Genomic DNA, 56,443 nt, shown 5'->3' on the forward strand with positions numbered 1-56,443 from the left:
ATTGGTTTGATGTAGCTGCTGGAACCGAGGAAATGCTCTTCCTGGGCGCCGAATGGCAAACATCGGCAGAACGCCGTAAAACAGGCACAGTCACCGTGGAAATCACCACGCTCAATAAGACTGCTTTCTGCATCAACAATCTGCGGATCCTGGGTGACCATCCGGAGGCATTGGAAAGCGTCAAGGAAGTAATAGTCGTTGACCAAGGTACTGAAAAAGTGCGTGACGCCGACGGTTTCATGCCGGTCCGCCAAGCCTTGGGCGACAAGCTCCGAATGATCCATCAGAACAATTTGGGCGGATCAGGCGGTTTCGCCCGGGGTATGTATGAGGCCGTGGAAAATGGAAGCGACTACGTCCTCTTGCTAGACGACGACGTCGTCATTGAACCCGAAAGTATTGTCCGCCTGGGTATCTTCGCGGACTATTGCAAAACACCCACCCTCGTTGGTGGGCATATGTTTGACCTCCACGACCGCAATGTCCTGCACACCCTCGGTGAAGTCGTTAATCCCTACTTGATTGGCCCGGATGAGCCGAACCCGGGGCAGCGGATGCGGCACAATTTTGCCCGCGGAAATCTGCGCGATACGCCGTGGATGCACCGCCGGGTTGACGTGGACTACAACGGATGGTGGATGTGCCTGATCCCCACCGAGGTTATCCGTGAAATCGGGTTGTCCTTGCCTGTCTTCATCAAATGGGACGATTCCGAGTACGGAGTACGGGCCAAAGCCGCCGGTTACAACACCGTTTCGCTGCCGGGATCGGCAGTTTGGCACGTGTCCTGGATTGATAAAGACGACCTGGTCGGCTGGCAGGCGTACTTCCACACCCGCAATCGCTTCATCTATGCCCTTCTACACAGCCCATACGACCTGGGCGGCGGTCTTCTCGACAATTCCATGAAGTTGGATGTAAAGCATCTCATTTCCATGCAGTACTTCACTGTCCGCGGCAGGATTGAGGCCATGAAGGATCTCCTGAAAGGCCCGGATCAGTTGCACGCTATCCTCGCCACCAGGCTGCCGGACATTCGCAAGATCGCCCAGGAGTATTCGGAATCGCAGTTCAAACCAGAAGTTGAAGACTTCCCGCAACTGAAGTCCGGGCGCCCGCCACGTCGGGGCAGAGGCTTCTCGGCCCCGTCGTACGCGACCATTGTGCCTTGGGCAGCCAAGAACGTTATCAGGCACGTGGCGAAGCCCGTCAAGGAAACTGCAAAGGAACACCCGCAGGCCTTTGTGCCGCACCAGGACAACAAGTGGTGGCGTATGTCGCAATATGACAGCGCTATTGTGTCCAACGCCGATGGAACAGGTGCGTCGTGGTACATGCGCGATCCGAAGCGTGTGCGCGAGCTTCTCGGGGAAAGCGTAAGAGTTTATGGCAAGGTGCTCAAGAATTGGCCTCGCCTTAGGACTCAATATCGGAATGCGTTGCCTCAGATCACGTCTATGGAGGCGTGGAAGGCCACCTTCGAGAGTAATGCCCAGGACGATGTGAAATGAGTCAGGCTGGGGAGGTCGCAGCGCTTGAGTCTCCCGGTGTAGGGGGTGGGCTGTTCGACGTATTTCGCCAACGTTTTCTGCTAAAGCTTCTGGTCAAGAAGGAACTTCAGGTTCGCTACCGGGGGTCAGTGCTTGGCCTGCTGTGGTCCTATGTGAAGCCCGGGGTGCAGTTTGTGGTGTTCTACATTGCACTCGGTGTTTTTCTGGGACTGGAAAAGAGTGCCCGGAATCCCGATGGACTGGCCAATTACGCGGTGTACCTCTTTTCGGGCATCGTGCTCATCAACTTCTTTACTGAGGCATTAAGCAACGCGGCCCGTTCAATAGTCAGCAACGGCGGCCTCATCAAGAAGATCTACCTGCCCAGGGAACTGTTCCCAGTTGCTTCGGTTTGGGTTTCGGGAGTGCACTTCGTTCCACAGTTGCTGGTGCTCATAGTGGCCTGCATGGCTGTGGGATGGAAACCAACTGCTCTCCAGTTACTTGCCGCCCTTGCGGGCTTCCTCATCGTCACGATGCTGGCCACCGGCCTTGGCCTCCTGTTCGGTTCAGCCAACGTCTACTTCCGTGATTTTGAGAACCTGGTCGATATGCTCCTGATGATTGCCACCTGGGCATCGCCGGTCATGTACGCCTGGACTATGGTGCGCGACAAGATCGGGGACTTCTGGTTCACGGTTTATCAGGTGAACCCCATCACCGTCGGCATAGAAGCGTTCCACTATGCCTTTTGGTTACCAACGACCGATGGCACTGCGGCGCTGCCGCCAAACCTGCTGTCCCTGTGGATACCAGTCGGTTTTGCCATTTCAGCCGCTGTCCTGGTACTCGGGCAGTGGACGTTTCGCAGGCTTGAAGGCCGATTTGCGCAGGAGCTTTAAATGTCAGTAGCCATTCAAGTCAGCAACATCAGCAAGGAGTTTGTACTTCGGCATACCCGCTCTATCAAGGAAGCCGTCGTTTGGCTCGCTAAAGGGCGAAAGGGTGATCTTTCAAAAAAGTTTCACGCCTTGCATGATGTGAGCCTGGAAGTCGAAAAAGGCGAGACAGTTGCGCTTCTTGGGCTTAACGGCTCCGGGAAGTCGACCCTTCTCAAGCACATCTCGGGGGTGATGCTTCCTGACAGCGGGTTCGTAGGAACACAGGGAAGAGTCGCCGGGCTGATTGAAGTCGGCGCTGGTTTCCACCCCGACCTTTCGGGCAGGGACAATGTTTTCCTCAACGGGGCCATTCTTGGCATGTCGGAAAGCCAGATTCGGGAACAGTTCGATTCCATTGTTGAGTTTTCCGAAATTGGTGACTTCATCGATACGGAGGTGAAGTTCTACTCGTCCGGGATGTACCTCCGGCTGGCATTTTCTGTGGCCGTCCACACGGATCCGGAGATCTTTCTTGTTGATGAGATCCTGGCAGTGGGGGATGAGCCGTTCCAGCGTAAATGTCTGGATAAGATCAAACAGCTTTCGGACGCGGGAAAGACCCTGATAGTCGTCAGCCATGACTTGGATCTTGTATCGCGCATCTGCGACCGGGGGGTGGTCCTGGACCATGGGAACATCGTTTTCGACGGTCCTATCGGTGATGCTGTTACTACCCTGAGGGCGGCGAACCAACGCTAGCGTTGGCTTATTCTAAATTCGTGCCCGTTGTGCCCCGTAGTCAGCTGACTAATAATTCTCAGGTCAACTGAGGTCCGGGGCCGCGTCTCAACTCAATTTCTGGAGGATTCTCTGTGTCCTGGTTGTCTGTAGTCCCGCATGTCTTCGTCGCGGTGGCTATTCTCTTCATTCCAGGAACAGTGGTCGCGCTGGCCAGCAGAATGCGGGGATTTTCACTGCTGGCGGTAAGTCCCGCCATTACAGTGACCCTGGTGTCTGTTGCAGCGGTTCTGGCACCAATGATCGGCCTCAGGTGGTCGCCGGTGCCCGTTCTCTTGCTGACATTTCTTTTTGCGGTCCTGGCCTTTGCCCTGACAGCCTTCCTCATCAAGGGCAAGCGGCACAGGGGACTCGTGGTTGACTGGCGGACTTCAGGATTGCAGTGGTTTGCCGTCCTCGTTGCCGCCTTTCTCGTGGGCCGGCGTGTGGTTGCTGTTGTTGGCACACCTGAGGCCTTCTCTCAAACCTTCGACAACGTCTTCCATTTAAACGCGATTCGGCATGTAGAGGACACAGGCTCCGCCTCTTCTCTAACCATCAGCACGTTTACGGGCGGTTCGTTTTACCCGGCAGCCTGGCACGACCTTGTGTCATTGCTGACGAACCTGACCGGCGCCGACATCACGGTTGCCGTCAATGTGGTCAATCTTGTGGTGGCCGCCCTTGTGTGGCCTTTGGGCTGCATGTTCCTTGCCCACAAGGTTGCCGGTGCCCGGGCTGCAGTTACCGTTGCGGCCGGCATTCTCGCTGCCGGCTTCGGTGCATTCCCACTCCTGCTCCTTGATTTTGGCGTGCTGTATCCGAACTTCCTCGGCAATGCCTTGATACCGGTGGCGCTGGCCTTGGGGATACGTCTCCTGGGCCTGGGAGTGGAGACGCCGAAATCACGGGCAGTGGACGGTTTGTTATTGCTGGCCAGCCTGCCGGGCATTGCGCTTGCGCACCCCAGCAGCGTTATGGCTTTCCTTGCGCTGATGGTTCCACCATTGCTGTTTGCTTGGGCCAAGACCGTGGCCCGACTCTTCAGGGCAGGCACCTTGTCCTGGCCCCGGCTGCTGGGCATGCTCGCTGTGTTGTTCGCAGGTGTGGCAGGTCTGGTGGTCACATGGCAGAATGTGCGCCCCCTGGAGGAGGCCGCCTTTTGGCCTCCGGTGGAAACCACTGGAAGGGCGATCGGCGAGGTGCTCACCAGTTCTGCTGTTGGCCGGCCCGTATCTTGGGTGGTTTCTATCCTGGCAGTGGCCGGCATCGTTTCTCTGATCGTTCGACGCTCCCAGTTGTGGTTCATTGGGACGTATTTGATGGCCGCCGGACTGTTCGTCGTTGTCGCGTCTTTCCCGGTAGGGCCGCAGCGGATGTTCATTACCGGAGTGTGGTACAACGATCCGCCCCGGCTCGCGTCCCTCTTACCCATAGTGATCCTGCCGCTGGCCACCATGGGTGCGGTAGCTTGCTGGGACGGGCTGGTTTTGCCTGCTGTGCAGAACCTGGTCCGGGGAGTCAGAAGTACATCCTCGCAGGGCAAAGCAGCTGCTGCTTTTGCGCTGCCAGTGGTTGGAGCGGTGGCCGTAAGTGTTCTGGCTTTCGGGACTCAACAGGCCAACGTCCGGGATGCCGTCAATACGGCAGCCCCGGGCTATCAGCTGACGAAGGATTCTCCGCTGATCTCAACTGATGAACTCGCCCTGATCAAAAGACTTGACAGCAAAGTTCCCGAAGGCTCGGTTATAGCCGACAACCCCTGGAACGGGAGCGCTTTGGCGTACGCGTTCAGCGGGCGTCCCGTCCTTCTGCCGCACATGCACGGCACGGTGCCCGAAGGAGGGAAAAAGATCATTGACGAGTTGAACGATGCCTCGGTGGATCCTTCAGTCTGCCCTGAAGTCCAGCGACTCAACGTGGACTTTGTCCTCGATTTCGGGCACCGCGAAGTACACGGTGGGGACCACGGATACGACGGCCTGGACAATCTGGCACTGGATGGAGTTGCACGGCTGGTTGATGAGCAGGGCGAAGCAAGACTCTACGAGATAACAGCCTGCAAGTAGGTACCTTCTGCCCCGGGCGCTGCTTTTCAACGCCACCCCGGCCGGGCCCTCCTAGGGGCCCGGCGCCGGGTTCTACGCTTGTGAACCGTTGAGCAGGCCCAGCAAATAGCTTCCGTAGCCGCTCTTAACGAGGGGCTCTGCTCGTGTTTTCAGTTCGTCGTCGCTCAGGAAACCCAGTCGCCAGGCGATTTCCTCCGGAGCCCCGATCTTGAGACCTTGGCGGTGCTCCACAGTCCGAATGAAATTTGACGCATCATTAAGCGAATCAAAAGTTCCTGTATCCAGCCAAGCGGTGCCACGCGGAAGGATCTCAACCTTTAGCTGTCCGCGCTCAAGATACGTTCGGTTGACGTCAGTTATCTCCAGCTCCCCGCGCGGGGACGGTTCCAGATTCTTGGCGATCTCTATCACGTCGTTGTCATAGAAGTAGAGGCCTGGCACGGCATAATGGCTTCGCGGTTTGAGGGGCTTTTCCTCCAGAGAGACAGCCGTGCCTTGCTCGTCGAACTCAACAACACCATAGGCAGTGGGATCCGAAACCCAATAGCCAAAGACTGCCCCGCCTTCGATGTCCTTAAAGCGCCGCAGCTGGGTGCCCATGCCCTGACCGTAGAAAATGTTGTCACCAAGCACGAGTGCCACTGGTTCATTTCCAATGTGCTCCTGGCCCAAAATGAATGCCTGTGCCAGGCCATCGGGACTTGGCTGCTGCTTATAGGTGATGTTGACGCCAAACTGCCAGCCGTCGCCCAGCAGCCGTTGGAACTGTTCAGCATCGTGGGGGGTAGTAATTATGAGAATATCTTTGATACCGGCCAGGATCAGGGTCGAGAGCGGGTAGTAAATCATCGGCTTGTCGTAGACGGGGACGAGTTGCTTGCTCGAGCCAAGAGTAATCGGGTGCAGCCGCGAGCCCGTGCCGCCGGCCAAAATGATTCCACGCATAGGCTCTATCATTGCCTGCGCGAACGGGCACCGCCAAACCCACAGCGTTTGCTGCAACTCCCATCACTGAGGCAGCCTGCCATAGCACGTTAGGCTATGTGAATGCAGAAACTCCTTGTCACTGGCGGTGCCGGTTTTATCGGTTCCAATTTTGTTCACTACGTTCTCGACCACACGGAGGACCATGTCACCGTGTTGGACAAGCTGACTTACGCGGGCAATCTGGAGTCCTTGACGGGCCTGCCGGGGGAGCGGTTCGAGTTTGTCCAGGGAGACATTGCCGATCCTGTACTGGTGGACCGGCTGGTGGCTGATGCTGATGTTGTGGTTCACTATGCCGCTGAGTCGCATAACGACAACTCGCTGCATGACCCGCGCCCGTTCCTGGATACCAACATCATCGGCACCTATACGCTGATCGAGGCGGCCCGGAAGCACAGCAAGCGCTTCCACCACATCTCCACCGATGAGGTTTACGGAGACCTGGAACTCGATGACCCGGAACGGTTTACCGAGCAGACGCCGTACAACCCCTCCAGCCCGTACTCGTCCACGAAGGCCGGCTCCGATCTTCTGGTCCGGGCCTGGGTGCGCTCCTTTGGGCTGCAGGCCACCATCAGCAACTGCTCGAACAACTACGGCCCGTACCAGCACGTGGAGAAGTTCATCCCGCGGCAGATCACCAACGTCATTGACGGGATCCGGCCCAAGCTGTACGGCAAAGGCGAGAACGTCCGGGACTGGATCCACGCCAACGACCACTCCTCGGCGGTGCTGGCGATCATCGCTAAAGGCAGGATCGGTGAGACCTATCTCATTGGTGCCGACGGTGAGAAGAACAACAAGGACGTTGTGGAACTGATCCTCAAGCACATGGGCGAGTCCCCGGACGCGTACGACCATGTGGTGGACAGGCCCGGCCACGACCTCCGCTACGCCATCGACTCCACCAAGCTGCGTGACGAGCTGGGCTGGGAGCCACAGTTCTCCAACTTCGATGAAGGCATCGAGGACACCATTGCCTGGTACCGGGACAACGAAGACTGGTGGCGGCCCCAGAAAGCCGCCACGGAAGCCAAGTACAAAGAACAGGGCCAGTAGAAGATGTCGATCGAGTTTTCGAAGAAGTTAGTTGCCCACGAAACGCCGATCCCCGGCGTCGTCCTCTACGATCTTCCGGTCCATGGGGATAACCGCGGCTGGTTCAAGGAAAATTGGCAGCGTGAAAAAATGGTTGCCCTTGGCCTGCCGGATTTCAGCCCGGTACAGAACAACATTTCCTTCAATGAGAAAGCCGGCACCACGCGTGGCATCCACGCCGAGCCCTGGGACAAGTTCATTTCCGTAGCCACGGGCAGGATTTTCGGCGCCTGGGTCGATCTTCGGGAGGGCGCCACATTCGGGACTGTATTTACCGCCGAAATGGACCCAAGCCAGGCAATTTTCATTCCGCGGGGCGTTGGAAATGCCTTCCAGACCTTGGAAGACAACACGGCCTACACCTACTTGGTCAATGACCACTGGTCAGCTGACGCGCAAGGTCAGTACACGTTCCTGAACCTCGCCGACGAGTCCGCGGCGATCCGGTGGCCCATTCCACTAGAGGATGCAGAACTCTCTGACAAGGACAAGGCCCATCCCCGACTGGCGGAGGTTGTGCCCATGCCGCCGAAGAAGATCCTGGTGGTCGGTGCGGACGGGCAGCTCGGCAAGGCGTTGCGCGGGATGTACGACGGCGATGCGTCCGTTGAGTTCGCCGGGCGCGGTGAGTTCGACATCACCGATGTCGAGGCTTTCTCCAACCGCAACTGGAAGAACTACTCAGCAATCATCAATGCAGCGGCCTATACTGCCGTGGACGCCGCGGAAACCGCGGAAGGCCGGGCAGCGGCCTGGGCCAACAACGTAACCGCGGTGGCCCGCCTGGCGGGGACCGCCGTCGAGCATCAGCTGACGCTGGTCCATGTCTCCTCGGACTATGTCTTTGACGGTTCACGGGACATCCATGATGAAACAGAGGAATTCTCGCCGCTGGGTGTCTACGGGCAGACGAAGGCGGCCGGCGATGCCATTGTGAGCGCAGTCCCACGGCATTACATAGTGCGAACCAGCTGGGTCATTGGAGAGGGTTCCAATTTTGTCCGGACCATGGCCTCACTTGCCTCGCGAGGTATCAAGCCTTCTGTTGTCAACGATCAGGTCGGGCGGCTTAGCTTCACCGAGGACATTGCAGCTGGTATTCAGCACCTGCTCATGACAGCAGCACCCTACGGCACGTACAACCTCTCGAGCGACGGCGGTCCGCAGTCCTGGGCCGACATCGCCGCGGATGTCTATGAGTTGTCGGGAGCAAGCCGTGAAGACGTCACCGGGGTTTCCACTGAAGAGTATTTCAGGGGCAAGACGGCAGCGCCGAGGCCGCTGAACAGCGTCCTGGATCTCGCAAAGATCAAGGCGACAGGCTTCAAGCCGGCAGATTCCGCTAGTAGGATGCTGGAATACCTTAGGTAGCGTGCACGGGTCGCGCGCCCGCACAAAGTCCTCGCCTCGGGCGGAAACCACCGTGCGAACCGTCCCCGGAGGATGCCGCGCGCCGTATCCATGCCTCCCCATATGCAACAATTGAACCCGTGAGTCGCACCTGGATCGTAATTCCCATGTACAACGAAGCTACTGTCGTAGGTTCTGTCGTCGAGGGGCTGCGAAAGCAGTTTCCCTACGTAGTCTGCGTCGACGACGGGAGCACCGACGGATCACAGGAGCAGGCGCGGGCTGCAGGGGCAGTTGTGGTTCAGCATCCGATCAATCTCGGCCAGGGTGCTGCCCTGCAGACGGGGATCGAGTTTGCACTACAGGATCCGGAACTGGATTGTGTCGTCACTTTCGACGCCGACGGGCAGCACCGGGTGGACGATGCCAAGGCCATGGTTGACCGGGTGCGGGCCGGCGAAGCGGACATTATTCTTGGCTCGCGCTTCCTGGACGACCGCACCCAGCTTTCAGCAGCAAAGCGCCTTGTCCTCAAGACGGCGGCGATCCAATCACGAATGGCGACTGGCCTGAACCTGACTGACGCCCACAACGGGCTCCGGGCATTCAACCGCTATGTTGCCTCCAACATTCATCTGACGCAGAACCGCATGGCCCACGCATCTGAGCTCGTGAATCAGTTGGCCAAGCTCAAGCCGAACTACGCTGAGCACCCCGTGGAAATCATCTACACCGACTATTCCAAGGCCAAGGGTCAATCCCTGTTGAACTCAGTCAACATCGTGGCCGAGCTGTTCTTTAAGTAGACCCTCTTCGTATACAAGCCCAAGGTGCCAGTTTGTTAATCATTGTTCAACTTGTTCTCGTTGTTGCCGTCATGGTGGTTTCGCTCGCCCTGATGCGCGGCGGATCCAACGCCAGGCACCTTGCCGTTCGACGCATGCTGCTAATGATCTTCGCGGTCGTCGCGGCGCTGTCCGTTTTCTTCCCGGACGCACTCACCCGGGTGGCGCTATTCCTGGGCATCGGTCGTGGCACAGACCTCGTTCTCTATGGTGCTGTCGTTTCATTGTTCGTCTTTATGGCGACGACGTACCAGCGCTTCCGGCATGCTGAAAATGCTCTGACGAAGCTGTCGCGGCGTATCGCGATCGATGAGGCGCCCAAGCCGGGGGAGCTTGTCTAGTGAGGCAGGCCGGTAGCGTATCCACCCAGGCCGGAAGCGGAGGATCACGCGCCGGGCAGTCGAGGCCAAGCCCCCGGTTCGGGAAAGCGCTTGACCCAAGAAACAACAGCATGAACATGATCCGCTTGGGTCTCGCAGCGCTGGTGCTCTTCGCCCACAGTTTCTACCTGGCCGGAGCGGGGGAGGGGCCCCACGTCCGGGGCGAAAACCTCGGTGGTTGGGCCGTTGCCGGATTCTTTGCGCTCAGCGGGTTCCTCATCACTGGCAGCCGCTTTACGAACGGGCTGGGAGAATATCTGGTCCATCGAGTGGCACGCATCTACCCGGCGTTCCTTGTTTGCCTCGTGGTGACTGTCGCTGTATTCGCGCCGCTTGGTTATGTGCACCAGAACGGAACACTGGCCGGTTACTGGACAACCGAGACCACTCCTCTCAGGTTCGTGTTTTCGAACTTGTTCCTCGAGATGAAAAACTACGACGTTGCCTTCACGCCCGCTGTTGTTCCCTTCGCTGGCTCCTGGAACGGATCGTTGTGGAGCCTTTATTACGAATTCCTCTGTTATCTGGTCATTGCGGCTATCGGGGGAATCGCCTGGGTGCGGCGGTCGCCATTGCCCCTGGCGCTGGCTTTTGCAGTGAGCGTGATTGTCTACGCCAATATGCCTGCGATCACGCCTTTGCTCGCGGACACCAACTTCGCCCTGCTGGCGAAGTTGCTGCCTTTCTTCCTGGGCGGTGCAGTCATCCAGGCAGTCTCCAAATGGATCGGACTGCATTGGGCGGCCGGTATTGGGTCGATCTTTGGAGCCGTGTTTTGCGTTGTCCTCGTTCCCACGTGGGGCGGTCAACTTGCCGCCCCGCTTATTGCCTACGGCTTGCTATGGGTCTCGTCCGTGCTGCCGTCGCCGCGGCTGATTCGCGTTCATGACGTTTCTTATGGCTTCTATATCTACGCTTGGCCAGTACAACAACTTCTCGCGCTCTACGGCGTGCATAACCGGGGAATGGCCCTCTATATCCTCTCGTCCGGGGCCGGAACTCTCGTACTCGCTCTCGCAAGCTGGCTTCTTGTTGAGCGACCTGTCATGCGGGCCGTTCGCCGCCGGCGCCAGACTTCACCGGTTCCAGCGGCTGTAGGGGGCTCACTACCTGCAACCGGAGCGGGAGACCAGCCGGAGGCTGCGGGGCCGAAGGCGCAGCCGGAATCTGAGGCGGCGGCGGCCGGCAAAGCCTGATCTTTGCTGTTCTTCCGCCCACCCGGCCGGATTGACACTACAAACAAAAACAGCGGGAGCGTGGCCGTAGCCCACTCCCGCTGTTTGCCGATTCTGCCGGACTAGAGGGCAGCTTCCGCCGGCAACCGTCCGTCAATCCACTCGGCAAGGCGGGAAATGCCGGCTTCAAGGTTGTAGCGTGGCTCCCAGGGAAGCTGAGCCTTTGCGGGCTCGACATCGGCCCAGGCGTGCCGGACGTCCCCTTGACGGAACTGCCCCGTCACGTGGGGTTCGGGGGCTCCGTAGTAGCGGCTGATAATTTCAGCGGCAGTCCGGATGGTCTGGAACTCTCCGGAACCTATATCCAGTGCCCCATCATGTGCCTTTTCAGCCACCGCTGCAGCAACAACTGCAGCCGCAACGTCATCGATCAAAACGAAGTCGCGACGGACTTCACCATCTTCGTACAACGGGATGGACTTGCCGGCCTTGGCCATGCGGCAGAAAAGGGACATGATGCCGGTGTAGGGGTTGATCAGGGACTGGCCGGGCCCGTAGACATTCTGGAGACGCAGGACAGCAGCTTCCACTCCATACGATTTCGACCAGGACTCCAGGATGTTCTCCTGGGCAAGCTTGGTGGATCCGTAAACGCTGACGGGAGCCGGTGCAACAGCGGCGGCCGACATCGCGACGGGGTGGGCATCGGGGAAGTCCCACTGAGAGCGGGACAGTATTTCATTGGAACGCTGGCCAGGATAAAAGACATGTCCATCGATGTCGGACTTCCACGCGCCTTCGCCGTATACCGCCCTGCTGCTGGTCAGAACGATTCGCCGCGGCAGTTTCCCGCTGCGGTTGAGCCCGTCAAGCATCTGGGTTGTTCCCACGACGTTGACCATGGCATGGCGCGTTGATTCCTCAAGGGACTGGCCTGTGCCCGTTTCAGCCGCAAGGTGTATAACGACGTCGGGGGCTACGGCCGGGAGTACGTCATCCCAGGTTTTTGCGTCAGTGATGTCTGCAACAATCAGCTCTACGCCCGGGTCAAGCTCCGTCGGCCGGGTTTGGCCGGAATGAATCTGCGGATGCAAATTGTCCAACGCGACGACCCTGTCAAAGGATGCCACCAGTGCAGAAGAGATGGCACATCCGATGAATCCGGCACCTCCTGTGACGAGGACAGTACCCCGGTTGGCGGGAGACGTATTCGTGGACGATGGCTGGGTCACAGGTAAAGCCTTTCTGGGGCGGACATCTTCAGCGTCCAGTTTCTCACAGGATAGCTGCGGGTCAGGAGCCGAAGGCGTGCCTGGCAGTTGCCCTGATCGCCTTTGTGTTGCGGGAGAATACTGCGGCCGGCAACAGAGTGAGTGCGTGAAGCCGTGAGGTCCATCGGATCCTTGCCGCTGCCGCTGCCTTGTTCCAACCTTTGTCACGGCAGAGTCCCGCGGCAATCCGGGCATATTCACGGTCTCCGGCGAAGCGGGTCCCGTCCGACAATGTAGCGGCCGAAGCGCTCTCGGAGTGGCGCCTGTAGGAAAAAGCCAGTGTCGGTACATGGACGAGTGAGGCACCTTGGAGCACCATGTCCATCACCAGCGCCAGATCCTGGACAATGGGGAGCCCGTCCCGGAAGTTGACCTGGCGGATAGCGTCCGTACGGAATGCAAGTGAGGGCCAATACAGCCAGTTTCCTCCCAGCAGGCTCACTGCCAGGGGTTCGCCGGCCAGTACTGTCGGTGAGGTGGTCTTCGGGCCCACGAACTTTCGTTTCACGGAATCGGCGAGCGACCGCACCACCCGTCCGGTCTCATCGATGACCTGGACACCGGGCTGTATCACTGAAGCATCGGGAAAATCGGCGTGTGCCCTGAGAACAACGTCGACGTAGTTCGGCAGCAGTACGTCGTCGCAGCCGAGGATGACCATGAGTTCCTCCGAGGCCTGGCTGACGCAGGTCCGGTAGTTTTCGGTGATCCCCTTATTGGTTTCGTTGCGCTTGTACGTGACCCGTTCGTCGTCAATGGTTGCGAAGTATTCGCGGACCGTTGGATCGGGGTAGCAGTCGTCGATGACGGTAAGGAGCCAGTCCGGATTTTCCTGGGCCAGGACGCTGGCCACAGTCTCTTTGAGCAAGGCCGGATCGCCCCAGTAGGGGACAAAGATATCGAGCGGCATTTTCCAACTTCCCAGTATGGCGGGAGCTCTCCAGAGCTCATGCAGAGGTGCCAGGACGGCGGCGGCGATTGAGTGCGGGCCCGTCTCCAACACTAATATGTTGCCATGACTTCCCTAGTTAGCCGGCAATTACACCCTTTGGCACAAATGGTCAACGGATGACCCGCATCGAGGGCAACTCCTCACATAAGTCAACGATAGCCGGACGTCAGGCCGCGTCGGTAGGGCTTGCTTCCCTGGCGTCGGCGGCTGCAGGCTACCTTGTCATCTGGTTCGTGCCCAGAGTTTTGAACAAGGCTGACAACGCGGAATTCCTGGCATTCTGGTCTGCTCTCTTCCTCCTCTTCGGGATACTGGGTGGCCTGCAGACAGAAATCCTGCGTTACGTGACAGCTCATACTGCTGATCCGGCACCGCAACGGTCTGGGTCGGAACATCAGAAATCCGTGCCGCTGTTCTTCGTTGTCCTCAGTCTCTCAGGAACCCTGGCAGTCCTCATCGTGCTGTCGTCAATGCTGTGGGGCCCGGCGGTCCTGGGGCCGAACTGGCTTGCACTTGTTCTGGTCCTTGCAGGGGCATGCATTGCATTTTCTGTCCACGCCGCTTTAGCCGGCATTCTCAGCGGACGTCATCTCTGGGGTAATTTTTCCGCACTCGTGGCATCCGAATCCTGTTTTAGGCTTCTGCTGGTGCTGCTCGTCGGAATAATTGCCGGGTCCACTGCAGGCCTTGCCGCTGCCGCGGCTGCGGGAGCCTGTGCCTGGGCGATTGTCTCCTTGTTCAGTCCGAAGTTGCGTGCCGCCTTTCGGCAGCCCTTGGATGTACCCGTGTGGGAGTTTGCCCGGAAGGTAGGCCACGCCAGCGTTTCCACGTCTGCCAGTGCGACGCTTGTGGTGGGCTTTCCGATTCTCTACAGAATCACGACGCCCGAGGATGTCTACCTTGCGTCAGCGCCCCTTCTCCTTGCAATTCTCCTCACGAGGGCTCCGCTCATGGTGCCCCTGGGGACGTTCCAAAACGTGGCTATCGCGCATTTCGTCAGGCATAGGAGCCGGGGGCTGGCAGCGCTTCAGCCCATCGCCCTCGCCATCGCCGGCGTTGCAGCTGTCGGGGCCGCGGCAGCCTATTTCATTGGCCCCTGGCTGATGGTGCTGCTGTTTGGTTCCGACTACCATGTCGCGCCGTGGGTGCTGGCGGGTCTGACAGTGGCTGCGGCGGTGCTTGCGTTGCTTACGCTGACGGGCGGCATGTGCGTTGCGTTGAACAGGCACCATGTATCGTCAACCGGTTGGCTGGTCGCCAGCGCTGTATCTCTGCTGGTCCTGGTATTGCCACTGGATGCCGACGTGCGTGCCGTGCTGTCCTTGCTTGCTGGTCCTCTGCTTGGCGTAGTCATCCACACGCTCTCGTTATCGCGGTCACAGCCCGTGGCGGCTTCTTCCTAGAAGACGCGGTCGGGTTCCAAAGCAAGACGGTTTACAGCAAAAGTGCGGGCCCACTCCGTTGGAGCAGGCCCGCACTCTATTAACAGGTTGTTTGCGTTCCCGCCGCCTAGTACCGCCTGATGGTGTAACCGGCGGCAGGACTCCAAGTGATGGAGCCGCCTTGGAAGTTTTGCCAACATTCAGTGGCACTGCAGGTTTCGCTGTTTGTCGGGAAGCCAAAGAACCCGGTTTGCGCGCCGTTGGACCGCCACAGGCCGCCAATGCCGCTGTTGTACACGGCGCCCATGCCAACTCCCGAGGCCCACAGTATTTCGCCTCCGACGAAGCTTTGCGCGCAAGACGTTGCGCCGCACGTTTCTGACGCCGTCGGGAATCCCAGCCGACTTGATTCTGCGCCCATCGAAGCCCACAAGGCACCGATGCCGCCCTTGTAGACAGCTACCGCGCCGGTGTTCCGGGACCAGAGAACGTCGCCGCCTCGAAAGCTTTGCTTACAGGAGTCGATGCCGCACGTCTCGTTGCTGGTTGGGTAGCCGAGCCGGCTGGAAGATGCCCCCAAAGCACGCCACAGATTGCCAATGCTGCCGGTATATATGGCCCACTGGCCCGTTTCGGGAGTCCAATAGATAGTGCCGCCCTTGAAGGATTGCAGGCAGGCGTTCCCTGTACATGACTCCTCGCCTGTTGGATAACCCAACCGGGCCTGCTGTCCACCCATGGAATTCCACAGCGCTCCAATGCCGCTGTGCCACATAACGCCAAAGGCGGCTGAGATCGTGTCCGGGTCCTTGAGGATCCTGGCGCGGGCAAAATCCTGGTAGCACTCTTTACCGTTGCAGAACACGGTATCTCCCAGAGGGGCTCCGAAGCGGCCGTTTTCCGCTTGGGAGGCGTTCCACTTCTTGGAGATTTCGCCTGCAGCGACAATTTTCGCCCCGTTGTCCTGCGCCCAGAAAATTTCCCCGCCCGAGTACGCCTGGCGGCAGGAGGCAGCACCGCACGTCTCCGTCTTCGACGGAGCGCCCAACTGGCTAAGCAAGCCCCCCTGGGCGCGCCATTTCCACCCGATGGATGAGTTCCAGACCGGGACGGCGCCCGTAGCGGCCGACCAGGCCAATGATCCGCCCTGGAAGTTTTGAATGCAGCCGCCGGGGTTGCACGACTCGTTATCGACGGGATACCCAAGCCTTCCGTTTTCCGCCCCGAGGGTGGTCCACATCGAACCTATGCCGCTCTTTGTTACAGCCCAGGCGCCGGTAGCATCCGTCCAGATGATTTTCCCGCCCTGGAAGGCCTGCGTGCAGGCCGTCGCTGTGCATGATTCGGGAGCTGTGGGGTACCCAAGTGTGCTTGAGGGCCCTCCCATAGTCAGCCACCTGGTGCCAATGCCGCCACGGAATACGGGAGCTGAAGCTGTCGCCGTGCTCCAATAGATCGAGCCGCCTTGGAAGCTTTGCTGGCAAGCCGAGGTCGAACAGCTTTCGTCCGATGTTGGATAGCCCAGCCGGCCGTCCACGCCGCCCCAGGAGCGCCACACCGAACCGATGGAACTGAAGTACACCGCGTTGGCGCCTGTGGCGCCGCTCCAAAGGATTTGGCCGCCGTCGTACTGCCTGTAGCAGCCTCCGGCAGCCAGCCCGCAGTAGAGCGAGAGGGTTTGATTGCCAAGCCGGCTGGATGACCCGCCCATTTCTCCGTATTTCTGGAGGATTGGGTCGAATCCCGACGCCAGGGCCTGCAGTTCGGCGTAGCTTCCGCTGAATACGTTCGAGTCCCCGACAAAGGGGCCCAGGCTGCTGTATTGCCAGATGTCGTACTTCGCCCATCCTGCGGGCAGTGTCCCGGGGCTCACGGTGCGGTAGGAAGCGATGTGCAGGGGTTGGTTACGGAATGCTGGCGTGTTTCCTGTGCATTGCGTCCACCAGTCGGTTGTGGTGTAGATCGCGGGATACCGCCCGGTCAGGGCATAGACGTTGTTCGAGAAGTCCGCGATCCAAAGGATCATGTCGCTTGCTGACATGTTGTAGCAGGTGTTGCCAAGCGATGAATAAGGATTGTATTCGATGTCCAGGAGTGGAGGCAGCGTCCAGCCGTCCCCGCTCCAGGCGCCGCCGTTCCTGACAAAGTAGGCTGCTTGAGCGGCGCCGGACGAGACGTTGGGGATGGCAAAGTGGTAGGCTCCGCGGATCATTCCCGCATTCCGCGCCCCGCTGTACTGCCCTGCGAATTCAGGGTTGAGATATGTCGTGGCCTCTGTGGCCTTGACGTATGCGAATTGAGCACCCATGCTTCGCTGCTGCTGCCAATTCACTGCGCCTTGGTGGCTGCTGACATCCAGTCCCTGGATGCCGGGGGGCATGTAGGTGGCCTCGGCTGAGAGTCTGTCGGGAGCAGACTGTCTTGCCAGCTTCTCAAGTCCCTGTCCCATGTGTGCGCCGTTGGCGCCCTGGGCTTCCTTCAGTCTGGTCAGGATGTCGTCCTGCAAAGGGGAGCCGCTGACGGTTGGTGAGGGGCTGGCGGGAACAGACGCAATGGGGGTTCCTGGAACGGCTGATGCCGATGCCGTGGCTGGCGTTACAGGGGCGACGGATTCCTGGGGGAGGGCGGTCGGCTGTCCAGTACTGGCAGTAGGCGACGCCGAGGGGGACGCCAGCAGCGATGTGCTTCCCTGGCCGGATCCCGGCTGTTCCGCAGCGCTGGTCAGCGCTGCGGGAACGAGCAGGGACCCGACAAGTGAGGCAGTGAGAACCGCCGCTGCCAGCATGCGCCGGCCTTTTAAAGGACTGGCATCCTGAGAGGGATGGGGAGACGTGGGGCTCATTACTTACTCCGGCCGGCAATGCACATATGGCGATGAGAATCGGGTCGTCATTTCCGACGCGGAGAAGTGAAAACTGTCCCCACAGCCTTTGTGACCCGGCCAATGTAGCACCAATGTTACTGATGTAACCAGAGTTGCCTTTGATACAAATGTTAAAGGTGCGGGGCCTTGTCCTTTGCCAGCAGATCCTCGTCGTTCCTCACCATCGCGGCCACGAGGGACTCAAAGTCCATCGACGGCCGCCATCCCAGCTCGGAGGAGATTTTGGTGATGTCTCCCCTCATCTCAGCAGCATCACTGGGACGCGCCAGAGATTCGTCGAGCTCCACCACAGACCGCCAGTTGTCGATGCCAACCGCGGCAAAAGCTGCCTCCACGAAGTCCTGCACGGAATGCGAAACGCCGGTGGCCACCACAAAATCCGAAGGGTTGGCCGCGCTTACGATCCTTTCCATGGCGTCGACGAAGTCAGGCGCCCAGCCCCAGTCCCGCACAGCATTCAGGTTGCCCAAGGAAAGCTTGTCCAGCTTGCCGGCTGCGATCGCCGCCGCCCCAGCGGTGATCTTGCGGGTCACGAATTTAGCCGGGCGGCGCACAGATTCGTGATTGTAGAGAATCGCTGATGCTGCGAACATCCCGCGTCCCCGGTAGACGCTGACCGCGTGATGGGCAAACGCTTTAGCAGCGCCGTATGGAGACACGGGGCTTATGGGCGTCCTTTCGTTCTGCGGCGCAGACTTTGCCTCTCCAAACAATTCGGCACTGGAAGCTTGAAGAAAGCGTATTTCCTTCCCGGTAGCCTGCTGCAGCTGCCACGTCGCCTCGAGCATGGACACCACGGAAGCGCCGGAAACCATGGCGGTCTCGTAGGGTTGCTGCCAGGACTGATACACAGAGCTGATGCCGCCCAGGTTGAACACCAGGTCCGGCGTGACAGATTTCAGGACTGAGCCCACGTCGTTCGGCCGGGACAAATCGCCAAGGTGGTATTCAACCCCGTCAACGGTAGTCTCGCCGTCGTTGACGTGTGCCGGCGCGTGGCGGACGAGGCCATGCACCTCCCAACCCTGGGACAGGAGCGATTCCGCCAGATAAGAGCCGTCCTGCCCTGTTACGCCCGTAATGAAAGCGGTGCCGGGGCCTGTTCCAGCGTTGTTCTGCCGATTCACCGCATCAGGGCCGACTGCTCGGCAATGTCGTTCTCCACCATCATGCGAACAAGCTCATTGAAGGAGACCTTCGGCTTCCAGCCGAGCTTTTCCTGCGCCTTTGCGGCGTTTCCGATCAGCAGGTCAACTTCAGCAGGACGCATGAAGCGCGGGTCCTGCCTGACATACTGCCGCCAATCATCAAGGCCCGCTGCATCGAATGCCGCTTGGAGAAGTTCTTCGATCGAATGGGTTTCGCCGGTGGAAATGACGTAATCATCAGCCTCCGGCTGCTGGAGCATGAGCCACATGGCTTCGACGTAGTCCCCGGCAAAGCCCCAGTCACGCTTGGCGTCGAGGTTTCCGAGCACAATCTCGTTCTGCAGGCCCAGCTTGATGCGTGCAACGGCGAGAGAAACTTTACGGGTTACGAATTCGGGCCCGCGACGCGGCGATTCATGGTTGAACAGGATGCCACTGGATGCGTGCATGCCGTAGGACTCGCGGTAATTGATGGTCATGTAGTGGCCGAATACCTTGGCGACCCCATAGGGCGATCGAGGCCAGAGGAGGGTTTCCTCCGTTTGAGGCACCTGCTGGACCTTGCCGAACATCTCGGAGGAGGACGCCTGGTAGAAACGCACCTTGGAGATGTCATCACCGGCGTAAAGACGCGTAGCTTCGAGCATGTTCAGGACGCCCTTGCCCGTCACATCACTGGTCAGTGAGGCGTTTTCCCAGGAATAGGCCACGAAGGAGATTGCCCCGAGGTTGTACACCTCGTCGGGCTGAGCGATGCCGAGCACCCGCACCAGTGAGGAGACATCCGTCAGATCCCCGGTCAGCAGCTTGACTTCAGGAACGGTCTGGCGGACCAGGTCGTGCTTCGGGTTGTTCTGTCCCCGGATGAGGCCAAACACTTCGTAGCCCTTCGAGACAAGAAGCTCGGCGAGGTACAGGCCGTCCTGGCCAGTGATTCCGGTAATTAGCGCACGGGGCATGGAAAGGTCCTTAGATATTGTTTGCTGGGCTTATGCCACTATATATGGCGGGCGAATTGACCCGGGGAGCCGTCGGCTGGCTCAGGCTGCGGAGCTGTCCCTGGTACGCCGGTTGAAGGCGTAGCGGTAGGCCTGCTCGTGAACTTCGGCGCAGTGCTTCCAAGTGAACTTCTGTACCTGCCGCAATCCAAGCGTTTGCAATTCTTCCGTCCTGGCTATGGCGGTCCGGACTGCGGATGCAATGGCCTCAGGGTCTTCAGGATCGAAGAGAACGGCTGCGTCACCGACTATTTCGGGCAAGGACCCCGCCGTGGAGCTCGCCACAGGGCACCCGGAGGCCATCGCTTCCAGCGGAGGGAGCCCAAAGCCCTCATAGAGACTTGGGAAGACCATACAGGCGGCGGTCCGGTACAGTTCCCTGAGCTCGGCCAACGGCACGAGGCCCCGAACTTCAACGTTGGCAGGGATATCCGTGAGCGTCTCGAGTGCTCCGCCGGTCAGTATGAGGCGCAGCTCAGGGTCCGAGACAGCGAGCAGTTTCATGGCCTCGAAGAGGGTGGCATGGTTCTTATGCTTCCAGCCCCTCGCCGGGTACATGATGAACTTGCCACGTTGTCCCAGGTTCGGCGTGAACTCTTTTGCGTCGACGCCAAGGTGCGCTGTAAAGATCTTCTCCGGATCGATTCCCAGATGGTTGACGATGCTCTCCTTCGCGAAGTCGCTGATAGTGACGATCGCATCCGCATCGCGGGCCGCTTTTTCATAAAAGACTTTGCGGTAGAGCTTGTCGGCCGGACCAAAAAGCTCCGGGAGGTCAAGGTGCTGTACGTCGAGCAGGGTCTGGACGAACGGTGTTTCCTTGGCCGGCTTAGGCAGCGGGACGGTGAACGGAACGTGGAAGACATCCATAGGACGCATTGAACCGAGGATGGACTTCCTCTTGATCATCCCCTTGGCCAGTGTGGCCAGTCGTTGACCGGTGGAAGAGCCTCCGGCGAGCCCGGGAACCACTATTTCGTCCGTCCCCTCTGAGAAACCCCGTGCTGCACCGTTGACGTAGCAGGTTGCCTTGACCGTGTTCGATGCAGCAAGTTGGCGCGTGAGCTCACGGGCGTAGGTCTCGCTGCCGCCCATCCCTCCCGGGACGAGAGTGAGCATGGAAACGCCCACGTTCAGCACCTTGCTGGACTCGTCTTGTGGGCGGTGCGGCAGGGCGGAATCAGGGTTTGTCATGCTGAACATCCTAGCGTCGGGGCTAACCTGCCACCTCGGACCCGGCGGCGCTTGCTGTCGGCACTGATGGCCACCCTAGACTGTTGTGCATGAAGATATTGGTCACCGGTGGCGCCGGCTACATCGGATCGCACACGACACTCTGCCTCCTTGAAGAGGGCCACGACGTCGTAGTGGTCGATAACCTGTTGAACTCGAGCCCCGAATCATTGCGCAGGGTCGAAGAGTTGACGGGCAAGCCGGTTGATTTCCGGGAGCTGGATCTGCTGGACGGTGCCGCCATCGACAAGGTTTTCGCTGAGGGCGGCTTCGATGCTGTAGTGCACTTTGCGGGGCTCAAAGCGGTAGGTGAGTCCGTTGAAAAGCCCTTGATGTACTACAAGAACAATGTTGTGGGGACGCTTAACCTGTTGGAGAGCATGGAAGGAGCAGGCGTCCGCCGCCTGGTGTTCAGTTCTTCCGCCACGGTTTATGGGGCTTCGGAGGAGGTCCCGCTGATCGAAAAATCGCCTTTGGACGCCACTAATCCCTATGGTCGGACCAAAGAGCAGATCGAGGATATCCTCTCGGATCTTGGCGCAGCCAGCCCGAACTGGAGCATTGCCTTGCTCCGTTACTTCAACCCTGTGGGGGCCCACGAATCGGGCCTCATCGGCGAGGACCCACAGGGCACCCCCAACAATTTGCTCCCATTTGTGGCACAAGTCGCCGTCGGCCGGCGCGACAAGGTGCTCGTGTTCGGCAACGACTATCCCACGCCGGACGGTACCGGTGTCCGTGATTACATCCACGTCATGGATCTTGCTGCGGGTCACTTGGCCGCCCTTAAATATGTAGCGGCGAAAGACGGTGTGTTCCGCTGGAATCTGGGGACTGGCCGTGGATCATCAGTGCTGGAAGTCATAGAGGCTTTCGGGGCGGCCGCTGGCAGGTCCATCCCCTATGAGTTTGCGCCGCGACGGCCGGGGGACGCGGCCGTCAGCTACGCCGATCCGTCTGCTGCGCTTGCAGATCTGGGTTGGTCGGCACGCAGGAACCTCCAGCAGATGTGCCAGGACCATTGGCGCTGGCAGGAAAACAACCCCATGGGATACCAGCAGACGGTTTGAACCCAATTCGGGAGCGCAACGACCGCGAGCCGTGGGCTCCAGCAGGGCGCCCTCAGCGGCCTTCGGGATAATTATCCACAAGTGACGCAGATATGACTTGGCAGCGTGTTGTAGGCTCCTTAGGCTTTACCCAGTTGCACTGCCTCCGCCGGGGGCGGCAGTTGTATTGGGGAACACATGGACGCGCTGGCAATTGTAGAGGACGAAGTCCGCGAGCTGATCCGACGCCGGGGGCTTGATCCCCTGCACCAGGCCGGAGAAGTTCGCCGCCTGGTTGAGGCAGCAGTAACGGATTACGACGAACGTGCTCTGATGGGCCCGCTGCCTCCCATTGGTCCCTTGGAGGCGGCGCGGAAGTTCCTCTTTGACGCGGTCGCCGGATTCGGCGTCCTGCAGCCGCTGCTGGACGATCCAACGATTGAGGAAGTCTGGATCAACGCCCCCAACGAGATCTATGTCGCCAGGAACGGCGAATCGGAGTTAACCTCGCTCAGCCTGACGGAGCAACAGGTGCGGGACCTGGTGGAGCGCATGCTCAAGAGCTCCGGGCGACGACTGGATATGTCGTCACCCTTTGTTGATGCAGCACTTCCTGACGGATCCAGGCTCCACGTGGTCATCCCGGATGTGACACGGCGGCATTGGGCAGTCAACATCAGGAAGTTCGTCGTCAAGGCAAGCAGGCTCGAGCACCTGGTGGAGCTTGGCACCCTGACTCCCCAAGCGGCCCGTTTCCTCGGCGCCGCAGTTTCCAGCGGGCTCAACATCCTCGTCTCGGGAGCAACGCAGGCCGGGAAAACCACGATGCTGAACTGCCTCGCAGCGAGCATCGGGAGCCGGGAACGTGTCATCACGGTGGAAGAGATCTTTGAACTGCAGTTCCCCTTGCGGGACGTTGTTGGTTTGCAGTGCCGCCAGCCCAACCTTGAAGGCGAAGGCGAAATTCCGCTGCGCCGGCTCGTCAAGGAAGCTCTCCGAATGCGTCCTGACCGGCTGGTTGTAGGAGAAGTCCGGGAAGCCGAAAGCCTCGACATGCTCATAGCCTTGAATTCAGGCTTGCCGGGAATGTGCACTGTCCACGCAAACTCAGCCCATGACGCCGTCACGAAAATTTGTACACTTCCACTTCTGGCAGGCGAGAACATATCTTCCGCCTTCGTGGTCCCGACAGTCGCGTCCTGCATTGACCTGGTGGTCCATTGCAGCCGCCGGGCGGACGGACGCCGGGAAGTTACCGAAATCCTTTCGCTGGGCCGGCGTGTGGAGAACGGGATTATCGAATCATCTCCAGTGTTCACCGTCGTCGAAGGTGCGCTGCAGCCACGCACCAGCTCGATGCCCGCGCAGGAGAAGTTCTCTAAGGCAGGTTATGACGTCGCCGCGCTGCTGGATGCGCGATGATGTCGGCCCTTCTTGGAGTTACGGCCGGAACAGGGCTTTTCCTGATCTGGTGGTCCTTCTGGGAGTCGCCGAAACCGGCAGTTCCTAAAGAAAAAGCGAGCCGCCTCGCGGACCTCCTCGCCGGGGCCGGCATCGAGAAAGTGTCGCCCACTGGCCTCCTTGGCTCGTGTGCGGGCCTGGGATTTTTCGTCGCCCTGATCTTTTTCGCTGTTACCCGTTCGTGGCCGATCTCCTTCTGCTTCGGCCTCTTCGGCGCCTGGCTGCCCATCACGGGCCTTCGCTGGAAGGCAAAGCGGAGGAGCGCATTGCTGGGCACCCTGTGGCCTGATGTCGTGGACCACCTGCGTTCCGCCATCCGGGCCGGGTTGCCGCTTCCGGAAGCCCTGATCCAGCTGGGTGACAAAGGACCCGAAGGGTTGCGGCACGTTTTCCGTGACTTCGGAGCCGACTACCGGGCCGGCGGCCAATTCGAAGCATCTCTCAACCAACTCAAGCACCGGCTCGCTGATCCGGTAGCAGACCGGATCGTCGAAGCCCTCCGCCTGACACGGGAAGTTGGTGGCTCGGACCTTGGCAAGCTCCTCGGGACTTTGGCAGAGTTTCTGCGGGAAAATGCGCGAACGCGGAGCGAGTTGGAAGCCCGGCAGTCCTGGACCATCAATGCGGCAAGGCTCGCCGTTGCAGCGCCTTGGATTGTCATGATGCTGTTGGCAACAAGACCGGAGGCAGTGCAGGCCTACAACACTCCAGTGGGCGCCGCCGTCCTGCTTGGCGGGCTGGTCGTCTCCCTGGTTTGCTACTCCATCATGCTTCGGATCGGTGCGCTGCCGCAGGATGAGAGGGTGCTCAGGTGATGGATATTTCGCCTCCCGCTGTTGTCTGCGGAGTGGTGATGGCGTTAGGCCTGTGGCTCACCCTTTTCCGTTCTCCCTGGATGCGTGCTGTTACGCTGTCGCAGCGCATCGAGCCGCAGCTGAAATCGCAAAATCTTGAGTCAAGGCTGCTCCGCAGCGCGGACCAGAACGTCACCCCTTTTGGTCCCCTGGAACGGATTCTTCGCCCGCTGCTGCGCGACGGACTTTCCGCACTTGGCAGGCTAAACCCGGTGTCCAGGGCTACGGCTCGAAGACTGGCCCAGGCCGGAATCAACAAGTCACCGGTGGATTTCCGGGCCGAGCAGCTGTTATGGGCAGCGACCGGGTTCGCTGCATCAATCGCCCTTATTGTCCTTGGTGCGGCTTCCGGAAGATTTAATGCATTGCTGGCCGCGGTGGCCGTGCTGGGATGTGCCGTCGGCGGCTTCATGTTCCGCGACTACTGGCTGGGCGTCCAAATAAAGCGCAGGGAGTCGAGGATGATGGCAGAATTCCCAAGCCTTGCTGAACTTATGGCATTGGCCGTCAGCGCAGGGGAAAGCGCCACTGGCGCTTTGGACCGCGTCTGCCGCAGCGCCAGGGGTGAACTCACGAAGGAGTTCTCGAAGGTTCTTGCCGAAACCAGGGCAGGTAAACCCTTGGTCCAGGCGCTCCAGGAATTCTCATCACGAACAGACCTCGCGCCGCTGGTCCGGTTCGTCGACGGGATCGTCGTGGCTGTCGAGCGGGGTACTCCCTTGGCCGACGTGCTCCGTGCGCAGGCACAGGACGTCCGGGATACGGCCAAGCGCGACCTGATGGAGGCCGCGGGAAAGAAAGAGATTGCCATGATGGTGCCGCTTGTCTTTGGGGTGTTGCCCTTGACCGTGGTCTTTGCGGTCTTTCCCGGCATCGCGGCGATCAACCTCGGATTTTGACGGCAAGACAAAATCCACGAAGAAAAACCAACAGTCGAAATATCAAGCAGGAATTAGGACGGAAATGATGGAGAAAATGGGGATTCGCTGCATGGTGCTGTTCCTGTCACTTACGGCAGCGCTGCTTCCGGGCGTGAGCGCCGGAAAGCGTAGGAGACTGCAAGTCGGGACAAGCCAAGACCAGCTGCCAGTAGGCGGCCCCGTCAGAAGGACCAAACACGTCGATAATCCCGAGCGGGGCGACGTTCCTGGCTGGGTCATGATCACGTTGATGTCGGCAGTATTGGTTGCCGCGCTGCTGGCGCTCGCGGGTCCCGCGCTGGAAGCCATGTTCAATCAGGCGATGGACAAGGTCGGAAGCTAGGCTGTGTCGCCGTCTGCCCGCGGCGGGGCCAACGACTACGCCCTGGACAGCAGACGAAAAAGCTTTGCGCAGGGCGGGGTCAAGCCGGAAGCCGAGCCCGGCGAGCGGGGCTCGGCCGTGGTCGACTTTGTCCTAGTGGGCAGCCTGCTCACCTTGTTTTTCCTCGCGATCATCCAGTTGACCCTGGTCCTGCATGTAAGGAATACGTTGATCGATGCTGCGGCATCGGGGGCCCGTTATGGAACGCTCGCTGACCGTGGTGCCGGTGATGCCGAGGAACGTACCCGCAGCCTGATCCAGGCCGCCCTAAACACAGGGTTTGCGGAACAAGTCAGCACCAGTGAGGTCACCTATCAGGGCCTGCGGACCCTCGAGGTGACGGTCCGGGCGCCGATGCCGGTGATCGGACTTATCGGACCCCGCGACATGCTGGAGGTGAAGGGCCATGCCGCGATGCAACCGTGAATCCACCCGGCTTCGCTTCCGCGCCCGGCTGCGGGAAAGCCTATGCCAGGGTCCAGGAAGCTGGCAGTCGGGCGCCCACCAGCACGAACGGGGGAGCGCCGTGGTTGAGTTCACCTTTCTCGCGCTCCTGCTGATGGTTCCGTTGGTGTACTTCATCATCACCATGAGCCAGATCCAGGGCGGTTCCTTTGCCGTGGTCGGTGCGGCAGACCAGGCGGCCAAGGTCTACATCGCCCAGCCTGATGCTGCCACCGCCCAGGCTGCCGCCGAACAGGCCGTGGCGATCGCGCTGGCCGATTTCGGACATCCGCCTGAAGGGGCCCGGGTGGCAACAACGTGTACTCCGGCAGACTGCCAGGCTGCCGGAAGCACTGTCACCGTGACTGTGAACCTGACAGTGCCGCTCCCGTTCCTGCCTTTCAACGATGGCTTCCGGCTCAGCGCCAGCGAAGTGGAGGCGTCGTCCACTCAACTCGTGGGCAGATACCGGTGAGAAAACATCCAACGAACGAAGACGGCCAGATGATGGTGATGATCCTTGGCTACGTTGTGCTGGCCTTGCTGGTGACTACAGTGGTCATCGGAATCTCCTCGGTGTACCTCGAACATAAGCGTCTGCTGTCCTTGGCCGACGGCGCCTCCGTCGCGGCGGCGGACAGCTACACGCTGGGCGAAGCGGCAACGCAGGGCGGCAGTCCGTCGGCGGTTCTCAGCTCAGCCAGGGTCAGGAACGTGGCAGCCGACTTTGTGTCGAGGAGCCCCGCCTCGCAGCGCTTTGACGGGCTCGCCGTCGCGGGGACGACCGGCACACCTGATGGATCCACCGCCGTCGTGGTGCTCACGGCCGTAGTGCACCCGCCTGTGGTGAACTTCCTGATGCCCGCCGGGATAACCATCGAGGCGACCTCCACCGCACGCTCCCGGCTCACCCGTTGACGGCCCTAATGGTCAGGGCTCGGAAAGTGCGAACTATGTGCTGCAGGCCGAGGGGACAGCAGCCAGGATCAGGCCCTTCCCGGATAGCGTAGGCTTAAACAACCATGGCCAATATTGATTTTTCCGCTGAAATCCGCGCCCTTCGCGCCACGTACGAATCCATTGAGCGAGTTTCCGACGTAGAGGCACTGAAGGAAGACATCGCCGAACTGAGCGAGCGGGCAGGCGAACCGGATCTCTGGGACGATCCGGCAGCGGCACAAAAAATCACCTCGCGCCTGTCACACCGACAAACTGAACTGGAGCGTCTCAACAGGCTCGTTTCCAGGATCGATGACCTCGAAGTCCTGGTGGAGCTTGGACAGGACGAGGACGACGCCGATTCCATGGCGGATGCGGCAGCCGAACTTGAGTCGATCAAGAAGGCCCTGAAGGAACTGGAAGTTGTTACCCTGCTGTCGGGTGAGTACGACGAGCGCGAGGCCGTAGTTTCCATCCGGGCCGGAGCCGGCGGCGTGGACGCAGCTGATTTCGCCGAGATGCTGATGCGCATGTACCTCCGCTGGGCGGAACGCCACGGTTACCCCACCACCGTCATGGACACGTCCTATGCCGAGGAAGCCGGACTGAAGTCGGCTACCTTCGAGGTCAAAGCCCCGTACGCCTTTGGAACTCTCAGTGTTGAAGCCGGAACCCACAGGCTGGTCAGGATCAGCCCCTTCGACAACCAGGGCCGTCGCCAGACGTCCTTCGCGGCCGTCGAAGTCATCCCGCTCATTGAGCAGACCGACTCGATCGAAATCCCGGACAACGAAATCCGCGTGGACGTGTTCCGCTCCTCCGGGCCCGGCGGCCAGTCCGTCAACACCACGGACTCCGCCGTCCGCCTGACCCACATTCCCACCGGCACCGTGGTGTCCATGCAGAACGAGAAATCGCAGCTGCAGAACCGTGCCGCCGCTATGCGCGTGCTCCAGTCCCGGCTCCTGCTCCTCAAGAAAGAGCAGGAAGACGCCGAAAAGAAAGCGCTGGCCGGAGACGTCAAAGCGTCCTGGGGCGACCAGATGCGCTCTTATGTCCTCAACCCGTACCAGATGGTCAAGGACCTGCGGACCGAGCACGAGGTGGGCAACACCAGTGCCGTCTTCGATGGCGAAATCGATGACTTCATCGACGCCGGTATCCGCTGGCGCACGGACAACCGCAACGCCGAGAAGTAGCAGCCTCAAGCGACACGCCCCTTGAAACCAGCCTGATTCACAGGTTGCCCTGCGTATAGTCGAGGGGCCGGGGCCCAACTTTCCCCAAACGAAAACCCGCGCACCGGCTGCAGAACTGGGCTGCATCAGAATCAGCCATGCCCTGCAGGGTACTTAGGGCCATGATCCGATTCGAAAATGTCACCAAGGTCTACGACCAGAAAGCCCGGCCTGCGCTGGACTCTGTCAACCTTGAGATTGACCGCGGCGAATTCGCCTTCCTCGTCGGCGCGTCAGGCTCCGGCAAATCCACCTTCCTCCGACTCGTCCTGAAGGAAGACCGCGCAACCTCCGGCGCCGTCTACGTCGCCGGCCAGAACGTCGCCAAGATCTCCAGCTGGCGCGTCCCGCGGCTCCGCCGGGGAATCGGCGTCGTCTTCCAGGACTTCCGCCTCCTGCCGCAGAAGAACGTCTTCGCCAACGTGGCCTTCGCCATGCAGGTCATCGGCAAGAGCCGCAGCGTCATCCGCGACACCGTTCCCGAGGTCCTGAAGACCGTTGGCCTGGAGGGCAAGGAGCACCGCATGCCCCACGAACTCTCCGGCGGTGAGCAGCAGCGCGTGGCCATAGCCCGTGCAGTGGTCAACCGGCCGGGAATCCTCCTCGCGGACGAGCCCACTGGAAACCTGGACCCCACAACGTCCATGGGCATCATGGGAATCCTGGACAAGATCAACCAAAACGGAACCACCGTGGTGATGGCCACGCACGACGACGACATCGTCAACGAAATGCGCAAACGCGTGGTGGAGCTCAAGAACGGCGTGGTCATCCGCGACGAGGCCAAGGCGCTGTACACCTCCATGATTCCCGTCGTCGGCCAGTCACGCAGGCTTAAGGACGCCAGCGGCCGGGAGACCCCCGACGCCGGACAGCCGGGCGAAGGCGAGGGACAGCGATGAGGCTTGCATTCATCCTCAGCGAGATCGGCAGCGGCCTCCGCCGCAACCTCTCCATGGTTGTCTCAGTCATCCTGGTCACTTTTGTCTCGCTCACCTTCGTGGGAGCTGCGGGCATGCTCCAGATGCAGATCAACCAGATGAAGGGCTACTGGTACGACAAAGTCCAGGTGGCCATCTTCCTGTGCAGTGAAGGCTCGACGGCGGCCGGTTGCGCCGGCGGGCCCGTTACCGCAGAGCAGCAACAGAGCCTGAACTCCCTCCTGGAATCCCCTGCGGTGGCCCAGTACATCAACGACTTCCAGTACGAGTCCAAAGACGAGGCCTACAAGCACTTCAAGGACCAGTTCTCGAACTCACCCATCGTGGACTCCGTGACTCCGGACCAACTGCCGGCATCTTTCAGGATCAACATGAAGGACCCGGAGAAATACCAGATCATCAGCGAGACCTTCGCGTCACAGCCGGGCGTGGAGACCGTCATTGACCAGCGCCAGCTGCTCGAACGGCTGTTCTCGGTGATGAACGGAGCTTCCCTGGTGGCCGTCAGCATCGCCGGTGTGATGATCGTCTGCGCCATCCTGCTGATCGCCACCACCATCCGGCTCTCCGCCTTCAGCCGGCGGCGGGAAACGGGCATCATGCGCCTGGTGGGCGCATCAAAGACAGTAATCCAGCTGCCGTTCATCCTCGAAGGCGTCATTGCGGCAGTCATTGGGGCTGCCCTTGCATCCGCCACATTGTGGGCCGTCGCGCACTTCTTCCTCGGCGAGTACATGTCCCAGCAATACCCGGATACGGCCTTCATCTCCTCGGGCCAGACGCTCATCCTGGCACCGGCTCTGATAATCCTTGGCGGATCCTTGGCGGGAATTTCGTCTCTCTTGACCTTGCGCCGATACCTTCGGGTCTAGGTATGCAAACCGAACAAGGAATGCCCATGAACGTAACGGATCCAACGTCCCCCCGGCGCCCGCAGGCAACCCGGCGCAAGGCCCCCCGACGCGCCGGCGTGATGAGCGCAGTGCTCGCTGTTGTCCTCGCCGCAGGGCTCGCTTCCTCCACCCCGGCAGCTTTCGCCGACGAGCTTGAAGACAAGCAGAAGGCGCTTGAAGCCGAAGCCGCCAGGGTCCAGCAGTCACTGGAATTCGTTGATTCACGCATCGCCAAGGCTGCATCGGACCTGGTCATCTACCAGGGCCAGCTGCCCGGCGCCCAGCAGGCACTCCTTGAGGCGCAGGGCCGCGTTGCCGGGGCAGTCAAGGAAGTGGAAGCGCTCTCCGCCCGTGTGGACATGGCCCAGCAGAACAAGGCCAAAATCACGCAGCAGCTCGAAACGGACAAACAAAAGATTGCCGATACCAAGAAGCTGATCGGCCAGATCGCCACCCAGGCCTACAAGTCCGGGGGAGTGCCGTCCAACCTGTCATTGTTCTTCGGCTCGAACAACGGCGGAAGCCTGACCGAAACCATGGATCTTGCGGACCAGGCCATGCGCAGCCAGAACGCTGCCATGGACAAGCTGTCCCAGCAGAATGCCACCAACGTCAACTCCGAAGCACGCCTTCAAGCAGTCGAAGCGGAAATCAAGGACTTGAAGGCCAAGGCTGACGCCGCCCTTGAGCGGGAGAAAGCAGCCCGGGACGAGGCAGCTGCCAGGAAGGACGAGGTGGACCGGCTGATCGCGGACACCACGCGCCTTGACGCTGAACTGCAGGCTGCCAAGCCCGGCATCCAGTCCCAGCTCGCCAGCGTCCAGGCGAGCCAGAATGCCGTGGCAGCCGAAATCGAGGAGCGTGACCGGAAACTGCGCGAGGCCTGGGAAGCCGAGCAGCGCCGGCTCGCGGCGGAAGCCGCAGCAGCAGCGGCCGCGGCCGCGGCAGCGAGGAACCAGCCGCCGCCCCCCGTCCAGCCGTTCGTGCCGCCGGTAGGTTCGCCGTCGGCCTTTGGCCTCCGGCATCCTTTTGACGGCAGCGTCCCCATCACGTCCGGCTTCGGCTGGCGTGCAACGCCCCCCGGAACTATCGACTTCTACGGCCAGGGCGGCTACCTGCACACCGGCATCGACTTCGGCGCAGCGTGCGGCACGCCGGTGTATGCGGCGGCAGCGGGTGAGGTCTTCAGCTCAGGCTGGAACTCAGCTGACGGCGGCGGCTGGCGGGTGAAGATCTCCCATGGCCTGGTTGAAGGCAACACCCTGAACACGATCTACTACCACAACTCCAGCATCGTGGTCTCGAACGGCCAGCGGGTATCGCAGGGACAGCTGATTGCCTACTCCGGCAACACCGGCAATTCCACCGGCTGCCACGCCCACTTTGAAACCTGGCTGAACGGCAATGCCGTGGACCCGATGGGACTGCTGTAGGGGGTCATTAGCCTGCCGTACACTGGTATGACTCCGCGCCGGCTGGCCTGGAGGACATCCGATTCTTGAACTGAGGAGCTTTCCCTTGCCTAAAGAAAGTGGCCGTAAAGTGGTGGCCACCAACCGCAAGGCCCGGCACGACTACCATGTGCTGGACACCTACGAGGCTGGAATCGCGCTGATGGGAACCGAAGTAAAGTCCCTGCGCGAGGGCCATGCCTCCATGGTGGACGGATTTTGCACCTTCTACAACGACGAGCTGTGGATGGAAGCCATTCACATCCCGGAGTACAACCAGGGCAGCTGGACCAACCACGCGGCACGGCGCCGCCGGAAGCTGCTGCTGCACCGCGAGGAACTTATCAAGATCTCGCACAAAGTGCGCGAATCGGGCTACACGATCGTTCCCCTGCAGTTGTACTTCGTTGATGGCCGGGCCAAGGTCGAAATCGGCGTGGCCCGCGGCAAACGCGAGTACGACAAGCGGCAGACCCTCCGCGAACAGCAGGACAACCGCGAAGCGCAGCGCGAAATGCGGGAGCGCAACCGCCGGCGCTAGGCTGGAATGAATTCCCTGAAGGATGAGTTATAGTAGGTAGTCCGGCGGGCTTGCCCACCGGTTTGGTAACAAAATATGGGGATGATCGGTTTCGACGATGTTAGTCGCGACAGGTGAAGCGGGCCGAGGATGCAGAATTATCTCGTAAACGCTGTCTGCAAACCAATAAGTGCCAATTCTAAGCGCACTGACTTCGCTCTTGCTGCCTAAGCAGTAAGACAGTCCGTCAGCCCGAGGTTGCTATCGCCCCGGATCCTGGCGTCATTTAGATAGCCACTGCTGTCCACCTCCGTCATCGGGGTGAACGGGACTCTTAGATGACTGGGCCCGGATCAGCCAGCTGTTTGCAGCATGGCTGGGGCCGAGAAAATCCGACGCAAACTGCGCCCGGAGAAGCCCTGACAACACGACATCGGACGGGGGTTCAATTCCCCCCATCTCCACATTTGTGATGGATATCTCCCCTTGGGGAGGGATTCATCGGGAAAACACCCCGGTCCTCGGACCGGGGTGTTTTTCTTTGCCCGGGGGCTGGGCAGCCTGGCCAGTGGGCCCCTTACACCCCGTTCACCGACGGCGTAGCGCAGCGGGGACTATGCACCCGCTACCGATCGTTGTCACCGGTAGGACCCGGACAAGCAATGCCGCCGGGATCCGTCTACCAGGAGGTGCCCCATGAACCAGGGGAGCGAGCCAGCTTCACAGGCGTCCGACGTCGACGCCCTGGACTCGTATTCGCAGACAGTTATGCGCGTGGCCGCCACGGTCACACCGCACGTGGCTGCCTTGGAAATGTCCGCCGCCCGCCGTAACGGCCGCGTCCGGGTGGGCGCGGGATCCGCGGTGCTTTTTACCGAGGACGGCTACCTCCTGACCAATTCCCACGTGGTGGCGGGCACAAACACCGGGCACGCAGTTTTCGCCGACGGCAGCCGCATGGACCTGGAACTCGTAGGCGCAGACCCCCTGTCCGATCTCGCCGTGGTCCACGGCAGGGCACCGCGGATTCCGCCCGCCCAATTTGGAGCTGCTGAATCCTTGCGCGTTGGGCAACTGGTGGTCGCTGTCGGTAACCCGCTCGGCTTGGCCGGTTCAGTGACGGCGGGGGTGGTGAGCGGCCTTGGCCGTGCCATCCCGGTATGGGCGGGCGGCAACCGGCGTGTGATTGAGGACGTCATCCAGACGGACGCTGCACTCAATCCGGGGAACTCCGGGGGAGCGCTGGCTGATACCCACAGCCGGATCGTAGGCATCAACACTGCGGTGGCCGGCGCGGGACTGGGCCTGGCCATCCCCATCAACGCCACCACCCGGCGGATCATCGCGGCCTTGCTGGCGGACGGGCGCGTACGGCGGGCCTACCTGGGCTTGGTCAGCACACCTACCCGGCTCACCCCCAGTGCAGTGATCAGGACCGGACAGCGGGACGCGCTGAGGGTGGTGGAAGTGCTGCCCGGTTCCCCGGCAGACAAGGCAGGCCTGACCGCCGGGGACATCCTCCTTGCCGCCGGCGGACGCCCGGTCAGTGACGCCGAAAGCCTGCAGCGTCTGCTCTTCGCCGATGCGATTGGCGAACCACTTCAACTCGCCGTGCTGCGGGATGGCAAGGAAGTCCATCTCACTGCAGTGCCCGAAGAGATGACCAACAACGGAAAGTAGCCGGGCTTAGTCCTGGCCCGCCACGTCCGCGATGCCCACGAAACGTGTGCCCACGCTGTCGAACTCGCTGCGGACGTAACCCTGCCGCAGGGGTGGAACATCCGCCGGATCGTGGTGCGCGCACACCACGTAGGTAAACTCCGGCCACCACTTCTTGGGCCGTGCCGCTTCCTCGTAACCGCAGACAGCGCACTCCAGGTGAACCCAGACAGGCCGCTTCCCGGTTCGGTTGGCGCGGGACTGGACCAGCCACGGCGGCGGATTGTCCAGGATCTTCCCGAGTTCCGCCTCGGTCATCCACTTGGGAAGGCCATGGCGTTGCGCCATTTCCATCGGTACATCCAGGGCAATGGCCGCGTCACGTCTGCTAATCATCACCATCCACGATACGGGAGCCCGCCAAATCGCCTTCCGCGGCTCAAGAAGCGAGGGCCAGCCCTGCAGCCGCCGCGCCCAAACCAAGAACCAGATTGCCGGCCAGGTTCAACGCCGCGGCACCGAACCGCGCTTCTGTCAGCAGTCGCACAGTTGCTGTGGTCCAGGAACTGAAGGTGGTGAGGCCGCCTGCCAGCCCCGTGGCGAGTGCGAGCTGCCATTCCGGGGCCAACCCGAGCTTGAGGGTCATTGCGTGGGCGGCGCCGATGATGAAGCAGCCCACGACGTTCACCAGCAGTGTGGCCCACGGCCAGTGCAGCCGCTCCCCGCGCCCGGGCCCGCGGGCACCAGCGCCGAGGGGCCGTGAGCCATAAGTTTCAAGGCCGCGTGCAGCCCGGAATGCCGTGTGATGCGCGAACCAGCTGTCCACAGCAAAGCGGAGCAGCGCGCCGGCAACCCCAAACACCCCTACCAGGGCAGCAGTCACCATGAACGCCCACTCACCCGGCCGCCGTCGCGCCCGTCCAACCAGCCCGCCACAACCTTTCCGGACCGCCACCCCATACCGGCCGCTGCAAGCCCCAGCAGCAATGACAGCACCAGGTAGGCAACCCACGTAAAGTGGGCGCCTGCGCGGGCCAGCTGGTCCACCGCGAACACCACAGCCGAGAATGTGGTGAACGATCCCAGGAGGCCCGGGCCCAGGCCGGCGCGCAGCCAGAACGAGGTGTGCGGCCGGGCCATCCATACCGTGGTCAGCAACGCCAGAACAAAGCTTCCGCCAACGTTGATCCACAGCGTGGCCCACGGCACGGACCCCGGAAGATCCGGAAAGAGAAGTCCCAGCCCAAAGCGCAGCTCAGTACCGAGCAGGCCCCCAACAGCAACAGCAAGCCAGGCGCTGGCCGAAGGCGCGCCGGGAGGATTCATTCAGCCGTCCCCGAGCAGGCAGCCCGGGTGGGGATGGTCGCTGTGTACCCAGAGGGCAGACGTGATTTCGTCGGCCAGGTCATAGTCCCTGGTCCTGCCCGAGTTCCGGATCCTGACCACCAGGGCTCCGCCGAACGGCTTGCGGCCCATCACTTCCACTTCGGCGTCGAGGTCTATTTCCTCGGCGGAGAGGTAGCGGAGCAGGTCCGGGTTTTCGTCGCTGATGCGGGTGATCCTGCCGGTGTGCCCCTGGTCCAGCTCACCCAGCAGGTGTGCGCGGGGCATCCGGACCGTGCCTTCGGCGGTGGGGATCGGGTCCCCGTGGGGATCGCGCTGGGGGTCGCCGAGTATGGCTGCCACACGCTCAATGAAGGTGTCAGAGACGGCGTGCTCCAGCAGCTCGGCTTCGTCGTGGACCTCGTCCCACTTGTAGCCCAGCTGCTGGACCAGGTAGGTCTCGATCAGCCGGTGGCGGCGCACCATGGAAAGCGCCAGCCGGACACCCTGGTCCGTGAGCGTGATGGCGCTGTAGGGTTTGTGGTCCACCAGCCCCTGGTCCTTCAGCTTCCGCACCATTTCAGATACCGAAGAGTTGGCCACCCCAAGGCGCTGGGCCAGCTGGGAGGACGTGATGGGCTTGTCCTGCCATTCGGTGAACGAGTAGATGACCTTGACGTAATCCTCGATGGAGGAGGAGGGCGCGCTGGTCTTCACAGCACCAAGCCTACCCGTTCACCGCCGGCGGTCATGCTTTGGTGGCCCGCCAGGTAAGCGTGAGGTAGGGCAGTTCGAGCTCTTCGTCCAGGCTGTGGCCGAGGTGGTCGTGCAGATACCAGTCGAGGTTGGCCAGCACTTTAGCGCGGGTGGTTTCACCGGCCCGCAGGTAGTAGCTCCGCGACTTCGTCAGCTCCACAAGGTCGGTGGTGGTGACACGGTCCTGCCAATGCGTTAGGTGGCCCTCAAGATCGCGGAACTCCGGCCCTACGTGCGGCCGGAAATCCGGCTTGTAAACGTCTCCGGCATGCATGATCCGCGAAAGCCGGTGAACCCATGGAACCGAGGTGTCCAGCTGGTTCCAGATCAGGCCCAGGGTTCCGTGCGGACGCAGGACGCGTGCCAGTTCAGTGCTGGCTGCGAGGGCGTCACACCAGTGCCAGGCCTGGGCAACGCTGACGACGTCGAAGGCTGCCGCGGGCAGTCCGGTCGCCTCCGCGGTGGCCCGGACAGCCGTGGCGTCAGGATAGTGCGCCCGCAACTGTTCGAGCATGTCCTCGGACGGGTCCACGGCGGTGACTGAGAGTCCCATGCCGAGCAGGAGTTCGGTGAACTTCCCGGTGCCGGCCCCGGCGTCGAGGGCATCGCGGGCTCCGGCGGGGACCAGCCATTGTGCGGATTCTTGCGGATAACCCGGCCGGACCTGCTGGTAGTGCCTGCCGCCGTCCTGGAAGCTCTGGCCGAGCTCCCGCCGCCGTCCGTGGTCAAGTTTGGGGCCACCCCGTACCACCTGTGGCCCTCCTTCGATTGATGCCCTTGGGTATCCTCCGAATTTACCGCAAGTGCTTAGTCGTCGATGCAGGGAGCGGCACCCGCGGTGCCCGGGGTGTTGGGAGCCCAGTGCGGGTAGGTCCGGGTGTCGTTGGCGGGAACCCAGCGTCCGGCGTCCACCACGTAGTCCCAGCCCAGCCCGTTGGTGCGCAGCGCCGCGATGCCGGCAAGGAGGCGCTCGGCATCCTCCAGCCGCGAGCCGACGCCAAAGCTGGCGCGCAGGGAGCCGGAGGGCAGACCCAGCCGCTTCAGCAGCGGGTGGGCGCAGAAACGTCCATCGCGCAGGCCCACGCCGTGTTCGGCGGACAGGTAGGCCGCCACCAGGCCGGCGTCGTAGCCTTCCACCGAGAAGTTGACCACACCGATGGTGTCAGTATCCGGGTTGGTGTCCTTGAAAATCTGGTGGACGGTGACGCCGTCGATCTGCTGCAGGCCTTCCACCAGGAACGAGCGGATAGCCGACTCGTGGGCATGCCACTGTTCCTGGTCCAGCCCGGCAATCACTTGGGTTGCGCGTGCCAGTGTGGCGGCGCCCAGGACGTTGGGGGAGCCGCCCTCATGGCGGGCTGGGCCGGTGGCCCAGCTGACGCCGTCGAGCCTTGCTTCCTTGACAGCGCCGCCTCCGGCAAGGTGCGGCGTTCCGGCGTCCAGCCAGTCCGTGCGGCCCACCAGCACGCCGGCGCCGAAGGGTGCGTACAGCTTGTGGCCGGAGAAGGCGAGGTAGTCGACGTCGTCCGCTGCAATATCCACGCGGCGGTGCGGTGCCAGCTGGGCGGCGTCCACCACGATCCGTGCGCCGTGTTCGTGGGCCAGCGCAGCCAGGGCCCGGATGGGAAGGATCTCGCCGGTGACATTGGACGCGCCGGTGACGGCGAGCAGGCTCACCCCGCCCTGCTCCAGTTCCGCGCGGACGGCATCGATGGTGCCGGCGATGGTGTCGGCGGCAACGATGCTGCGGTGCGGGACGCCCTGCCACGGCAGCAGGTTGGCGTGGTGTTCGATGTCCAGGTAGAGGACATCGCCGTCGGGCCGTCCGTCTGTTTCCGGCAGGCAGCCGGCCAGCAGGTTCAGCGAATCCGTGGTGTTCCGGGTGAAGATCACGGAGTCGTCCGGGCGGCCGCCCACAAACTCGCGGACGATGTTGCGGGCGTTTTCGTAGACGGAGGTGCTGATCTGTGACGCGTAGCCGGCACCCCGGTGGACGCTGGCGTAGAACGGCAGGATCTCGTTCAGGTAGGCCGAGACCACGGAGAGGGCCGGAGCCGAGGCGCCGTAGTCAAGGTTGGCGTAGCGGATGTGGCCGCCGTGGATCAGCGGCGCCTGGATTTCTGCGCCGGTGACGGCAGCGAGCGGCCGGCCGGCAGCGGCACGGCGGGCATCAAAGGTGGTTCCGGCCTGGGCTGTTCCAGACCCGGCAGCTTCGAACGTGGCGGTGGCATTGGGGGAGACGGTGGCAGTTGTCACGAAAGACCTCAGTTCAGAAGGACTCCCGCTCCCGGGAATCCGCGCTTGCCGCATCCGCTCCGGACCGGCCTGGTCGTCACCCGGGGCACCCCACCGCGGTTGGAGGGTTGCCGGCCAGCAAACCGGGGTTTCGCGCTGGCACTCGTGACCTGGTTAAGAGCGTAGAACATCGGGTTGGGAGGTTTTAAGTCGGGGCGATTGTTAAGCGCTTTGTTACGCGCTGGCCGGAATGAGCTTCTTTTGCCGAAGAAAAGAACGGCGGGCACCTCTCCAAGGAGGCGCCCGCCGCTGATTCTTCGATGATGCTGCTGTTACAGGAGGTCGTCCAGCTCCGGGTTCAACCTGCGGAGCACCTCGGAGTGCAGGATGGAGTTGGTGGCCAGGGCGTTGCCGCCGAAGGGCCCGTCTTCCCCTTCCAGGGATGTGAAGCGCCCGCCGGCTTCCACCACGATCGGTACCAGTGCCGCCATGTCGTACAGGTTCAGTTCAGGTTCGCAGGCGATATCCACTGAGCCCTCGGCCACCATGCAGTAGGACCAGAAGTCGCCGTACGCCCGGGTCCGCCACACATCCTCGGTGAGGCCCAGGAAGTTCTCCAGGCTGCCGCGTTCCTTCCAACCGCCCAGGCTGGAATAGGAAAGGGAAGCGTCGGAAAGCTTGGACACATTGGATACCCGGAGCCGGGTGGCCGCGGCGAGCGAACGGCCCATGTAGGCGCCCATGCCCTTGGCCGCCCACCAGCGTTTGCCCAAGGCCGGCGCGCTGACTACGCCCACCACCGGTTCGCCTTCATCCACCAGCGCGATCAGGGTGGCCCAGACCGGGACGCCGCGGACAAAGTTCTTGGTGCCGTCGATGGGATCGATAATCCAGCGGCGCGACCCGTGCCCTGTGCTGCCGAACTCCTCGCCCAGCACGGCGTCGCGCGGGCGGGAACGGGACAACTGGCCGCGGATGGCTTCTTCGGCAGCCTTGTCCGCGTCCGTGACCGGCGTCAGGTCAGGCTTGGTCTCCACCTGGAGGTCCAGGGCCTTGAAGCGGCCCATGGTCTGGTCATCCACGGAGTCGGCCAGCACATGGGCCAGGCGCAGGTCATCGTTGTAGCTTGAAGCGGGTTGGATCATGGTTCCAAACTACCGTCTGCACGCGGTTCTGCTGGGAGATCGGCCCTGTCAGTTGACGCTGCCAAGCTCCTTGGCCTCCTGGGCCTCCATCCGGGGATCGGTGCCGAGGAGCCTGCGCAGCGAGGCCAGCCGGGCAACACCCGTGGCTCCGGCATGGCCGCCTTCCACCCAGGCATCCAGGCCGCAGTTCACAGCTGTGGCAGTATGCTTGCAGCCCCGCTCGCAGTCCTCAATGCCGGGGAAGAGGTCCGGGAAGGAACGCAGGATGCGGTCCGGGTCCACGTGGGCGAGGCCGAAGGAGCGGATGCCCGGGGTGTCGATGATCCAGCTGCCCGCCGGCGCGTCCGACAACCTCAGCGCCAGGGCTGACGAGGACGTGTGGCGGCCGCGGCCCGTCACGGCGTTCACCCCGCCGGTTGCTCGCTCGGCCCCCGTCAGTGCGTTCACCATGGTTGATTTGCCCACGCCTGAATGCCCCAGCATTACGGTGACTTTTCCGTCCAGGTAGCCCCGCAGCTCCGCCACTGCGTTACTGTCCAGCCGGGCTGACAATCCGTCATCAGAGCGGGCGTCGATACCGGACGCCGCGGAGTCCGCCGTCCGGCTGATAATGACCGGGAAGTCCAGGTGCGTGTAGTTCGACAACAGCTCCGTCGGATCCTTGACGTCCGCCTTGGTGACCAGCAGGATCGGCTCGATCCCGGCGTCGTACGCAGCCACCAGGGCGCGGTCGATAAAGCCGGTGCGCGGCTCCGGGTTGGCCGCGGCCACCACAATCACCAGTTGGTCCGCATTGGCCACGACGGCCCGTTCCACGGGATCGGTATCATCAGCGCTGCGGCGAAGGAGGGTTTTACGGTCCTGGATTTTCACCAGCCGGGCCAAGGTGTTGGGGTCGCCGGAAACGTCGCCCACGAGCGAGACGAAGTCGCCCGCCACCACCGGGTTGCGGCGCAGCTCACGTGCCCGGGCGGCGATGACCACGCGCTCGTTGCCGGAGTCCTCGCCCACCACTGCCGTGTACCGGCCGCGGTCAACTGTGACGATGCGGCCGGTGACGGCGTCGTCGTGGCTGGGCCGGTCCTTGGTCCGGGGCCTGGAGCCTTTTTTGCTGGGCCGGATGCGGACATCCGACTCGTCCCAGGAGTCAGTGCTCCGCGCCACCGGCTGAACCTTCCGAAACTGCACTGGAAACACCGGTCTGGGCCAGCATGTCCGCCCACAGCCGGGGAAAATCGGGCATGGTCTTGGCGGTAGTGGCGATGTCCTCCACCTGGACGCCCTCCACGGCCAGGCCAAGGATGGCTCCGGCCGTGGCCATGCGGTGGTCCGCGTAACTGTGTACGACGCCGGCATGCAGCTTCGCGGGCCGGATCACCAGCCCGTCGCTGGTCTCCTCGGCGTCGCCGCCCAGGCGGTTGATTTCGGTAACGAGGGCTGCCAGCCGGTCCGTCTCGTGTCCGCGCAGGTGCGCGATGCCGGTGAGCCGGGAGGGGGTGGTGGCCAGTGCGCAGAGGGCGGCGACCGTAGGCGCCAGTTCGCTGGTGTCCGCGAAATTGGCACCCTTGATGTCCGCTCCGCCTGTGACGGTGAGGACACCGTCACGCAGGCTGACATCGGCACCCATCTCCGCCAGGATGCTGCGCCACAAATCCCCTACCTGCTGCGTCTGTTCAGGCCAGCCCGGAATCCGGACGGTTCCGCCGGACGCCAGTGCGGCGGCAAGGAACGGGCCGGCGTTGGACAGGTCCTGCTCGATCTGCTGGTCGAAGGCACGGATAGGACCGGCCGCAACAACCCAGTGGTTCGGGACAGAATCGTCAACCACAACCCCGGCGCCGCGCAGCACGGCAACTGTCATGTTGATGTGGTCCAGGCTGGGCACCGGTTTGCCGACGTGCTCCAGGTGCAGCCCCTCGGTGAACCTTGCGCCCACCAGCAGCAGGGCCGAGACAAACTGCGATGAGGCGCTGGCGTCGATGACCAGGTGGCCGCCCCGGACCTCGCCGGAGCCTTCCACCACAAACGGCAAGGACGACGGCGTGCCGCCGTCCTGGGCGGAAACAGCCACTCCCAGCGCCTTCAGCGCTTCGATGATGGTTCCCATGGGCCGCTTCCGGGCATGCGGGTCGCCGTCGAACAGGCTGGCGCCATTGCGCAGGGCAGCCAGCGGCGGCACGAACCGCATCACCGTTCCGGCGAGGCCGCAGTCGATCGTCGCTGCGGACGGTGTCCCGTCCGCAGCGATCGGGAGGACCTCAAGGTCCGGCCCGAAGGCACCGTCCCCCGGCACTTCGGTGATGGTGGCGCCAAGCTGGCGGAGCGCCTCGATCATCAGTGCCGAATCCCTGGAGTGCAGCGGAGCGCGCAGCCGCGACGGGCCGTCGGCCAGGGCGGCGAGCACCAGGTACCGGTTGGTCAACGACTTTGAGCCGGGCACGGTGACCGTGGCATTCACAGGGCGGAACGCGAAGGGCGCGGGCCAGTGGGGAAGGGACGCTCCGGTGTTGTCCCGGGCGGCGGCTGGTGCGGTCATGTCCTGCTTATGCCCCCGTGGCGTGTTCGACGGCGCGGCGTACAACCTTGTCGGCTTTGTGCAGCTTCTTGTTAGTGGTCTTGCGGGCATCCGCTGCGAGGTGCGCGGCGCCCTTCCTCGCGTCAGCCGCCAGGTGCTCGGCGCGCCAGGCGAGCCCCGGCTTTCCTGCAGTGTCCACGGAGGCAAGCAATGCCCCTCCACTCAGGGACAGGTTCTTCAGCAGCTGGTTGCGGCGGTTCGAACGGCCCTCCTTGCTGCTGATGTCCGCGCTCCGCCACTCGACGAACGTATTGAGCATGGAAACCACAGTCAGCACGGTGGCCGAAAGACGGGAAAACTTCCCCAGCCCGAACAGGACGCCGGCGCCCACCTGAGTGCCGCCGATGATCCGGGCCAGCGTCTTCTCATCCGTCTGGAAAGGCAGCGCCGCCGCTGCCTTGCTCAGCAGGGGTGAGAGCTGTTGCGCGGTATCGTCGGCATTTTTGAGCTTATCCATTCCGGCAAGTACAAAACTGGAAGCCAGCATGGGCCGTGCGAGTGTGCGGACAAAGGACATGGATTTCCTCCTGGGTGGACGAACCGCGTCTGGTGCGGCGGAGTCCGTTCTAGTCTTGCACTTTTGGGGAATATTTGCCTGAAGCCGCAGGTTATGGAAACTGGGCCTGGAAAGCGGGGCCCACAAGACAAAGCACCGGACAACAGAGTGGAGTTGGCCCTTGAGGCGGGTGTTGGACGGAATCGAAGCAGCAGGACCGGTGGCTATTCACTCGTTGGGGGCTGAACCCCCCGAGTACGGTCCGCCGCGTGCGCAAAGCCTGACAGTAGACTTGAAGGCAATGAGCACCTTGGATCCGGCCGTTTCGGCCATGTATGAGGCTTCGCAGAACGAAGCCAAGAGCAGCGCTGATACCCGGCCCGAGCTGGCAGAGCCGGCGGAAGACTCCGGGCAGCCTGCGGAAGCAACCGAAGAAGCGGTCAACATTTCCACGGAATCCGCGGAGGACCGCCGTGTCCGGTTTGAACGCGACGCGATGCAGTACGTCGATCAGTTGTACTCGGCGGCCATGCGGATGGCCCGGAACCCAGCCGATGCAGAGGACCTCGTCCAGGAGGCCTACACCAAGGCCTTTTCCGCGTTCCACCAGTACAAGCCGGGAACCAACCTCAAGGCCTGGCTGTACCGGATCCTGACCAACACCTATATCAACCTGTACCGCAAGCGGCAGCGCGAACCGCTCCAGTCCAACTCGGACACCATCGAGGACTGGCAGTTGGCGCGTGCTGAGTCACACACCTCCAGCGGGCTGCGGTCCGCTGAGGCGGAGGCACTGGATCACCTGCCGGATTCGGACGTCAAGCGCGCCCTTCAGGCCATCCCCGAAGAATTCCGCCTTGCGGTGTATTTCGCGGACGTTGAAGGGTTTGCGTACAAAGAAATCTCAGACATCATGAACACCCCCATCGGAACAGTGATGTCCCGGCTCCACCGCGGCCGGAGAATGTTGCGGGACATGCTCGCGGAATACGCCGCCGAGCGGGGATTCAAAACAGCCGCAGTTGCACCGGATGCGGCGGAAAGCACACAACAGGAGAACAGGAAATGAGCGACTGCCAGGGATTGGGCGACTGCGACGATACCCGGATGCAACGCATCTACGAGTACCTTGACGGCGCGTTGACACGTGAAGACATCACGGAAATCAAAACGCACCTTGATGAGTGCCCGGAGTGCACGGAGCAGTACGACCTTGAGTGCGTCATCCGCAATATGGTCAAGCGCTCCTGCACCGAAGCTGCTCCGGACAACTTGAAGAACGCCATCCTGGACCGGATCCACTCGATCCGTCCAGTGGATGCGTAGCCGGTAGCGGACGCACAGCAGTACCGGATGTGCAGGCCGCGAACCACGATTAAGTACAAAGGACCCCGGAAGCCGAATGGCTTCCGGGGTCCTTTGCTGTAACCGCTATACCTGGCATGTGCCTAGGTGTTGGGGCGCTTCCCGTGGTTCGCGCCGCCACGCTTACGGTCACGACGTTTGCGTGCACGCTTGCTCATAGCTGGCCTCCTTACTGTTGGTACTCAAAAAGAGCTGCCCTCAAGTCTCCCACATGATCTGACGCCCCGCGAACCGGCAACCGCCGCGTGACCTGCGGTTCAAGGAGGCTTCGCCCGTGCCGGGAGCGGGGAAGGCTCCGGCAGACTAGTTCCGAAGTGAGTTGCGGATGGCGATGCCCGCCTGCTCCAGCACGGTCCGAAGCGTTTCCAGAACTACGGGACTCAGGGGTTGCTTGCCTGCCTGTACCCGGAGTTCGGCGCGGAGGTCATCCCGGAAAGCCTGGAGCATCAGCTCGGCTTCCTTGAGTGAGCCTTTGCTGTCTGACGCCGGGACGCCTTTGAGGGCCGTGAACGCGGCCGACGCCGCACCGGCGCGGGCGGCCTCGGCGGTGGCCGCGAGGTCGGCCCTGAGCCCGCGCATGTTGCTGCGGATATCCTCACGAAGGTTGTCTGCCAGCCGGCGCACCGACGCAGAGATTTCCTTCTCTACTCCTGCCAGTTCCTCGCGGCGCAGGTTGAGTTCCGCCAGTCCGGCCGGCGTGATGCGGTAGTTGGTCCGGCGGCCTGAGGTTTCGGTGACCACCAGGCCCTCTTCCTCCAGTTTCCCGAGCCGAGGGTAAATGGTTCCGGCACTGGGGGAGTAGGTCCCGCCAAACCGCTCCTTGAGTGCCTTGATCAGTTCGTAGCCGTGCTTTGGACCCGATTCGAGGAGGGCAAGCAGGTAAAGCCGCAGGGCGCCGTGGGCAAAGACCGCGGGCATCAGTGACGTTCTTCCGCAGACCCCGTGGTGTTTCCGTTCGCCTCGCCGGGCGCCCTGTGCAGGATGGAGGTCTTGCCCGATACAGAATTGGTCCTGACCAGCATAAGTTTGGCGTCCGGGCCGGCAATCGTCTCCACCTTGCCGCCCGTGACATGGTACTGCTGGTTGCCGATCACCACTGCTCCGGTGGCCGATTTGGCGACGATATCCACGCCGACATCGTGGGGGATCCGGATGGTGAGGTTACCGGAAACTGAATTGGCGCCGAAATCCTGGGTGAAATCCAAGAGGTCGAAATTCATATCGCCGCTGACAGTGTTGGCGCGGATGTGGCCGAAGTGCCCCGAAGCGGTGACCTCGCCCGAGACGGTCTTGGCAGTGAGGACACCGCTGTGGTTCCGGGCGCTGACTTCGCCGCTCACAGTGGTGATGAACAGTTCGCCGTCGGTCCCGTCGGCCATGACGGAACCTGAGACGGTGTTCAGGCGTGTACGGGAGGCCATTCCTGACACCAGGCCGTCACCGCTGACCGTGCCTGCCTCAACCTCCACGGTGGCAGGCAAGGCAATGCTGATGACGGCGTAGTTTTCACTGTGATGGTTCACCGTTCCCATGAGGTTCTTGAACCAGCCCTGCGGTCCGTGAAGCTGGTGCCGGACCTCCAGCCGGCCGTCCTGCAGCGAAACAGCCACGGGGTCGCCCTGCACTTCGGAAATCTCGATCCGGGTGTAGGGCTGTTCGTGGGCTACTACATCGAACCGGCCACGGACCATCCCCAGTTTCAGTGATGCGACAGACTCGACGTCGATGGTCTCCGCGCCCGTGACATCCCAGTTCTGGTCAGGTGTTGTTCCAGCCATGGTTCCTCCAAAGACGATATATCGTGTTTGACCAAAGTACCCCCGGAGCGGGAGGACTTCAAGATATATCGCGAAGAAACGCTACTCTGGCGCTGCCATCCCCAGCCACTGGAACCAGCCTCGGTGCAGCACCAGCCATGCCATCAGGCCGTAGCCCGCCTGCCCTGGCGTGCCCCCGTTGGCCGCAAGGTCCTGGCGCCACTGCTCGTGGTTCAGGAGCGGGGAGAAGGTGTCCACGTAGAGGTGCTTGCGGCGGGTGGTGACGTCAGCGAAAGCAGTGTTCAACTCGTCGAGGCGCCGGTTCTGGGCCGGGTCGAGGGTGGGCGGCGGCCCGACAACAAACACCTCCAGCCGGTTCTGGGAGGCAGAATCGAGAATGTTGGCCAGGTTAAGCCGGCTGCGCGCCGTGGACAGGCCGAATTCAATATCCCGGCCGGACAGGCCGATGACCAGGCGGTTCTCGTACTGGCTGTTGAACCTCCGGCCGGTCTCCTCCAGCCAGCGGGCGGCCAGGCCCTCCGTACCTTCCTGCGGGCAGGGAAGTGCGTAGCTTTCCAGGACCATCCCGTCCTGGGGAGTGCGGGCCAGTACGCGGCCCAGCCAGCCCAGCGCCCGGGGGTCACCCAGTCCGGCCAGCAGTTCATCTCCTACAGCTGCGATACGCAGCTTCCTGTCTTCCACACGTTCCTCTTTACTTCGGTGCCTGCCGGCCGCCACCCGGGAATGTTTCCCTGTCCGGGCAGGCGCTGTCCATCCCATTAAACAGAACCGCCCGGCCGGAGTCTGGTATTTCGACGTCCGGCCGGGCAGCCTTATTGATTACTACCGTGCAAATGCCTGCTTCAGCAGGGCATCCTGCTCCGCGGCGTGGCGCTTCATGGAACCCGCAGCGGTGGACGCCGAGGCGGGGCGCGACACGAGGCGCACCTTGCGGTCCAGTGCGTCCGGAAGGTTCAGCCCGATGAACGGCCACGGCCCCTGGTTGGCAGGCTCATCCTGCGCCCAGACAACCTCGGCGTTCGGGTACTTGGCCAGTTCGGCAGCAATCTCCGTGTGCGGCAGCGGGTAAAGCTGCTCCACCCGGACGATCGCCGTCGTTGTGTCGCCGGTCTTCTGCCGCGTGGACAGCAGATCGTAGTAGAGGCGGCCGGAGACCAGCAGGACGCGTTCGACGGCGTCTGCGGCCAGCTGCTCATGCTCCGGGATCACCGGGCGGAAAGTGCCGTTCGTGAAGTCTTCCACGGACGAGGCGGCAGCCTTGAGTCGCAGCAGCTGCTTGGGCGTGAAGATGATCAGCGGCTTCCGCGGACGGCTGTAAGCCTGGCGGCGCAGCAGGTGGAAGTGCGAGGCGGCCGTGGTGGGGTTGGCCACGATGATGTTTTCTTCGGCACACAGCTGCAGGAAGCGCTCGATCCTTGCGGAGGAGTGGTCCGGGCCCTGGCCCTCGTAGCCGTGCGGCAGCATCAGCACCAGCGAGGACCGCTGGCCCCACTTCTGCTCGGCCGAGGAGATGAACTCATCGATGATGGTCTGGGCGCCGTTGACGAAGTCGCCGAACTGGGCTTCCCAGAGGACGAGGGCGTCGGGGCGTTCCACCGAGTATCCGTACTCGAAGCCCATGGCCGCGTATTCGGACAGCAGCGAATCGTAGATCCACAGCTTGGCCTGGTCGTCGGAGAGGTTGCCCAGGGGCAGCCATTCCTTGCCGTTGGCGCGGTCGTGGAAGACGGCGTGGCGCTGCACGAAGGTGCCGCGGCGGGAGTCTTGACCGGCCAGGCGGACGGGAACGCCTTCCATGATCAGTGAGCCGAAGGCTGCGATCTCGCCGAAGCCCCAGTCGATGCCGCCTTCACGGGACATCTGCTCACGCTTCTCAAGCAGTTGCTTGAGCTTCGCGTGGACGGTGAAGCCCTCGGGAATCTCCACATGCGCCTTGCCGATCCTGGCCAGTGTGTCAGCGGAGATCGCCGTGGACACCGGCGCGTTGGTGCTGGAATCGGACTGCTGGGCGATGGGCCGCTCGATGTCGGACACTGCTGCCGAATCCGCCGTGATGATCGGAATCGGGGAGGTCTGGGCTGCATGGGTCTCAGCGAAAACGCGCTCCAGCCGTTCCTGGTAGTCGCGAAGCAGTTGCTCGGCTTCTTCCTCGGTGATGTCACCACGGCCGATGAGCGACTCGGTGTAGAGCTTGCGCACGGAACGCTTGGCTTCGATCAGGTTGTACATCAGCGGCTGGGTCATTGAGGGGTCATCGCCCTCGTTGTGTCCGCGGCGGCGGTAGCAGACCATGTCGATGACAACGTCCTTGTGGAACCGCTGGCGGAACTCGTAGGCGAGCTGGCCAATGCGGACCACTGCCTCCGGGTCGTCGCCGTTCACATGGAACACCGGGGCCTGGATCATCTTGGCAACGTCGGTGGAGTACGTGGACGAGCGTGACGAGGACGGTGCTGTGGTGAAGCCCACTTGGTTGTTGACCACGATGTGGATGGTTCCGCCGGTGCGGTAGCCGCGCAGCTGGGACAGGTTCAGGGTTTCAGCGACCACGCCCTGGCCGGCGAAAGCGGCGTCACCGTGCACCACGATGGGAAGCACCGGGAAGGACTCGCCCTGGTCCAGGCGGTCCTGCTTCGCACGGACGATGCCCTCGAGGACGGGGTCCACAGCTTCGAGGTGGGACGGGTTGGCAGCCAGGTAAACCTTGGTCTCCTTGCCGTTGTCCGAGGTGAACGTGCCCTCGGTACCCAGGTGGTACTTGACGTCGCCGGAGCCCTGGACCGAACGGGGATCCTGGGTGCCTTCGAATTCGCGGAACACCTGTGCATAGGTCTTGCCGGCGATGTTGGTCAGCACGTTCAGGCGGCCACGGTGGGCCATACCGATCGCGACCTCATCCAGGCCGTCATCGGCGGCGTCGGACATGATGGCATCCAGCAGCGGAATCAGGGACTCGCCGCCTTCAAGGGAGAAGCGCTTCTGGCCCACGAACTTGGTCTGCAGGAACGTCTCGAATGCTTCGGCAGCATTCAGCTTGGAGACGATGCGCAGCTGCTCTTCACGGCTGGGCTTCGAGTACGGGTGTTCGAGCTGGTCCTGGAACCACTTGCGCTCGGCAGGCTCCTGGATGTGCATGTACTCGATGCCGGTGGTGCGGCAGTAGGCGTCACGCAGGACACCCAGGATGTCGCGGAACTTGAGCATGGACTTGCCGCCGAAACCGCCGGTGGGCCACTCGCGGTCCAGGTCCCACAGAGTCAGGCCGTAGGTGAGTACGTCAAGGTCCGGGTGCTTGCGCTGAACGTATTCCAGCGGATCGGTGTCCGCCATCAGGTGGCCGCGGACGCGGTAGGAGTGGATCAGCTGCTGGATCCGGGCGACCTTGTTGATCTCGTCGGCCGGATCAACCTGCTTGTCCGCGCTCCAGCGCACCGGCTCGTACGGGATGCGCAGGGACTCGAAGATCTCGTCGTAGAAGTTCTGCGCGCCCAGCAGCAGCTGGTGGACCAGCTTCAGGAACTCGCCGCTGCCGGCACCCTGGATCACCCGGTGATCGTAGGTGGAGGTCAGGGTCAGGACCTTGCTGATGGCGTTCTGGGCGATGATCTTCTCGCTGGCACCCTGGAATTCTGCGGGGTAGTCCAGCGCGCCGACGCCGATGATGGCTGCCTGGCCCTTGGAGAGGCGGGGCACCGAGTGCACAGTGCCGATGCCGCCCGGGTTGGTCAGGGAAACGGTGGTGCCCTGGTGGTCCTCAGCCGTGAGCTTGCCGTTGCGGGCGCGCTTGATGAGGTCCTCGTAGGTGTGCCAGAACTCGGAGAAGTTGAGGGTTTCCGCCTTCTTGATGTTCGGCACCATCAGCAGGCGGGTTCCGTCGGGCTTGGGCATATCGATGGCGATGCCGAAGTTGACGTGTGCCGGCTGGACGGCGACGGGCTTGCCGTCCACCTCGTCGTAGTACACGTTCATCGAGGGGAACTGCGAGAGCGCACGGATGACGGCGTAGCCGATCAGGTGCGTGAAGGAGACCTTGCCGCCGCGGGCGCGTGCCAGGTTGGAGTTGATGACAACACGGTTGTCGATCAGCAGCTTGGCGGGGATGGCCCGGACGCTGGTTGCGGTGGGCACCTGAAGGCTGGTGACCATGTTGGTGGCGATCGCCTTGGCCGGTCCCCGCAGGATGGACACAACGTCCTCTTCGGGGGCGGTGGGGGCCTTGACGTTCTTGGGCAGCTGCGCGGGGATGGGCTGCGAACCGGTGCCCGACTCGGTCTTTTTTCCACCATCGCGGGCGACGGTGGCGGGAGCTTTCTTGACGGCAGCGGGGGCGGCAGGTGCCGCGGAGGCGGGCGGGGCCGACGGCGGAGCGGGCGGTGCTGCAGCCGGCGGCGCTGCCGGTGCTGCAGGAGCCGCATTCACGACCGGCATTTCCCTGGTCGCGGGGTGGGCTGTGGCTTGCGCCGAATTTCCGTTGGAAGAAGAACTGCTGCCCGAGCCGAAGGATTCAAACAGCGGCCACCATTTGGCGTCGACAGCGTTCTTGTCCTTTTGATACTGCTCGTACAGTTCGTCAACGAGCCACTCGTTTCCGCCAAATTCCTCTGGTAGACGGTGGCTAGGCTGCTCTGGCACTTGAAATACGCCTCTTCCATGAGTTTGATTTCTCCCCGGCCCACGGTGCCCTCAGCACTACGTTTCAACCGGTCTCTGCGTCCTCTGAACCCAGACCATTGCCAGTCTAGTGAGCATCTTGTGGTAACTGCCAATAAGGGTGACCCAAATCATGATGAGACGTAAAAAGGGCCGAAATATGGCGGACAGGAGCACCTGCCAGGCTCGCAGGACCGGAGATCCGCTCCTGTAGACTGAAATTCTTATGGACAGTAAATCTAGGTGCCGGCCTGGGGGCTGTCAGCGGGGCGTAAGCAGCGCCGCACAGTCCACCCGAAGAGCCGGCAAACCCCGAACACGCGCCCATCACCATTCGCTGGCATTGCCGGGAGGAGCTGCAAAGGATAGTGCGTCGGCCTCGGCTGACCACCCTCCGCCGGACCGATATTCCTGGCGCGGGTCCTTTATTAATGGCTCCCTGACTACCCAGCCAAGATCCATGGCTACCGCTGTCCAGGCGGGATGCTGAATGGAATGGCTTCTCCTCGCAGCGGGATTGCTGCTGATCGCCGGCACGGGCTTTTTTGTCGCCGTCGAATTTTCACTCATTGCACTTGACCAGGCAACGGTCCAACGGGCCATTGACGACGGCGACGACGGCGCCATTCCTTTGCTGGCCTGCCTCAAGTCGCTCTCCACGCAGCTTTCCAGTTGCCAGTTGGGCATAACGCTCACTACCTTGCTGACCGGTTACGTGATGGAGCCCTCGGTGGGCAAGCTCCTGGAAGCCCCGCTGGCCGCCGTCGGACTTCCGGATGTTGCAGTGGCTTCCATCTCCCTGGTCCTGGCAATGGTGCTTGCCACCCTGCTCTCCATGCTCCTGGGCGAACTGGTGCCAAAGAACATGGCCATCGCCTTGTCCTTTCCGATGGGCCGCGCCCTGGCCAGGCCGCAACTGGTCTTCACTGCCGTGTTCAAACCCGCCATCGTGGTCCTCAACGGCTTCTCCAACAGGGTCCTGAACGTTTTTGGGCTGGAAGCGAAGGAAGAAATTTCCGGTGCGCGGACCCCTGCTGAGCTGGCTTCCCTGGTGCGGCGCTCGGCTGCGATGGGAACGCTCGACGCCGGTACCGCCAACTTCGTGGCGCGCACACTGAATTTCTCCACGCGCACTGCCGCCGACGTGATGACTCCCCGCATCCGCGTGGAAACCATCGAGGCGGACCAGCCGGTGTCCGACATTCTGGCGGCGGCGCGCCGCACGGGATATTCACGGTTCCCCGTCATTGGTGAGTCGGCGGACGACATCAAGGGCCTGGTCCACGTCAAGAAGGCAGTGGCAGTGCCGTGGGACCGCCGGCAGAACCTTGAAGCCGGGGCCATCATGACCGAAGTGCTCCGCGTCCCGGAGACCATCCACCTTGATGCCCTGCTGGCTGAACTGCGCGAGGGCAACCTTCAGTTGGCGGTGGTACTGGACGAATACGGCGGAACCGCAGGAATCGCCACCCTCGAGGACCTCGTGGAGGAAATTGTGGGCGAGGTGGCCGATGAGCACGACAAGGTCCGTCCTGGCCTGCTCCAGAGCGCTTCCGGTGACTGGTACTTCCCTGGACTGCTCCGCCCGGATGAACTCTCCGAGCAGATTCCCGGCCTGAGCGTCCCTGACGAGGCAGCGTACGAAACAGTGGGCGGCTATGTGATGAGCAAGCTCGGCCGCATCGCTGTTGTCGGGGACACGGTCGCCGTGGAGGGCGGAACTCTGAGCGTCACCAGGATGGACGGCCGGCGGATCGACCGGATCTGCTTCCGTCCGTCCGCGCCGGAGCCTGAGGCAGCGGACCCTGGCGGCAGGACGACCAACGGCAGGCAGAACAACGGCAGGACTAAAAACGACAGGACCGAACGATGAGCGACTGGGCCGGAATACTGTGGCTGGTTGTCCTCCTTTTCGGCAACGCGTTTTTTGTGGCCGCTGAATTCGCCGTGATGTCCGCCCGCCGCAGCCAGATCGAGCCGTTGGCCGAAGCGGGTTCCAAACGCGCGCAGACCACGCTGCGGGCCATGGAGAACGTTTCGCTGATGCTGGCCTGTGCCCAGCTGGGTATCACGGTCTGTTCGCTGCTGATCCTTCTGGTGGCAGAGCCGGCCATCCACCACCTGCTGGCGGTGCCGCTGGAGACACTGGGCCTGCCCATGGAGATGGCCGATGTGGCGGCCTTTGCCGTGGCGCTGATGCTCGTGACGTTCCTGCACGTAACTTTCGGTGAGATGGTGCCCAAGAACATCTCGGTGTCCGTGGCGGATAAGGCAGCGCTGTTCCTTGCCCCGTCGCTGATGTTTATCGCCCGGTTGGTGAACCCGGTCATCTCCGTCCTGAACTGGTCCGCCAACCACATCCTCAAGCTGCTCCGTATTGAGCCCAAGGATGAGGTGAACTCCTCCTTCACGCTGGAGGAAGTGCAGTCGATTGTGCAGGAGTCCACCCGCCACGGGCTGGTGGATGACGATGCGGGCCTGATCACCGGCGCGCTCGAATTTTCCGAGTACAACGCCGCTGACATCATGGTTCCACTTGAAAAACTGGTGATGCTGAAGGCCGCCACCACGCCGGTGGAGTTCGAGAAGGCCGTGAGCCGTACCGGATTCTCCCGGTTCCCGATGCTCGACGACGACGACATGCTCTACGGCTACCTCCACGTGAAGGACGTCCTGTCCATCCCAGAGGTTGCATACGAACGGCCCATTGCCGAAAGCCGGATCAGGTCCCTGGCCAACCTCGCCCTGGACGATGAAATTGAAAAGGCGATGTCGGTGATGCAGCGAACAGGTTCGCACCTGGCACGCGTCATCGGGCCCGACGGAAACACCCAGGGTGTGTTGTTCCTCGAGGACGTGATCGAACAGTTGGTGGGTGAAATCCGAGACGCCACACAGGCCAGGGGCGTGCGGCGCCTGGGCCAGCCCAACGGCGCCTAGCAGCCAGGCAGGCGCTGCCGTGCGGGAGCCCCGGACTCAGGGGCCCTGCCATGCAGATGCGTGACAGGGCTTCCTGTACCCCTTTTCCTAAATAGGAATCATTCCCATTTAGGTATAGGCTTTAGTGGTTCCCCTGCGATCCCACAACCACTGAACCGAGGTTTACGTGCGCCGTTCCGCCGCCCGAACGTCCCTTGCCCTCTTTGCCGGGCTTGGCCTGCTGCTCAGCGCATGCAGCCCCCAGCCCGAGGCCTCTGGCGGGACCGCGCCCGACGGAATCAACGTGGTGGCTTCCACCAACGTTTACGGGGACATTGCAAAGGCGGTGGGCGGTGACAAAGTGAACGTCACCGCCATCATCAACAAGACCAGCCAGGACCCGCACTCCTACGAGGCCAGCGCCCAGGACCGGCTGGCCGTCTCCAAGGCGGACCTCGTGGTGGAAAACGGCGGAGGCTACGACGAGTTTCTCCACACCCTGGTGAACGACAGCAGCATTGACGCGCACAACGTGCTTAACGCCGTCGAACTTTCCGGCCTGGCCCATCCTGAAGAGGCCGCAGGCGAAGCCACGGACGAAGCGGCGCCGGTGGCGTCTTCGGGCGGGGATGGCCACGACCACGGCGAGTTCAACGAGCACGTCTGGTACAGCCTGGCCGCCATGGGCCGGCTGGCCGACGACCTTGCTTCCCGACTGGGCGGGCTGGAACCGGATTCCGCCGGCACCTTCACGGCCAACGCCGGCACTTTCAAGTCTGAACTGGACCAGCTGGCCGGAAAGCTTGGGGCGCTGAAGACAAGTGCGGCGGGGGACAAGGTAGCGGTCACTGAGCCGGTGCCGCTCTACCTTCTCTCCGATGCGGGGCTGGAGAACGCTACTCCCGGGGACTACACTGCTGCGATTGAGGAAGGCTCCGACGTCCCGCCGGCCGTACTCAAGGCCGCAACAGACCTGGTTGCTTCAAAGTCCGTCCGGTTCCTTGCCTACAACGGCCAGACCGAAGGCCCGCAGACCGAAGCGCTGAAGAAGGCGGCCGAAACGGCAGGTGTCCCGGTGGTCGATTTCAATGAAACGCTGCCAGAGGGCAAGACCTACCTGCAGTGGATGACGGACAATGTGAACAACGTCAGCAAAGTTCTGGAGACCAATAATTGAAACCTGTGGTCAGCCTCGCCGGGGCGTCCCTCGCCTTCGGTCAGCGGACGCTGTGGGAGGACCTGGACCTGGAGATCAGGCCCGGTGAGTTCTTCGCAGTGCTTGGCCCCAACGGCAGCGGGAAAACGAGCTTCCTCAAAGTCCTCTTGGGTCTGCAGCCCCTGCACCGGGGCACCGCCCTGCTCGGTGGACACCCTGTTGAGCGCGGCAGCAGCCTGATCGGCTACATCCCGCAGCAAAAATCGTTTGCCCGGGACACGCCGATGCGTGCCCGGGACCTGGTGGGCCTGGGGGTCGATGGGCACCGCTGGGGGCTTCGCCTCTCCTCGGCCAAGGCCAACCGCAGGATTGATGAGCTCCTTGAGCTGGTGGGCGCCTCGGACTACGCCAGGGTTCCGGTGGGCCAGCTCTCCGGCGGCGAGCAGCAGCGGCTGCGCGTAGCCCAAGCCTTGGCAACAGACCCAAAAGTCCTGCTCTGCGACGAGCCGCTGCTCTCCCTGGACCTCCACCACCAGCAGGCCGTCAGTTCACTGATCAACAAACAATGCCACGAGCAAAACAGCGCGGTGGTTTTTGTCACCCACGAGATCAACCCCATCATCGACTACGTGGACCGGGTGCTCTATCTGGCCGGCGGCCGCTTCAAGGTGGGCACCCCGGAGGAAGTGATGACCACGGAGGTCCTCTCCGACCTGTACGGCAGCCATGTTGAGGTCATCCACGCGAACGGACGCATTGTGGTGGTGGGCCTGCCGGATGCCACCACGCACCATCACGCCGAGGCGCATGCCCTTGCCGGAGAGGTGGCCTGATGGACGCCGACAGTATCATTGGCGCCATCTTCAGCTTCGAGAACTATGGCGAGCTGCTGGTCCTGGTCCAGAACTCCATCTGGGCGGGCGCCGTCCTGGGCCTGCTCGGCGGCCTGGTGGGGACGTTCGTGATGAAGCGTGACCTTGCCTTCGCCGTCCACGGAATTTCGGAACTGTCCTTCGCCGGTGCAGCCTTCGCCCTCCTGATTGGTGCCGATATCGTCTTCGGTTCGCTCATCGGCTCGGTGGCTGCCGCGCTGCTGCTCGCCGTGATGGGAGTCAGGGCAAGGGACAAAAACTCCATCATCGGGGTGATCATGCCCTTCGGGCTGGGCCTCGGGATCCTGTTCCTGTCCTTGTATGAAGGCCGTGCCGCCAACAAGTTCGGTTTGCTGACCGGGCAGATCGTTTCGGTGGATACCGTCCAGCTTCAAGCGCTGGCCGGAACCGCCGTTGTGGTGATGCTGGTCCTCGCGGCCATTTGGCGGCCACTGAACTTTGCCAGCGTGGACCCCGAACTTGCCGAGGCCCGAGGGATTCCGGTCCGGACGCTGGGCATCGTCTTTATGGTCCTGCTGGGCATCAGCGTCGCTTTGTCCATCCAGGTGGTGGGAGCCCTCCTGGTGCTGGCGCTCCTCATTACGCCGGCTGCTGCGGCCCTCCGCGTGACGTCGTCGCCGGTGGCCGTGGTGGTGCTCAGCGTGGCCTTTGCCGTCACGGCCATCGTTGGCGGAATCCTGCTGGCCCTGGGCGGACGCATCCCCATCAGCCCGTACGTCACCACGTTGTCATTCCTGATCTACGTGGTGTGCCGGATCATCGGTTCCATCCGTGCTTCCCGCGGGATCAACGGGCGGGTACTGCAACCGCAGTAACCTACACGGTGCCGGCGGCCTTGCGTGCCGTGCACTCCGCGCAGAGGCCGAAGATCTCCACGGTGTGCGCCACCTCGGTGTACCCATGTTCGGCTGCGATCCGGGCTGCCCACGTTTCCACGGCCGGCGCTTCCACTTCCACTGCCTTGCCGCAATTCCGGCACAGCAGGTGGTGATGGTGTCCCGTGACGGCGCACCTGCGGTACACAGCCTCGCCGTCGCCGTTGCGCAGCACGTCAACGAGTCCTTCGTCGGCCAGGGACTGGAGGATCCGGTAGGCAGTAGCGAGGGAGACGGAGACACCCTGGTTCTGCAGGATCCTGTAGAGCTCCTGCGTGCTGACAAAATCATCCAGTTCGTCCAGCGCTGCACTGACCGCCAGCCGCTGTTTCGTGACCCGCTGTTCCTTGACGGCGCCGGCTCCTGCGCCCGCTGTAACCGTGCCAGTTCCCGCGGCAGCTGTACCCGCGCCAGCATTGCGACTGCCGCCGGAAACCGGCGCTGAAGCGGGCTTGGTGGACTCAGCCTTGGTGCCGAACGGCATGGATGGACTCGCTTCCCTAAGGATGGTGGCAAAGATCCAGATTACCAGCCGGAGCTTCGTGGACACGGTCCGGGCCGGACCCTAGGCTGGCGCTATGAAGCTGACCAAATACACCCATGCCT

At 62.2% G+C, this 56,443-nt stretch carries 55 protein-coding genes, 1 other RNA gene and 1 riboswitch (2 of these 57 only partly in view); of the genes, 33 read left to right on the top strand and 23 right to left on the bottom strand.

What is annotated here, in order from left to right:
• The 4 genes from BMX78_RS01625 to BMX78_RS01640 form a co-directional block, all read left to right on the top strand.
• A protein-coding gene (locus BMX78_RS01625; RefSeq protein ID WP_091415565.1) for a glycosyltransferase crosses the window boundary here: on the top strand, positions 1–1,511 show its 3' portion. Its footprint begins 490 nt before the window's first position; only the last 1,511 of its 2,001 coding nucleotides appear in the window; its start codon lies off the left edge, out of view; its stop codon occupies positions 1,509–1,511.
• Positions 1,508–2,392 carry an ABC transporter permease gene (locus BMX78_RS01630; RefSeq protein ID WP_091415567.1) on the top strand — a complete coding sequence of 295 codons (885 nt, stop codon included), beginning with the start codon at positions 1,508–1,510 and terminating at the stop codon, positions 2,390–2,392. Before BMX78_RS01625 ends, BMX78_RS01630 begins: the two co-directional genes overlap by 4 nt.
• On the top strand, positions 2,393–3,130 hold the full coding sequence (locus tag BMX78_RS01635; RefSeq protein ID WP_091415569.1) for an ABC transporter ATP-binding protein: 738 nt from the start codon (positions 2,393–2,395) through the stop codon (positions 3,128–3,130).
• A 152-nt stretch (positions 3,131–3,282) separates the two neighbouring features.
• On the top strand, positions 3,283–5,217 hold the full coding sequence (locus BMX78_RS01640; protein WP_353615419.1) for a DUF6541 family protein: 1,935 nt from the start codon (positions 3,283–3,285) through the stop codon (positions 5,215–5,217).
• Between the two features lie 72 nt (positions 5,218–5,289).
• Here BMX78_RS01640 and rfbA read toward each other — a convergent pair whose 3' ends face one another.
• Positions 5,290–6,162, bottom strand: coding sequence for a glucose-1-phosphate thymidylyltransferase RfbA (rfbA, locus tag BMX78_RS01645; RefSeq protein ID WP_091415575.1), 873 nt, complete (start codon positions 6,160–6,162; stop codon positions 5,290–5,292).
• A gap of 102 nt (positions 6,163–6,264) precedes the next feature.
• On the opposite strand from rfbA, the gene rfbB reads away from it, so the two are divergent.
• From rfbB to BMX78_RS01670, 5 genes are all read left to right on the top strand, one after another.
• Complete coding sequence (gene rfbB, locus BMX78_RS01650) at positions 6,265–7,263, top strand: dTDP-glucose 4,6-dehydratase (RefSeq protein WP_091415577.1); 999 nt, start codon at positions 6,265–6,267, stop codon at positions 7,261–7,263.
• 3 nt (positions 7,264–7,266) lie between these two features.
• A complete protein-coding gene (locus BMX78_RS01655; RefSeq protein ID WP_091415579.1) occupies positions 7,267–8,673 on the top strand; it encodes a sugar nucleotide-binding protein in 1,407 nt (468 codons plus the stop codon).
• Between the two features lie 146 nt (positions 8,674–8,819).
• Positions 8,820–9,458, top strand: coding sequence for a glycosyltransferase family 2 protein (locus BMX78_RS01660; protein ID WP_091415582.1), 639 nt, complete (start codon positions 8,820–8,822; stop codon positions 9,456–9,458).
• Positions 9,459–9,490: 32 nt separating this feature from the next.
• On the top strand, positions 9,491–9,838 hold the full coding sequence (locus BMX78_RS01665) for a DUF2304 domain-containing protein (RefSeq protein WP_091415585.1): 348 nt from the start codon (positions 9,491–9,493) through the stop codon (positions 9,836–9,838).
• Positions 9,839–9,948: 110 nt separating this feature from the next.
• A complete protein-coding gene (locus tag BMX78_RS01670; RefSeq protein WP_091415588.1) occupies positions 9,949–11,073 on the top strand; it encodes an acyltransferase family protein in 1,125 nt (374 codons plus the stop codon).
• 101 nt (positions 11,074–11,174) lie between these two features.
• Here BMX78_RS01670 and BMX78_RS01675 read toward each other — a convergent pair whose 3' ends face one another.
• The gene (locus BMX78_RS01675; protein ID WP_091415590.1) at positions 11,175–12,284 is read right to left on the bottom strand and encodes an NAD-dependent epimerase/dehydratase family protein; all 1,110 of its coding nucleotides are present in this window, start codon (positions 12,282–12,284) and stop codon (positions 11,175–11,177) included.
• A gap of 61 nt (positions 12,285–12,345) precedes the next feature.
• Positions 12,346–13,233: a glycosyltransferase gene (locus tag BMX78_RS01680; protein ID WP_091415592.1), complete on the bottom strand. Its 888-nt coding sequence runs from the start codon at positions 13,231–13,233 to the stop codon at positions 12,346–12,348.
• A gap of 158 nt (positions 13,234–13,391) precedes the next feature.
• On the opposite strand from BMX78_RS01680, the gene BMX78_RS01685 reads away from it, so the two are divergent.
• Complete coding sequence (locus BMX78_RS01685) at positions 13,392–14,678, top strand: hypothetical protein (protein WP_091415595.1); 1,287 nt, start codon at positions 13,392–13,394, stop codon at positions 14,676–14,678.
• Between the two features lie 106 nt (positions 14,679–14,784).
• On the opposite strand, the gene BMX78_RS01690 is transcribed toward BMX78_RS01685, so the two are convergent.
• The 4 genes from BMX78_RS01690 to BMX78_RS01705 all read right to left on the bottom strand — a co-directional run bounded on the left by BMX78_RS01690 (position 14,785) and on the right by BMX78_RS01705 (position 20,881).
• The gene (locus tag BMX78_RS01690) at positions 14,785–17,442 is read right to left on the bottom strand and encodes a GH25 family lysozyme (RefSeq protein WP_170850653.1); all 2,658 of its coding nucleotides are present in this window, start codon (positions 17,440–17,442) and stop codon (positions 14,785–14,787) included.
• A gap of 209 nt (positions 17,443–17,651) precedes the next feature.
• A complete protein-coding gene (locus BMX78_RS01695) occupies positions 17,652–18,668 on the bottom strand; it encodes a GDP-mannose 4,6-dehydratase (RefSeq protein WP_091415600.1) in 1,017 nt (338 codons plus the stop codon).
• Positions 18,665–19,648 carry a GDP-mannose 4,6-dehydratase gene (locus BMX78_RS01700; protein ID WP_091415602.1) on the bottom strand — a complete coding sequence of 328 codons (984 nt, stop codon included), beginning with the start codon at positions 19,646–19,648 and terminating at the stop codon, positions 18,665–18,667. The genes BMX78_RS01695 and BMX78_RS01700 overlap by 4 nt, the downstream gene beginning before the upstream one ends.
• An 81-nt stretch (positions 19,649–19,729) precedes the next feature.
• Complete coding sequence (locus BMX78_RS01705) at positions 19,730–20,881, bottom strand: glycosyltransferase family 4 protein (RefSeq protein WP_170850654.1); 1,152 nt, start codon at positions 20,879–20,881, stop codon at positions 19,730–19,732.
• Positions 20,882–20,970: 89 nt separating this feature from the next.
• Here BMX78_RS01705 and galE point away from each other — a divergent pair, with 89 nt between their 5' ends.
• The 15 genes from galE (at position 20,971) to BMX78_RS01780 (ending at position 33,692) form a co-directional block, all read left to right on the top strand.
• Entirely contained in the window at positions 20,971–21,990 is a 1,020-nt protein-coding gene (gene galE, locus BMX78_RS01710; RefSeq protein WP_091415606.1) for a UDP-glucose 4-epimerase GalE, read from the top strand.
• 177 nt (positions 21,991–22,167) lie between these two features.
• Positions 22,168–23,391 (top strand): TadA family conjugal transfer-associated ATPase, encoded by a 1,224-nt coding sequence (locus tag BMX78_RS01715; RefSeq protein ID WP_091415607.1) that lies wholly within the window; start codon positions 22,168–22,170, stop codon positions 23,389–23,391.
• Positions 23,388–24,245 (top strand): type II secretion system F family protein, encoded by an 858-nt coding sequence (locus BMX78_RS01720; RefSeq protein ID WP_502686259.1) that lies wholly within the window; start codon positions 23,388–23,390, stop codon positions 24,243–24,245. Before BMX78_RS01715 ends, BMX78_RS01720 begins: the two co-directional genes overlap by 4 nt.
• Complete coding sequence (locus BMX78_RS01725) at positions 24,245–25,183, top strand: type II secretion system F family protein (protein WP_091415612.1); 939 nt, start codon at positions 24,245–24,247, stop codon at positions 25,181–25,183. Before BMX78_RS01720 ends, BMX78_RS01725 begins: the two co-directional genes overlap by 1 nt.
• Positions 25,184–25,250: 67 nt before the next feature.
• Positions 25,251–25,547 (top strand): hypothetical protein, encoded by a 297-nt coding sequence (locus BMX78_RS23815; RefSeq protein ID WP_091416036.1) that lies wholly within the window; start codon positions 25,251–25,253, stop codon positions 25,545–25,547.
• A gap of 42 nt (positions 25,548–25,589) precedes the next feature.
• Entirely contained in the window at positions 25,590–26,012 is a 423-nt protein-coding gene (locus BMX78_RS01735; RefSeq protein WP_091416039.1) for a TadE/TadG family type IV pilus assembly protein, read from the top strand.
• Positions 26,013–26,112: 100 nt separating this feature from the next.
• Positions 26,113–26,505, top strand: a complete 393-nt coding sequence (locus BMX78_RS01740; protein WP_353615418.1) for a hypothetical protein — start codon at positions 26,113–26,115, stop codon at positions 26,503–26,505.
• Positions 26,506–26,534: 29 nt separating this feature from the next.
• Positions 26,535–26,948, top strand: a complete 414-nt coding sequence (locus tag BMX78_RS01745; protein WP_091415615.1) for a pilus assembly protein TadG-related protein — start codon at positions 26,535–26,537, stop codon at positions 26,946–26,948.
• A gap of 104 nt (positions 26,949–27,052) precedes the next feature.
• Positions 27,053–28,168 (top strand): peptide chain release factor 2, encoded by a 1,116-nt coding sequence (gene prfB / locus BMX78_RS01750; protein WP_091415617.1) that lies wholly within the window; start codon positions 27,053–27,055, stop codon positions 28,166–28,168.
• Between the two features lie 161 nt (positions 28,169–28,329).
• Positions 28,330–29,109, top strand: coding sequence for a cell division ATP-binding protein FtsE (gene ftsE / locus BMX78_RS01755; protein WP_091415619.1), 780 nt, complete (start codon positions 28,330–28,332; stop codon positions 29,107–29,109).
• Complete coding sequence (ftsX, locus tag BMX78_RS01760) at positions 29,106–30,020, top strand: permease-like cell division protein FtsX (protein ID WP_091415621.1); 915 nt, start codon at positions 29,106–29,108, stop codon at positions 30,018–30,020. The genes ftsE and ftsX overlap by 4 nt, the downstream gene beginning before the upstream one ends.
• Positions 30,021–30,046: 26 nt before the next feature.
• Positions 30,047–31,474: a M23 family metallopeptidase gene (locus BMX78_RS01765; protein ID WP_170850655.1), complete on the top strand. Its 1,428-nt coding sequence runs from the start codon at positions 30,047–30,049 to the stop codon at positions 31,472–31,474.
• 85 nt (positions 31,475–31,559) lie between these two features.
• Positions 31,560–32,033 (top strand): SsrA-binding protein SmpB, encoded by a 474-nt coding sequence (gene smpB / locus BMX78_RS01770; RefSeq protein ID WP_050054575.1) that lies wholly within the window; start codon positions 31,560–31,562, stop codon positions 32,031–32,033.
• Positions 32,034–32,110: 77 nt separating this feature from the next.
• Positions 32,111–32,479, top strand: a transfer-messenger RNA (tmRNA) gene (gene ssrA / locus BMX78_RS01775).
• 229 nt (positions 32,480–32,708) lie between these two features.
• A complete protein-coding gene (locus BMX78_RS01780) occupies positions 32,709–33,692 on the top strand; it encodes a S1C family serine protease (protein WP_091415623.1) in 984 nt (327 codons plus the stop codon).
• A gap of 6 nt (positions 33,693–33,698) precedes the next feature.
• Here BMX78_RS01780 and BMX78_RS01785 read toward each other — a convergent pair whose 3' ends face one another.
• From BMX78_RS01785 to BMX78_RS01830, 10 genes are all read right to left on the bottom strand, one after another.
• Complete coding sequence (locus tag BMX78_RS01785; RefSeq protein ID WP_091416044.1) at positions 33,699–34,067, bottom strand: hypothetical protein; 369 nt, start codon at positions 34,065–34,067, stop codon at positions 33,699–33,701.
• Between the two features lie 43 nt (positions 34,068–34,110).
• Positions 34,111–34,557, bottom strand: a complete 447-nt coding sequence (locus BMX78_RS01790; protein WP_091415625.1) for a fluoride efflux transporter FluC — start codon at positions 34,555–34,557, stop codon at positions 34,111–34,113.
• Positions 34,551–34,997 carry a fluoride efflux transporter FluC gene (locus tag BMX78_RS01795; RefSeq protein ID WP_091415626.1) on the bottom strand — a complete coding sequence of 149 codons (447 nt, stop codon included), beginning with the start codon at positions 34,995–34,997 and terminating at the stop codon, positions 34,551–34,553. The genes BMX78_RS01790 and BMX78_RS01795 overlap by 7 nt, the downstream gene beginning before the upstream one ends.
• The gene (locus tag BMX78_RS01800; RefSeq protein ID WP_091415628.1) at positions 34,998–35,711 is read right to left on the bottom strand and encodes a metal-dependent transcriptional regulator; all 714 of its coding nucleotides are present in this window, start codon (positions 35,709–35,711) and stop codon (positions 34,998–35,000) included. It abuts the gene before it with no gap.
• 31 nt (positions 35,712–35,742) lie between these two features.
• A complete protein-coding gene (locus BMX78_RS01805) occupies positions 35,743–36,501 on the bottom strand; it encodes a class I SAM-dependent methyltransferase (protein ID WP_091415630.1) in 759 nt (252 codons plus the stop codon).
• A 56-nt stretch (positions 36,502–36,557) separates the two neighbouring features.
• On the bottom strand, positions 36,558–38,006 hold the full coding sequence (locus BMX78_RS01810) for an aminotransferase class V-fold PLP-dependent enzyme (protein WP_091415632.1): 1,449 nt from the start codon (positions 38,004–38,006) through the stop codon (positions 36,558–36,560).
• A gap of 36 nt (positions 38,007–38,042) precedes the next feature.
• A riboswitch (SAM riboswitch) is annotated at positions 38,043–38,156 on the bottom strand.
• A gap of 161 nt (positions 38,157–38,317) precedes the next feature.
• Positions 38,318–39,130 carry a histidinol-phosphatase gene (gene hisN / locus BMX78_RS01815; RefSeq protein ID WP_091415634.1) on the bottom strand — a complete coding sequence of 271 codons (813 nt, stop codon included), beginning with the start codon at positions 39,128–39,130 and terminating at the stop codon, positions 38,318–38,320.
• Between the two features lie 48 nt (positions 39,131–39,178).
• Complete coding sequence (gene rsgA / locus BMX78_RS01820; protein ID WP_091415636.1) at positions 39,179–40,294, bottom strand: ribosome small subunit-dependent GTPase A; 1,116 nt, start codon at positions 40,292–40,294, stop codon at positions 39,179–39,181.
• Positions 40,278–41,666 (bottom strand): 3-phosphoshikimate 1-carboxyvinyltransferase, encoded by a 1,389-nt coding sequence (gene aroA / locus BMX78_RS01825; protein WP_091415638.1) that lies wholly within the window; start codon positions 41,664–41,666, stop codon positions 40,278–40,280. The genes rsgA and aroA overlap by 17 nt, the downstream gene beginning before the upstream one ends.
• Before the next feature lie 7 nt (positions 41,667–41,673).
• Positions 41,674–42,222 (bottom strand): DoxX family protein, encoded by a 549-nt coding sequence (locus BMX78_RS01830; RefSeq protein WP_091415639.1) that lies wholly within the window; start codon positions 42,220–42,222, stop codon positions 41,674–41,676.
• Positions 42,223–42,502: 280 nt separating this feature from the next.
• On the opposite strand from BMX78_RS01830, the gene BMX78_RS01835 reads away from it, so the two are divergent.
• Both BMX78_RS01835 and rsrA read left to right on the top strand, forming a co-directional pair.
• Positions 42,503–43,270 (top strand): sigma-70 family RNA polymerase sigma factor, encoded by a 768-nt coding sequence (locus BMX78_RS01835; protein WP_091415641.1) that lies wholly within the window; start codon positions 42,503–42,505, stop codon positions 43,268–43,270.
• The gene (gene rsrA / locus BMX78_RS01840) at positions 43,267–43,527 is read left to right on the top strand and encodes a mycothiol system anti-sigma-R factor (protein WP_091415642.1); all 261 of its coding nucleotides are present in this window, start codon (positions 43,267–43,269) and stop codon (positions 43,525–43,527) included. The genes BMX78_RS01835 and rsrA overlap by 4 nt, the downstream gene beginning before the upstream one ends.
• Before the next feature lie 122 nt (positions 43,528–43,649).
• Here rsrA and BMX78_RS23820 read toward each other — a convergent pair whose 3' ends face one another.
• The 5 genes from BMX78_RS23820 to BMX78_RS01860 form a co-directional block, all read right to left on the bottom strand.
• Positions 43,650–43,724 carry a 50S ribosomal protein bL37 gene (locus BMX78_RS23820; protein WP_369299106.1) on the bottom strand — a complete coding sequence of 25 codons (75 nt, stop codon included), beginning with the start codon at positions 43,722–43,724 and terminating at the stop codon, positions 43,650–43,652.
• A 145-nt stretch (positions 43,725–43,869) separates the two neighbouring features.
• Entirely contained in the window at positions 43,870–44,484 is a 615-nt protein-coding gene (locus tag BMX78_RS01845) for a PadR family transcriptional regulator (protein ID WP_091415644.1), read from the bottom strand.
• Complete coding sequence (locus BMX78_RS01850) at positions 44,484–45,344, bottom strand: DUF4097 family beta strand repeat-containing protein (RefSeq protein ID WP_091415645.1); 861 nt, start codon at positions 45,342–45,344, stop codon at positions 44,484–44,486. The genes BMX78_RS01845 and BMX78_RS01850 overlap by 1 nt, the downstream gene beginning before the upstream one ends.
• Positions 45,345–45,425: 81 nt before the next feature.
• Positions 45,426–46,025 (bottom strand): GDSL-type esterase/lipase family protein, encoded by a 600-nt coding sequence (locus BMX78_RS01855; protein WP_091415647.1) that lies wholly within the window; start codon positions 46,023–46,025, stop codon positions 45,426–45,428.
• Positions 46,026–46,166: 141 nt separating this feature from the next.
• Entirely contained in the window at positions 46,167–49,976 is a 3,810-nt protein-coding gene (locus BMX78_RS01860) for a multifunctional oxoglutarate decarboxylase/oxoglutarate dehydrogenase thiamine pyrophosphate-binding subunit/dihydrolipoyllysine-residue succinyltransferase subunit (RefSeq protein WP_091415649.1), read from the bottom strand.
• Positions 49,977–50,484: 508 nt separating this feature from the next.
• Between BMX78_RS01860 and BMX78_RS01865 the strand changes: the two genes are divergently transcribed.
• The 5 genes from BMX78_RS01865 (at position 50,485) to BMX78_RS01885 (ending at position 55,777) form a co-directional block, all read left to right on the top strand.
• Positions 50,485–51,867 (top strand): hemolysin family protein, encoded by a 1,383-nt coding sequence (locus tag BMX78_RS01865; RefSeq protein ID WP_091415650.1) that lies wholly within the window; start codon positions 50,485–50,487, stop codon positions 51,865–51,867.
• Positions 51,864–52,934: a hemolysin family protein gene (locus BMX78_RS01870; protein WP_091415652.1), complete on the top strand. Its 1,071-nt coding sequence runs from the start codon at positions 51,864–51,866 to the stop codon at positions 52,932–52,934. The genes BMX78_RS01865 and BMX78_RS01870 overlap by 4 nt, the downstream gene beginning before the upstream one ends.
• 166 nt (positions 52,935–53,100) lie before the next feature.
• Entirely contained in the window at positions 53,101–54,090 is a 990-nt protein-coding gene (locus BMX78_RS01875; RefSeq protein ID WP_091415654.1) for a metal ABC transporter solute-binding protein, Zn/Mn family, read from the top strand.
• A complete protein-coding gene (locus tag BMX78_RS01880) occupies positions 54,087–54,902 on the top strand; it encodes a metal ABC transporter ATP-binding protein (RefSeq protein ID WP_091415655.1) in 816 nt (271 codons plus the stop codon). Before BMX78_RS01875 ends, BMX78_RS01880 begins: the two co-directional genes overlap by 4 nt.
• Complete coding sequence (locus BMX78_RS01885; RefSeq protein ID WP_091415657.1) at positions 54,902–55,777, top strand: metal ABC transporter permease; 876 nt, start codon at positions 54,902–54,904, stop codon at positions 55,775–55,777. Before BMX78_RS01880 ends, BMX78_RS01885 begins: the two co-directional genes overlap by 1 nt.
• Before the next feature lies 1 nt (position 55,778).
• On the opposite strand, the gene BMX78_RS01890 is transcribed toward BMX78_RS01885, so the two are convergent.
• Positions 55,779–56,321 (bottom strand): Fur family transcriptional regulator, encoded by a 543-nt coding sequence (locus BMX78_RS01890; protein ID WP_091415658.1) that lies wholly within the window; start codon positions 56,319–56,321, stop codon positions 55,779–55,781.
• A 94-nt stretch (positions 56,322–56,415) separates the two neighbouring features.
• Here BMX78_RS01890 and BMX78_RS01895 point away from each other — a divergent pair, with 94 nt between their 5' ends.
• On the top strand, positions 56,416–56,443 hold the 5' end (the start) of the coding sequence (locus tag BMX78_RS01895) for an MBL fold metallo-hydrolase (RefSeq protein ID WP_091415659.1). Its footprint extends 629 nt past the window's final position; 28 of the gene's 657 nt are visible here — the first part of the coding sequence; the start codon lies at positions 56,416–56,418; the stop codon falls past the right edge of the window.

The sequence above is a fragment of the Arthrobacter sp. OV608 genome, assembly GCA_900110595.1.
GTDB lineage: Bacteria > Actinomycetota > Actinomycetes > Actinomycetales > Micrococcaceae > Arthrobacter.

Coding starts and splice junctions, on each gene's coding strand:
- BMX78_RS01630 (WP_091415567.1), top strand. CDS start 1,508: ATGAGTCAGGCTGGGGAGGTCGCAGCGCTTGAGTCTCCCGGTGTAGGG.
- BMX78_RS01635 (WP_091415569.1), top strand. CDS start 2,393: ATGTCAGTAGCCATTCAAGTCAGCAACATCAGCAAGGAGTTTGTACTT.
- rfbA (WP_091415575.1), bottom strand. CDS start 6,162: ATGCGTGGAATCATTTTGGCCGGCGGCACGGGCTCGCGGCTGCACCCG.
- rfbB (WP_091415577.1), top strand. CDS start 6,265: ATGCAGAAACTCCTTGTCACTGGCGGTGCCGGTTTTATCGGTTCCAAT.
- BMX78_RS01655 (WP_091415579.1), top strand. CDS start 7,267: ATGTCGATCGAGTTTTCGAAGAAGTTAGTTGCCCACGAAACGCCGATC.
- BMX78_RS01660 (WP_091415582.1), top strand. CDS start 8,820: ATGTACAACGAAGCTACTGTCGTAGGTTCTGTCGTCGAGGGGCTGCGA.
- BMX78_RS01670 (WP_091415588.1), top strand. CDS start 9,949: ATGAACATGATCCGCTTGGGTCTCGCAGCGCTGGTGCTCTTCGCCCAC.
- BMX78_RS01680 (WP_091415592.1), bottom strand. CDS start 13,233: ATGCCGCTCGATATCTTTGTCCCCTACTGGGGCGATCCGGCCTTGCTC.
- BMX78_RS01685 (WP_091415595.1), top strand. CDS start 13,392: ATGACCCGCATCGAGGGCAACTCCTCACATAAGTCAACGATAGCCGGA.
- BMX78_RS01690 (WP_170850653.1), bottom strand. CDS start 17,442: ATGCTGGCAGCGGCGGTTCTCACTGCCTCACTTGTCGGGTCCCTGCTC.
- BMX78_RS01700 (WP_091415602.1), bottom strand. CDS start 19,648: ATGCCCCGTGCGCTAATTACCGGAATCACTGGCCAGGACGGCCTGTAC.
- BMX78_RS01705 (WP_170850654.1), bottom strand. CDS start 20,881: ATGACAAACCCTGATTCCGCCCTGCCGCACCGCCCACAAGACGAGTCC.
- galE (WP_091415606.1), top strand. CDS start 20,971: ATGAAGATATTGGTCACCGGTGGCGCCGGCTACATCGGATCGCACACG.
- BMX78_RS01715 (WP_091415607.1), top strand. CDS start 22,168: ATGGACGCGCTGGCAATTGTAGAGGACGAAGTCCGCGAGCTGATCCGA.
- BMX78_RS01720 (WP_502686259.1), top strand. CDS start 23,388: ATGATGTCGGCCCTTCTTGGAGTTACGGCCGGAACAGGGCTTTTCCTG.
- BMX78_RS01725 (WP_091415612.1), top strand. CDS start 24,245: ATGGATATTTCGCCTCCCGCTGTTGTCTGCGGAGTGGTGATGGCGTTA.
- BMX78_RS23815 (WP_091416036.1), top strand. CDS start 25,251: ATGGAGAAAATGGGGATTCGCTGCATGGTGCTGTTCCTGTCACTTACG.
- BMX78_RS01745 (WP_091415615.1), top strand. CDS start 26,535: ATGATGGTGATGATCCTTGGCTACGTTGTGCTGGCCTTGCTGGTGACT.
- prfB (WP_091415617.1), top strand. CDS start 27,053: ATGGCCAATATTGATTTTTCCGCTGAAATCCGCGCCCTTCGCGCCACG.
- ftsE (WP_091415619.1), top strand. CDS start 28,330: ATGATCCGATTCGAAAATGTCACCAAGGTCTACGACCAGAAAGCCCGG.
- ftsX (WP_091415621.1), top strand. CDS start 29,106: ATGAGGCTTGCATTCATCCTCAGCGAGATCGGCAGCGGCCTCCGCCGC.
- BMX78_RS01765 (WP_170850655.1), top strand. CDS start 30,047: ATGAACGTAACGGATCCAACGTCCCCCCGGCGCCCGCAGGCAACCCGG.
- BMX78_RS01780 (WP_091415623.1), top strand. CDS start 32,709: ATGAACCAGGGGAGCGAGCCAGCTTCACAGGCGTCCGACGTCGACGCC.
- BMX78_RS01785 (WP_091416044.1), bottom strand. CDS start 34,067: ATGATTAGCAGACGTGACGCGGCCATTGCCCTGGATGTACCGATGGAA.
- BMX78_RS01790 (WP_091415625.1), bottom strand. CDS start 34,557: ATGGTGACTGCTGCCCTGGTAGGGGTGTTTGGGGTTGCCGGCGCGCTG.
- BMX78_RS01795 (WP_091415626.1), bottom strand. CDS start 34,997: ATGAATCCTCCCGGCGCGCCTTCGGCCAGCGCCTGGCTTGCTGTTGCT.
- hisN (WP_091415634.1), bottom strand. CDS start 39,130: ATGATCCAACCCGCTTCAAGCTACAACGATGACCTGCGCCTGGCCCAT.
- aroA (WP_091415638.1), bottom strand. CDS start 41,666: ATGACCGCACCAGCCGCCGCCCGGGACAACACCGGAGCGTCCCTTCCC.
- BMX78_RS01830 (WP_091415639.1), bottom strand. CDS start 42,222: ATGTCCTTTGTCCGCACACTCGCACGGCCCATGCTGGCTTCCAGTTTT.
- BMX78_RS01835 (WP_091415641.1), top strand. CDS start 42,503: ATGAGCACCTTGGATCCGGCCGTTTCGGCCATGTATGAGGCTTCGCAG.
- rsrA (WP_091415642.1), top strand. CDS start 43,267: ATGAGCGACTGCCAGGGATTGGGCGACTGCGACGATACCCGGATGCAA.
- BMX78_RS01845 (WP_091415644.1), bottom strand. CDS start 44,484: ATGCCCGCGGTCTTTGCCCACGGCGCCCTGCGGCTTTACCTGCTTGCC.
- BMX78_RS01850 (WP_091415645.1), bottom strand. CDS start 45,344: ATGGCTGGAACAACACCTGACCAGAACTGGGATGTCACGGGCGCGGAG.
- BMX78_RS01865 (WP_091415650.1), top strand. CDS start 50,485: ATGGAATGGCTTCTCCTCGCAGCGGGATTGCTGCTGATCGCCGGCACG.
- BMX78_RS01870 (WP_091415652.1), top strand. CDS start 51,864: ATGAGCGACTGGGCCGGAATACTGTGGCTGGTTGTCCTCCTTTTCGGC.
- BMX78_RS01885 (WP_091415657.1), top strand. CDS start 54,902: ATGGACGCCGACAGTATCATTGGCGCCATCTTCAGCTTCGAGAACTAT.
- BMX78_RS01890 (WP_091415658.1), bottom strand. CDS start 56,321: ATGCCGTTCGGCACCAAGGCTGAGTCCACCAAGCCCGCTTCAGCGCCG.